Below are 54,702 nucleotides of genomic sequence, written 5' to 3' on the forward strand. Positions count from 1 at the left end.
GAACGACACCGAGCCGGTTTCACCCATCGCCCCGCCGGCCTTGGTGAAGGCGGCGCGCACATTCGAGGCCGAGCGGTTGCGGTTGTCGGTCAACGCTTCGACGATGACGGCGACGCCGCCGGGACCATAGCCCTCATAGCGCACGGCTTCGTAGTTCTCGGCATCGCCCATCGAGGCCTTGTTGACGGCGCGCTGGATGTTGTCCTTCGGCATCGACACCGCCTTGGCGTTCTGGATCGCCAGCCGCAAACGCGGGTTCATCGATGGATCGGGCGTCCCGCTCTTGGCGGCGACGGTGATTTCGCGCGCCAGCTTGGAAAACATTTTCGACCGCACCGCATCCTGGCGGCCCTTGCGGTGCATGATGTTCTTGAACTGTGAATGGCCAGCCATGGCACCCCTGTCGTCTTCTCGGCTAGAGCATCCCGAAGCGAAGTGATCTCACCTCGTCTTCCGCAATGCCCGAATTCAAAATTTCAGAGCGTCCCAGGTGCAACTCGTGGAAGCACGGCGTTCTCTGTCGGAATGGCCGGCTTATAGATAAATCGGCTCAATTCGTCCAGCCGCACCGCACACGGGACGCCCGACATTGGCGGCTGCGAGCGCTCACGCCTCCAGATCGGACTTCAACCGGTCGATGATGCTGAGCGCATGGCCGGCATACTGGCTGATCCAGCGGTCGTGGATCTGCTTGATCGGCAGCGCGTTGAGATGGTTCCAGCGCTCGCGTCCGTCGCGCTGCGCGACAATCAGATCGGCCTCCTCCAGCACCTTCAGATGCAGCATCACGGTGCAGCGATCGATATCGGGAAAGGCCTCACACAGCATGCCGGTCGTCTTCGGCGTATCCTTCAGCTGATCCAGCATTTCGCGCCGGCGTGGATGCGCCAGCGCCTTGAAAACATTGTCGTCTTGCGATTGGCTTGACATGTTATGTTTCTATAACATATCGTTGAGCCAATCAAGGGAAGGAGCTGTGGATATGTCACTTGGATTCAAGGTTTCCGGCCGCATCGGCAAGCCGGTCGCCGACGTCTTCGACGCAGTCGTCAATCCGAGGAAGCTGAGCGGCTATTTCACCACGATCGGCGGCGCCAGCGCGCCGCTGGTGGCGGGTGCCGGCGTCGTCTGGTGGGGCAAGGTGCCGGTCGAGGTCGATGAAGTGGTCAAGGACAGCCGCATCGTGCTGCGCTGGGATGCCACCGACGCCGACGGCAAACCCGCCTACAAGACCCGTATCGAGATGAATTTCGAGCCGCTGGACGATGGCGGCACCTTCGTCACCATCGCCGAGAGCGGTTGGCAGGAAGGCGCGGTCGGCCTGAAGAAGTCCTACCTCAATTGCGAGGGCTGGTCGCAGATGCTGGCCTGCATGAAGGCCTATGTCGAATACGGCATCAATTTGCGCGACGGCTACTACCGCAGCGAGATGAAGGGCGAACCCGCCAACGAGACCAATATCTGAGCGACCCCATATCTGAGCACCCAGGAAGGAAGATGGAGGCCTGCAATGACGAAAGTAACGCCATTCCTGATGTTCGAGGGCAAGGCCGAAGAGGCAATGACCCTCTATTGTGAGACCATTCCCGGCAGCAGCGTCCTTGACGTCACAAATTACGGCCCCGGCGAAGACGGTCCGCAAGGAACGGTCAAGCTGGCGCGGGTGTCGATCGCTGGCCTGGAAGTCATGGTCTTCAACAGCCCCGTCCACCACGCCTTCACGTTCACGCCGTCGGTCTCGCTCTATGTGGACTGTTCCTCCGAAGACGAACTGAACCGCATTGTCGAGACACTGGCAAAGGACGGTGGGTTTCTGATGCCGCCCGACAATTACGGCTTCAGCCGCCGTTTCGCATGGCTCAACGACAGGTTCGGGGTCTCCTGGCAGATCAATCTCGCATAACCAGCCCGGGCAGAGCCGACCAACAGCTGAACACGACAACGGAGCCAGCTATGACCACGAAAATCACCGGCGGCATCAACATCGCCATGAAGGTGCCGCCACACCAGTATGAGGCGACGATCGCCTTCTACCGCGACGTCGTCGGCCTGAAGCCGTTCACAGACAAGGCGCCGGCAATCGGCTTCGAGCTTGGCCCCAACCGCCTGTGGATCGATGAGGCGCCGATGATGAGCCAGGCCGAGGTGTGGCTGGAACTCTTCACCGACGATTTCCCCATGGCCGCGGATCATCTCGCCAAGGCGGGCGTCGTGCGTTGCGACGCTATCGAACCCCTGGGCGAGGGCTTCCGTGGCGGCTGGATCACCAACCCAGCCAACATCGTTCACATGCTGCGCGAACCGGACGCCTGGTGAGCGCCAAGCCCCGAAAGGACAATCCGATGGAGATCCGCGAAACACCAACCGCCGAAGCCGACATGCTGATCCGGCGGCCTGTCGCTGAAGTGTTCGAGGCCATCGTCGATCCGGCCATCACCACGAAATTCTGGTTCACCCACGCCAGCGGGCGCCTGGACAGCGGCAAGGAGGTGCGCTGGGAGTGGCGCATGTACGGGGTCTCGACGACGGTCGATGTCAGCGAGATCGTCGCGAACGAAAAGATCGTCATGCGGTGGAGCGATCCGCCGACCACCGTGGTCTGGACCTTCACCGAAATGCCGGATCAGACGACTTTTCTCGAAGTTCGCAACTTCGACTTCGCAGGCAATGGCGACGAGCAGGTGAAAGAGGCCATCGGCTCAACCGGCGGCTTCACGCTCGTGCTGGCCGGCGCCAAGGCCTGGCTGGAACAGGGCCTGACGCTTGGCCTGATCGGCGACCGTCATCCGAAGGGCGTGCCGGGGCATTAGGCTTCGCCCCGACAGACCAGCCTCAGTGCCCGCCGCCCGATTTCGCCTTCTTGCGCCGCCGCGCCAGCATGTTGAGTCCCTCGACCAGTGCCGAAAAACCCATGGCGGCGTAGATGTAGCCCTTGGGCACATGGTAGCCCATGCCGTCGGCGATCAGCGTCATGCCGATCATCAGCAGGAAGCCCAGCGCCAGCATGACGATGCTCGGGTTCTTGGCGATGAAATTGGCCAGCGGCCCGGCCGCCAGCATCATCACGCTCACCGCGACGATCACGGCGATGTACATGATGGCGATCTCGTCGGTCATGCCGACAGCGGTGATGATCGAATCGATCGAGAAGACCAGGTCGAGCAGCAGGATCTGGAAGATCGCGCCGGCAAGGCTGATCTGCAGCGTCTCACCCAGCATCGAGTCCTTGTGGTCGTCGGGGTCGACCGTGTGATGGATCTCCTTGGTCGCCTTCCAGACCAGGAACAGGCCGCCGGCGATCAGGATCAGGTCGCGCCAGGAAAAGCCATGGCCGAAGGCCGTGAACACCGGCGCCGTCAACTGGACGATGATCGAAATGGTGGCCAGCAGCACCAGCCGCATGATCAGCGCCGCCGAGATGCCGAGGCGGCGGGCGCGGGCCCTTTGCGCTTCCGGCAGCTTGTTGGTCAGGATCGAGATGAAGATAAGGTTGTCGATGCCGAGCACGATCTCCAGCACCACCAGCGTCAGCAACGCGACCCATGCCGTTGGGTCGGACACGAATTGAAAATGCGGCGCCAGAAATTCGATGAGCTGCATGGAGGTCGTCCCCTACGATCTAGAGCAGTGTCGCCGGCAGTTAGGTACTGCGCGCGCCTATATCAATGTCACGACCAGAAGGATGGCGCGGTTTCCTCCAGCCGCGGGCCGCGACGAAACGGCGCGATCCGCTCGGTGAGCCCCGTGCGGTCGGAAATATCGACGCCGACGCCGCACAATGTCGCCGGTCCGGTGGCTGCCTCGAAACGCCCTTTCGGCACTTTCGACAGGAAGCGGTTGAGTGGCTCCTCCTTGTCCATGCCGAGCGAGGAATCGTAGTCGCCGCACATGCCGGCATCGGACAGATAGCCGGTGCCGCCATTGAGGATCTGGTGGTCGGCGGTCGGCTGGTGCGTGTGAGTGCCGACGACGAGGCTGGCGCGGCCATCGACGAAATGCGCGAAGCACATCTTTTCCGAGGTCGCCTCGGCGTGGAAGTCGATGACCACGGCATCCGCCTGCTCGCCAAGCGGACAGGCGGCAAGCTCGCGTTCGCCGGCCTGGAACGGATCGTCGAGCTCGGGATGCATGAACACCCGGCCCATGATGTTGGCGACCAGCACGCGCGCGCCGCTCCTGGCGATGTAGACGCCGGAGCCGCGCCCGGGCGTGCCCTTGGGAAAGTTGGAGGGGCGCAGAAAACGCTCTTCGCGCGGCGCGAAGGCCAACGCATCGCGCTGGTCCCAGACATGGTTGCCGGTGGTAACGACATCCGCACCGGCCGCGATGGTCTCGCGAAAGATATCTTCGGTGATGCCGAAACCGCCGGCGGCGTTCTCGCCATTGACGATGACGAAATCGAGTTTGAAGTCGGAGATCAGGCCGGGCAGCTGTTCCCACACCGCCGTCCGTCCCGTCTTGCCCACCATGTCACCGAGGAAGAGAAGTCTCATATGATCCCGCACCGAAGGTCAGCGAAAGCTGCATGACGCCCGTGAAAGACATGCGTCCCTTGTACTTATCTACAATTTTGGCGCGAAGCGGCGCAACCCGCTCTCGGTCAGTATTTCCGGAATGATGACGTCGTGGTTCTCATCCGGCACCAGCGCCACCTCCTGGCAGTCGAAGGCAATGCCGACCAGCCGCGGCGGCCGTCCCTTGTCGACCAGCCTGGCGATGGCGCGGTCGTAGTAGCCGGCGCCGTAGCCGATGCGATGGCCGCGCGCATCGAAAGCGGCGAGCGGCACCAGCATCACCGAGGGGTCGAGCACCTCGGCTTCTTCGTGCGGACCGACTGTGCCGAAACCCATCTCGACCATCGGAGCGCCGCGCACCAGTTCGCGAAAGACGATGGTGGTCTTGTCGAGAATGGCCGGCAGGCAAAGCCGTGCGCCCTTTTCGCGCAAGGCAAACATCAGCGGCCTAACGTCGACTTCGGAACGCATCGGCCAGAAACCGGAGACGATCTGGCCCGGCTCGATGTGGAGGTGATCGCGTGCGGTCTCGGCCATTTCAAGCGCAACCTCCACCCGCCAGAATTCATCGAGCGCGTCGCGGCGCCCGAGGGCCTCGCGGCGAAGCTGCTTTTTCAGGTCTTTGGGAGAGGTCATGCGGCCAGGGTAGAAAAGGTCAGAGCTGGATGAAGCGTTGGGAGCGACGTTTTCCACCGCATCGTCCACCGAAATGCGTGGACGCGTGGCAATAAGTGACGATCCACACAACCGGTGGAGAGAGCGATCCCGGGAACCTACAAAGTAGGTGGGCGCCGTGTGAGAAAACCCACGGGTCTTCCCAGGGACAGCTCCCTAAGGATCGTTAAGGCCCCGGGGAAAATGTTCTCCTGCCGGGAAGCACAGACCGTCGCAGCCAATATAGGCCGCTGATCGGTCAAGCGCCAGTGAGACGGGCATTCTTTCCGTGTTGGGTTCAAGCCCTCGCCGCCGCCAACACCTCACCCTTGCACAGGCTGAGCCGCGTCCTTACGGTCGCGATGACTAACCGAGGAGCAAGAATGCGTTTTGAAGGCACGGCGGCCTATGTCGCCGATAAGGATCTGATGGTGGCCGTCAACGCCGCGATCGCACTGGAACGGCCCTTGCTGGTCAAGGGCGAGCCCGGCACCGGCAAGACGGAACTCGCCCGCCAGGTGGCGTCAGCACTTGGCCTCGACCTCATCGAATGGCACGTCAAGTCGACCACCAGGGCGCAGCAGGGCCTTTACGAATATGACGCCGTCTCGCGCCTGCGCGACAGCCAGCTTGGTGATATCAGGTTCAACGACATCAGGAACTACATCAAGCGCGGCAAATTGTGGGAGGCGTTCGCGGCCGGTAGGAAGGTCGTGCTTCTGATCGACGAGATCGACAAGGCCGACATCGAATTCCCCAACGATCTCCTGCAGGAACTCGATCGCATGGAGTTCTTCGTCTACGAGACCGGCGAGACGATCCGCGCCGCCGTCAGGCCGATCGTCATCATCACCTCCAACAACGAGAAGGAGCTTCCGGACGCCTTCCTGCGCCGCTGCTTCTTCCACTACATCCGCTTTCCCGACGTCGACACGCTGCACAAGATCGTCGACGTCCACTATCCCGGCATCAAGCAGAACCTGGTTCGGGCAGCGCTCACCCAATTCTACGAGATCCGCGATGTGCCGGGGCTGAAGAAGAAGCCGTCGACCTCCGAGGCGCTCGACTGGATAAGGCTGCTGGTCGCCGACGACATCGCGCCCGAGGATTTGCGCGCCGATCCGAAGAACGCCCTGCCCAAACTGCACGGCGCTCTCCTGAAGAACGAGCAGGACGTGCACCTGTTCGAGCGGCTGGCCTTCATGGCCAGAAGGCAGCAATAGGGCGGCAGCAGTAGCGCTTTCCCTTCTGTGGACCGTTGCTGCCGACCGAACAGGCAGGCAGCTTCGGCCAACACCCTTCGGAGGAAATGAAATGTCTGAGATCGTTGTCCGCCCGCTCGCGCAGTCCGACCACGCCGACTGGCGGCGGCTGTGGACCGATTATCTCACCTTCTACGAGACCAAGCTGCCGGAAGAGGTCTACGCCGTCACCTGGAAGCGGCTGTTCACGGCGGGCGAGTTCGAGCCCAAGGGTTTCATCGCCACGCTCGACGGCAAGGCGGTCGGCCTCACCCACTATCTCTACCATCGCTCCGGCTGGTCGGAGCACAATAACTGCTATCTTCAGGACCTGTTCGCCGACCCGAATGTGCGCGGCAAGGGTATCGGTGCAGCACTGATCAAGGCTGTAAAAGAGGAAGCCGCAAAAATCGGCGTCAAGAACGTCTACTGGATGACGCACGAGACCAACACCACCGCGCGCAAGCTCTACGACCATGTGGCGCGCAGGACCGGCTTCATCGAGTATGATCTGCTGTAACTGGCCATGTTCATTCCCTTCTTCCTCGAACTGAAGGCCGCGCGCGTTCCCGTTTCGCTGCGGGAATATCTGTCGCTGCTGGAGGGGCTGGAAGCCGGGCTGGTCGACTATGATGTCGAAGGTTTTTACTACCTCGCCCGTGCGGCGCTGGTGAAGGACGAGCGCCATATCGACCGCTTCGACCAGGTGTTTGCGCATGTCTTCAAGGGCATTGAAGCGCTGGGCGGGCCGGATGCCGTCGATGTCGCCAACATCCCCGAGGAATGGTTGCGCCGCCTCGCCGAAAAGCACCTGACCGACGAGGAGAAAAAGCTAGTCGAAGCGCTCGGCGGTTTCGAGAAACTGATGGAGACCTTGAAGCAGCGGCTCGAGGAGCAAAAAGGCCGCCACCAGGGCGGCTCGAAATGGATCGGCACCGGCGGCACCTCGCCCTTCGGCGCCTATGGCTACAACCCCGAAGGGGTGCGCATCGGCCAGCATGAAAGCCGCAACCGCCGCGCGGTGAAGGTGTGGGACAAACGCGAATTCAGGAATTTCGATGACGCAGTCGAGCTCGGCACCCGCAACATCAAGATCGCACTCAAGCGCCTGCGCCGCTGGGTGCGTGAGGGCGCCGAGGAGGAGTTCGACTTGCCCGGCACCATCCACGCCACGGCCGAACATGGCTATCTCGACGTGCAGACGCGGCCCGAACGGCGCAATGCGGTGAAGCTTCTGATGTTCTTCGATGTCGGCGGCTCGATGGACGACCATATCAAGAGTGTCGAGGAGCTATTTTCGGCTGCGCGAGCCGAATTCCGCCAGCTTGAATATTTCTATTTCCACAACTGCCTCTATGAGGGCGTGTGGAAGGACAATCGCCGCCGCCATGCCGCGACAATCCCTACCTTCGACCTGCTCCACAAATATGGCCCGGACTACAAGGTGATCGTCGTCGGCGACGCCTCGATGAGCCCTTACGAGATCACGCGCCCCGGCGGCTCGGTCGAACACTGGAATCCGGAGGCAGGCAGCGTCTGGCTCGGCCGCCTGCTGCAGCAATGGCCGAACGCGGTATGGCTCAACCCCGAAAACCCCGGGAATTGGGGCTTTACCCACTCGATCGCGATGATCCGCGACATCTTCGGCGGCCGCATGTTTCCGCTGACTTTGGCCGGGCTGGAAAGCGCGACGAAGCAGCTTTCGAGGAAGCATTGAATGGACCGGCAAGAAACCTGCTTTCTCTGCCTGCAATGCGGCGTCCAGTTCGCGGCAACAGAGACGCCGCCGGAACACTGTCCGATCTGCGAGGACGAGCGCCAATATGTGCGCTGGGAGGGGCAGGCCTGGATCACGCCGCAGGAACTCGCTGGCGAGCACCAGCTTGTGATGAAGGACGACGCCGGCGTACTCGCCTTCGGCATCGAGCCGCGCTTCGCCATCGGCCAGCGGGCGCTGCTGGCGCAGACGCCGCACGGCAATGTGCTGTGGGATTGCATCTCGATGGTCAGCGACGAGGCGGTGACCGAGATCAACCGCCGCGGTGGCCTGGCGGCGATCGCCATCTCACACTGCCACTATTATTCGGTGATGGCCTGTTGGAGCGAGGCGTTTGGCGGCGTGCCGATCTATCTCCACGCCGACGACCGCCAGTGGATCATGCGGCCGCACAAGGCGATCGTTAGTTGGGAGGGCGAGACGCTGGCCATAAACCCTTCGCTTACGCTCATCCGCTGTGGCGGCCACTTTGCCGGTGGCCAGGTGCTGCATTGGAAGCGCGATGGCGGCAACGCCCTCATGTCCGGCGACATCCTGCAAGTAACGCCGACGCGTCGCCATGTCAGCTTCATGTACAGCTACCCGAACCAGATCCCGCTCAACGCAGCCGCGATACGCCGCATCGCAGCCGCGCTGGAGCCATTCGCGTTCGATGACATATATGGCGCATGGTGGAACCAGAACATCATCGGCGGGGCAAAACCGGCCTTGTCTGCCTCAGTCGATCGCTATCTCGCGGCAATCGCATGACAACCCGATCGAAAATGCGGGCAAATGCCGTAACAAATGCCTATCTTGGTGCGAATATGAGGCTGCAATCAACAACGAGCCGGCAAGGCTGAGGAGATCAAATGGACACCCACACCTACCCCGTAACCCGCACCGACGCCGAATGGCGCGCCCGGCTGACGCCGGAGCAATATGCCGTCATGCGTGGCCACGGCACCGAGCGGCCGGGAAGCTGCGCTTTGCTCTACGAGAAGCGCGCCGGCACATTTTCCTGCGTCGGCTGCGACCAGCCCTTGTTTGAATCCAAGCTGAAGTTCGAGAGCGGTACCGGCTGGCCGAGCTTCAACGATCCGGTGCCGGGTTCGGTCGAAAACACCGTCGACCGCAGCTACGGCATGGTCCGCACCGAATGCCATTGCGCCCGCTGCGGCAGCCATCTCGGCCACGTCTTCGAGGACGGCCCGCCGCCGACCGGCCTGCGCTATTGCATCAACGGCGTGGCACTGAAATTCGAGCCGGCGGCTTGAGCCAAAATTCGATTGAATGAATGAAAAGGGCAGCTGCGGCTGCCCTTTTCATTGCCCAGGCGGGAAACCCGGCGAACGCGATGGGCACCCGTGTCCGCGCTGTCAGACCACGACCGTCAGGATTAGCCATAATGTGGCGCCGAGCGTCATCAGCGAAGCCTTGGCGCCACTGACCTTTTCCGTGGTTCGCCATACGGCAAAGGTCAGAAAGATGTTGTAGGGCACCGGCGCGAAATGCACCGCCAGAACCACCGCGAGCGGCAGCTTCAGTCCGAGCAGGATGATCGCGGCCACCAAAGATGCGGCGTTGAACGCCGTGCCGACAAGAACAAGGTCGCGCCAGAACAGCCGGTCGAGCGGCACCAGGCCTTGCCAGCGCGCGCGAAAAAAGCTCCGGCTTGCGGTGTCGCTTTCGTCTTCGGGACGTTTTGAAACACTCATCGACGCGACCTTCTCCTCGGCTGCCGCAGAGATTTCAAACGCAGCAAACTGTCAACGCCAGGCGATGATGGACCTGTATCGCCAGATGATCCGACCCGTTGTCATCAAACGGTCGCGAAACCTTTCTACGCCGCCCTTGTCGATACACTTTGCCAAGCGGCGACGTCCCGATGGAATTTGTCGCCCAATCATCCAGTCGCCTGCCAGGGAGGTCTTGAGATGAGCGACAATTTCTACAATGTGCTGTTTCTGTGCAACGCCAATTCGGCGCGATCCATTATGGGGGAAGCGATCCTCAACCGGATCGGCGCCGGCAAGTTCAAGGCCTTTTCCGCTGGTTCGCAGCCGAAGGGCACTGTCAATCCCCACGCACTTCAACTGCTGGAAACTCTCAACTTCGACACTGGCTTCGCCCGCTCGAAAAGCTGGGACGAATTCGCCGCGGCCGATGCGCCGCAAATGAACTTCGTCTTCACCGTCTGCGACAACACCGCGAACGAGGCCTGTCCCATATGGCCAGGCCATCCGATGACGGCACTGTGGGCGATACCGGACCCGGCCAAGGCCCACGGCACCGACGCCGAAATGCATCTCGCCTTCGCCGATGCCTATCGCATGCTCAACAATCGCATCTCGCTGTTCGTCAATCTGCCGGTGGACACGCTCGACCAACTGACGCTGCAGCACCATCTGGACGAGATCGGCCGGGACACCCAGAAGCCAAATTAGAGCAATTCCAGGAAAAGTGTGAAGCGGTCTTCCCGGGAGAAGCGCATAGCGCTTTCCCTTGGGAATTGTGTCAAAACAAAGAGATAGAGCGGCAGGCCATCGGATTCACGAACCGCCGTCGCCGGCATTGCCAAGAACCTCGGTCACCGCACGTTCGATGCGCGAGCATTCGGTCACCAGCCAGTCGGTCATCGCTGGCCAATTGTCCTCGGCATAACAGTTCACCCGCCACATCGAATTGATGCCGAGGCCCTCGCAACTCTGTTCGGGCCTGAGCTTCAGCCTGGCTTCGATCGCCGGTTGGAACGGTTTCAACCGCGACCAGGCTTGCGTGGCGCCGAACTTCTCGTTGCGGCCAAAGAAGACGCCGACATGGTTCTGCGCCGGCGCGACATACATGGAAAGGACCAATGCGAAGTCGGGCAGCCCGCGCTGCCAGAACCAGGGTCCGCGCCTCGCCATCAGAGCCCTTTCTTCCGAATGCCGCTCAGCGAACAGCGTCCAGAAGCCGCGCTGGCGGAACTCAGAGGCGCGACGGGCACCGAAGTCGAATTCGCTCATGGCTCAAACCGTATCTCCGGCAACCGCGTCGGTGCCGGGGCCGGCTAGTCTTACACCATGCCGAGTGCGGCCTTGTACAGATCGAGGATGGTTTCCTCTTCCTGCCGCTCGGCCTGGTCCTTCTTGCGCAGCCGGATGATCGTGCGCATCGCCTTGGTGTCGAAGCCGGTGCCCTTGGCCTCGGCGAACACTTCCTTGATGTCGTCGGAAATGGTCTTCTTCTCTTCCTCGAGCCGCTCTATGCGCTCGATGAAGGCACGCAGCTGGCCGGCGGCAACAGTCTGGCTGGTCTCGGTGATATCGTCGGCCATGTTTTTCTCCAAAAAAAATCGGTTCTGCGCCGCGACTCGGAATGCATGCAGCGGCGAATTGAGCGGGCTCGATGCCCGACCGGGGGCGGCGGGTCAAGCCGTTATCGAATGGCTAGCCAAGGGCTGCCGACAGAAGCCGACAGCCATCTCGCCGACATGGACCTGGGCATGTCGAGATTCAGGTCAGGCCGAGCCGAGAATGGTGGCTTCCGAGAACCGGAGCGGAGCGTACTTAAAGTACGTGAGCACCGGAAGCGCAGGAAGCCGCTATTCGCGGGCCGGCCTGACCTGAATATCGACATGCCCTAGCTGAAGGCGATCAACAAATCCTTGGCATCGATCTGGTCGCCGGCCTTGACCAGCACCTCGGCGACCGTGCCGTCACGCTCGGCATGCAGCGCCGTCTCCATCTTCATCGCTTCGATGGAAAGCAGCACATCGCCGGCCTTCACAGCCTGGCCGGCGGTCACCGAAAGCGCCGAGACGACCCCCGGCATCGGCGCGCCGACATGCGCCTCGTTGCCGGGCTCGGCCTTGCGGCGGGCCTTGGCGGCGGACGCGCCATGCGCCCTGTCGGGCACTTTCACGCGGCGCGGCTGGCCATTGAGCTCGAAGAACACGGTGACCATGCCCTTCTCATCGACATCGCCGATGGCAAGGCACCGCACCACCAGCGTCTTGCCTTTCTCGATGTCGACGAAGATCTCGTCTTCCGGCTTCATGCCGTAGAAATAGGTCGGCGTCGGCAGGACGCTGACCGGGCCGTAGGTTTCCTGCGCACCGGCGAAATCCGTAAACACCTTCGGATACATCAGCCACGAGGCGAATTCGAACTCCGAAAGCTTGCGCTCGAGCTTCTCCTCGATCTCCTTACGACTTGCCTTGAGGTCGGCTGCCTTGAGCAGCGAGCCGGGCCGCACCGTGATCGGCTTGTCGCCCTTCAGCGCCTTCTTCTGCAGCGCCGCCGGCCAGCCGCCGGGCGATTGGCCAAGATCACCGCGCAGCATCGAGACGACCGAGTCCGGGAAGGCGATATCCCTGTCGGGATTTTCGACATCGGCGACGGTCAGGTCCTGGCTGACCATCATCAACGCCATGTCACCGACGACCTTGGACGACGGCGTCACCTTGACGATGTCGCCGAACATCAGGTTGACGTCGTGATAGGTCTGCGCCACTTCGTGCCAGCGCGTTTCCAGCCCGAGCGAACGCGCCTGCTCCTTGAGGTTGGTGAACTGCCCGCCCGGCATTTCGTGCAGATAGACTTCCGACGCGGGCCCCTTGAGGTCGCTTTCGAAGGCGGCGTACTGGTTGCGCACCGCCTCCCAGTAAAACGAGATGTTGCGGATCCATTGCGGGTCGAGGCCCGGGTCGCGTTCGGTGCCCTTCAGTGCCTCGACGATAGAGCCGAGACATGGCTGCGAGGTGTTGCCCGACAGCGAATCCATCGCCGCGTCGATGGCATCGACGCCACTGTCGACCGCCGCCAGCACCGTCGCCGCCGACAGGCCTGACGTGTCGTGGGTGTGGAAATGGATCGGCAGGTCGGTCGCTTCGCGCAGCGCCTTGAACAGCACGCGTGCCGCCGCTGGCTTCAACAGCCCGGCCATGTCCTTGACGGCGATGATGTGGGCGCCGGCCGCCTGCAATTCCTTGGCTAGGCCGACATAATATTTGAGGTCGTACTTGGCCCGCGCCGGATCGAGGATGTCGCCGGTATAGCAGATCGCTGCCTCGATCAGCTTGCCCTCGGCGCCGACCGCATCCATGGCGACGCGCATGTTCTCGACCCAGTTCAGGCAGTCGAAGACGCGGAACAGGTCGATGCCGCCGGCAGCTGCCTGCTTGACGAAATGCTGCACGACATTGTCGGGATAGTTGGTGTAGCCGACGCCGTTGGCGCCGCGCAGCAGCATCTGCAGCAGCAGGTTGGGCGCCGCCTCGCGCACCAGCGACAGCCGCTCCCACGGATCCTCGGTGAGGAAGCGCATGGCGACGTCGAAGGTGGCGCCGCCCCAGCATTCGAGCGACAGAAGCTGCGGCAGGGCACGCGCATAGGTGCCGGCGATGCCGGCAATGTCGTGCGTGCGCATGCGCGTCGCCAGCAGCGATTGATGGCCGTCGCGCATCGTCGTGTCGGTGACTAGAACCTCTTTCTGGTCGCGCATCCAGGCGGCGAACTTCTCCGGCCCGAGCACGTCGAGCTTCTGCTTGCTACCGCCCGGCACATTGCCGTTGAGATAGGGCACCACGGGTGCGGCCGCATCAGCCTTCGGCTGCGGCCGGCCGCGCGTCTCGGGATGACCGTTGACCGACACGTCGGCCAGATAGTTGATGAGCTTGGTCGCACGGTCCTGGCGCTTGACTTGCTGGAACAGCTCCGGCGTCGTGTCGATGAACTTGGTCGTGTAGGAATTGTCGGCGAAGCTCGGGTGATTGATGATCGCTTCGAGGAAGGTCAAATTGGTGGCGACGCCGCGGATGCGGAATTCGCGCAACGCCCGGTTCATGCGGGCGATGGTCTCGGCCGGCGTCGGCGCCCATGCCGTCACCTTCTCCAGCAGCGGATCGTAGAAGCGGGTGATGACCGCGCCCGAATAGGCGGTGCCGCCGTCGAGGCGGATGCCGAAACCGGTGGCGCCGCGATAGGCGGTGATGCGGCCGTAATCCGGGATGAAATTGTGCTCAGGATCTTCGGTGGTGATGCGGCACTGCAAGGCGTGGCCGTTCAGCCTTATGTCCTTCTGTGCCGGCACGCCCGATTCCGGCGTGCCGATGGCAAAGCCGTCGAGGATATGTATCTGCGCCTTGACGATGTCGATGCCGGTCACCTGCTCGGTGACGGTGTGCTCGACCTGGATGCGCGGGTTGACCTCGATGAAGTAGAATTTGCCGGTGTCTGCGTCCTGCAGGAACTCGACCGTGCCGGCGCCGATATAGCTGGTCTCGCGGGCGATCTTCAGCGCATGGCCGCAGAGCTCCTCGCGCTGCGACATTTCGAGATAGGGCGCCGGCGCCCGCTCGACGACCTTCTGGTTGCGGCGCTGGATCGAGCAGTCGCGCTCGAACAGGTGCACGGCATTGCCATGCGTGTCGCCAAGCACCTGCACCTCGACATGGCGGGCGCGCTCGATCAGCTTTTCGAGATAGACCTCGTCCTTGCCGAAAGCGGCTTTCGCCTCGCGCTTGCCTTCCGTGACTTCACGGGCAAGGTCGGCTTCGGCGCGGATGGCGCGCATGCCGCGGCCGCCGCCGCCCCATGATGCCTTCAACATCACCGGATAGCCGATCTCCTTGGCCAGTTTCTTGACCGCATCCATGTCGTCCGGCAACGGATCGCTGGCGGGGATCACCGGCACGCCGACTTCGATGGCGAGATTGCGCGCGGCGACCTTGTTGCCGAGCCGCCGCATCGTGTCCGGCTTCGGCCCGATGAAGGTGATGCCGGCCTCGGCACAGGCGTCGGCGAATTCGGGGCTTTCCGACAACAGCCCGTAGCCGGGATGAATGGCATCGGCGCCCGAAAGCCTGGCGACTCGGATCACCTCCTCGATCGACAGATAGCTTTCGATCGGTCCCATGTCCCGGGTCAGATGCGGCCCGCGTCCGACCTGGTAGCTCTCGTCGGCCTTGAAGCGGTGCAGGGAGTACTTGTCCTCCTCTGCCCAGATCGCCACGGTTTTGAGGCCGAGTTCGTTGGCCGCGCGAAAGACGCGAATGGCGATTTCGGACCGGTTGGCGACGAGGATCTTCGTGATGGCCAAGGACTGGGCTCCAGCAACGGAAGGAAGAGAAATCGGCGCAATGATTAGCGTGAAAATGCTGCAGTGCAAACAAAATTGACGCGCGTTTAAACCGATTGAAATAGAATCTTTGCGCCAAACCCCTTCGCATTCATCCCGACGCGCAAAGAGAAACGCTGGCATTGCGGTCAACGCACGATCATTCCCCGGCTAAAGGCCTGGCTGTATCGATCGCCCGCTCCTGCGGAAGCAAACGCGGCTCAAAAGAAAAATGCCCGGCGCGAGGCGCCGGGCATCTGTAAAATCTGGAGACTGACGAGCTTACATCTTCTGGATGTAGGTGTACTTGCCGTCGTCGCCCTTCTTCCATTCGTAGATGACGTAGCCGGGCAGCGTCGGGTCGCCCTTGGCGTCATAGGACAGGTCGCCGAGCACGGTCTTGAAGGGGCCGTTTTCATGCAGCGCCTTGGCAACTGCCTGCGGGTCGTTCGACTTGGCAGCGGTCGCTGCTTCCGAGATCGCCTGCACGGCGGCGTAAGCGTAGAGCGTATAGGCTTCCGGCTCGAAGCCCTGCGCGCGGAACTTCTCGACGAGTTCCTTGTTGGCGGGGATCAGGCGCGGATCCGGGCCGAACGTGTTGAGCGTGCCCGCAACCGCGTCGCCCGCGATCGAAGCCAGCTCGTTCGACACGATGCCGTCGCCGGAAACCAGCGTCGCCTTGAGGCCCTGGTCGGCCGCCTGACGAATGATCAGGCCGGCTTCGGTGTGCAGGCCACCCCAATAGATGATGGTAACGCCGGCTTCCTTCATCTTGGCGATCAGTGCCGAGAAGTCCTTGTCGCCGACATTGATGCCTTCATACATGACTTCCGTCAGGCCCTTGGCGTTCATCGCCTTCTTGGTCTCGTCGGCAAGGCCCTGGCCGTAGGTGGTCTTGTCGTGAACGACGGCGATCTTGGCGTCCTTGAAGTTCGCGGCGAGATAAGCGCCGGCGATGCTGCCCTGCTGGTCATCGCGTCCGCAGGTGCGGAACACGTTCCACAGGCCACGTTCGGTGAACTGAGGGTTGGTCGCGGCCGGCGTCACTTCGACGATGCCGTTTTCCGCATAGACTTCCGATGCCGGGATCGAGACGCCCGAGTTGAAGTGGCCGACCACGAACTTGACGCCGTCGCCGACGAACTTGTTGGCGACCGAGATGCCCTGCTTCGGATCGGAGACGTCGTCGCCGACTTCGAGCTTGATCTGCTCGCCGTTGATGCCGCCCTTGGCATTGATGTCGGCGACAGCCGCTTCCGCACCCTTCTGAAGCTGTGCGCCGAAGGCGGCGTTCGGACCGGTGATCGGGCCGGCAACGCCGACCATGACGTCAGCCCACGCGGCGCCACCGAACGCGACAAGCGCGGTCAGGGCGACGGCGGACAAAAGTGACTTTTTCATTTAAACGCTCCCATTTACGGAGTGGGCGTGGATGAAGCTTTCATGCGATGCCCACCCTTATCGCAGAAAGCATAGTTTGCCGATTTTCAGGCACTTGTCACGCCGATTCAATTCCGAGGCGGCGTTAATGATGAACGTCAACCTTTCGGTTTCCAGCTCAAGATTGAAGCTCTTTCGTAGAGCCAATTATACTGTGTCACCATCTGGTTGGTGCGCGTGTATTGATAGCCGATGAAGCCGAGGATCATCAGCACGATGGTGTCGACGATGTAGTAGTGCAGCGAGAACATCGTGCCGCCGAACAGCGCGTGATGGATGAAGCGGATGCCGATGCCGAGACCCAGCATGTAGGCGAACAGGTGGATGAAGCTGCGCCATGTCTGGGCGCTGGCCTTGCCGGTCATCCAGGCCGCCCAGCCGCCGAGCAGACAGGTGACGAAGAAGAACTGCCAGATCGACGGCTCCTCGTAGAGAATGCCCTGCATGGTGAAGTCTCCTTAGCATGATCCCGAAAAGTTGCAGACTTTTCGGACAAAGATCATGCGACAAACAAACAACTTGGAACGGAATACCGCATGCACACATTCCGCTCCAAACTCAGTGATGTCCGCCTTCAAGATAGGCGGCGCGCACTTCCGGATTGGCGAGCAGCTCCTTGCCGGTGCCGCTCATCGTCACATTGCCGTTGACCATGACATAGCCGCGCGTGGCGAGCTTGAGCGCGCCGAAGGCGTTCTGCTCGACCAGGAACACGGTCAGCCCCTGCGTGCGGTTCAGTTCGCGGATGGCGTCGAAGATCTGCTTGACGATCAGCGGCGCCAGACCCAGCGACGGTTCGTCGAGCAAAAGCAGCTTCGGCCGCGCCATCAGCGCACGTCCGATCGACAGCATCTGCTGCTCGCCGCCCGACAGCGTGCCGCCGCGCTGGGCGATACGCTCCTTCAGCCGCGGAAACAGCGTGAACACCTTCTCGACGTCCTCGTCATAGTGCTTGAGGTTGTCGAGGCTGGCGCCCATCTGCAGGTTTTCCATCACCGTCATGCGCGGAAAGATGCGCCGGCCCTCGGGCGACTGGGCAATGCGCATGCGGGCGATCTCGTGCGTCGGCATCTGGGTGATGTCGGTGCCGGCAAAGGTGATGGTGCCGGCTCGAGCGCGCGGCGCGCCGAAAATGGTCATCATCAGCGTCGACTTGCCGGCGCCATTGGCGCCGATCAGCGCCACGATCTCACCCTGCTTGACCGTGACATCGACACCGTTCAACGCCCGGATGTTGCCGTAGTAGGTCTGCACGCCCTTGATATCGAGCAGCGTTGTCGCGGCCATCACTTGCCCCCTCCACGCTTGCCCGCCACAGGCTTGGCGGCAGCAGTCTTTCCCGAAGCCGCATTTGCAGTCTTTCCGGAAGTATGGCTGGTCGCCACTTTGCCCGCATCGACCCGGCGCGAGAATTCCGTGTCCTTGCCCTGACCGAGCAGCTTGGCCTGCTTGACCCATTCCTCGCGCGCGATGCGTCCGTCAAAGGCGAGATAGGCTTCGGCGGCCTCGACGTCGGCCTTTTTCCAGGCGCCAATCTGGTCGAAGTGGAAGATGCCGTGATCGTTAAGCTTCTTCTCGTTGACCGTACCGATACCCTTGATGCGGGTCAGGTTGTCAGCCTTGCCGCCGCGAGGCGCCGCCAGACGGTTGGAGATTCCGCCAGCCGTCGCCGCAGGGGCCTTCGCCACAGGGGCCTTGGCTGCCGGCTTGGCCGGCGCAGTCGACTTCGCCGCCGTCCCGGTGGTGGCCTTTGACGCCGCTTTCGGAGCAGGCTTTGCCTTCGCCGCCGGAGCAGACTTCTCGGCCGCCAGCGAGGTAGCCTTGTTTGCTGCGGCGAGCGATCTCGCGTCGACCTGACCGGCCTTTGACGCACCCCTCGCCACCGTAACCCGCTCGCCTGAACTGTGACCGACCGTGTCGGTCACAGGCCCGGCGAGATACGAAGACGACGTCCCCGGACCATGCGCGGCATCTGGCCCCGTATCGAGCTGTTCGATGACGTCTTCGTCGCCGACTTCGGTAAGGACCGCCTCGACTTCCTCGTCGTCGACGCCAAGATAGGCGGCGATGACGCGCGGGTCGGTGCGTACCGATTGCGGACTGCCGTCGGAGATCTTGCGGCCATATTCCAGCACCACGACATGGTCGGAGATCTGCATGACCACCGACATGTCATGCTCGATCAACAGGATCGAGGTGCCTGATGTCTTCTTGATATCGATCAGCAGTTCGTTGAGCGCCGCCGATTCCTTCGGGTTGAGGCCGGCCGCCGGCTCGTCGAGGCACAGAAGCTCCGGCCCCGTGCACATGGCGCGGGCGATCTCGAGACGCCGCTGCGCGCCATAGGGCAGATCGCCGGCCGGATCGTCGGCTCGATCGACGAGGTCGGCCTTCTCCAGCCAGTGCTTGGCAAGCTCTACCGATTCGGCCGAGGCCTTGCGGTAACCGCTGAAGCCGAACAGGCCTAGGATCGTATAGCCCGATGCCTTCATCAACTTGTTGTGCTGGGCAACCAGCAGGTTCTCCAGCAGCGTCATGCCCGAGAACAGGCGAATGTTCTGGAAGGTGCGCGCCACCTTGGCGCGCGCCGGGATCTCATGGTTGGGCAGACGTTCGAGCAAATAGCTCGTACCGTCGTTCCGGTTGAGCGTGATCATGCCTTCCGACGGCTTGTAGAAGCCGGTGATGCAGTTGAACACGGTGGTCTTGCCGGCACCGTTGGGGCCGATCAGCGCGGTGATCTCGCCGCGCCTGGCGGCGAAGGACAGGTCGCCGATGGCCACCAGGCCGCCGAACTTCATCGACAGATGATCGACCTGCAGGATGGCCTCGTTCATGGGTGTGCTCGCATTCATCAGCCGTGGCCCTCCTTGGTGAAGGAACCGGAGACAGCCCTTCGCTCCTTGAGGAAGGCGGTTGGTTCACGACTGCCGACGAAGCCGCGCGGCTTCCACAGCATGACGATTACCATGGCCATGCCGAACAGAAGCATGCGGTAGAGTTCCGGCGTGAAATCCGGCCCAAAGATCTGCTTGAGGAAGTCGAGTTCGCGCAGCGCCTCGGTGCCGCCGATCATCACCATCGCGGCAACGGCGATACCGACCAGCGAACCCATGCCGCCGAGCACGACGATCGCCAGGATGATGGCCGATTCCAGGAAGACGAAGGATTCCGGGCTGACGAAGCCTTGCCGCGCGGCAAAGAAAGAGCCGGCGAAGCCGCCGAACATGGCGCCTGTGGCAAAAGCCGTGAGCTTGGTCGTCGTCGTATTGATGCCCAGCGACCGGCAGGCGATCTCATCCTCACGCAACGCTTCCCAGGCACGGCCGACCGGCAGACGCCGCAGCCTGATGGTGACGAAGGCGGTGAGCAGGCACAGGCCTAGGATCAGATAATAGAGGAAAATCTTGTAGTAGGCGCCCGACTGGGCGATGTGCAGCACCTTGGCGATGTAGTTCGGGTCTGACACGTTGAACGACATCAGTCCGAAGAAGCTGACCTTGGGAATGCCGGAAATGCCGGCCGATCCGTTGGTGACCTCGCGCCAGTTGATGAGGACCAGGCGGATGATCTCGCCGAAAGCCAGCGTCACGATCGCCAGATAGTCGCCGCGCAGGCGCAGCACCGGGAAGCCAAGCAGCACCCCCCAGAGGGCGGCCATGGCGCCCGCGGTCGGCAACAGGATCCAGAACGACAGACCAAAGTGCGTGGCGAGAAGCGCATAGGCATAGGCGCCAAGTGCATAAAAGGCGACATAGCCGAGGTCGAGCAGGCCGGCGAGGCCGACGACGATGTTCAGGCCCCAGGCCAGCATCACATAGATCAGGATCTGGATGCCGAAATTGTCGACCCATTTCAGCGAACCCTGCAGCCCGCTGGCGATCGACCAGGCGTTCAGCGACAGCACCGCGACCACGAGGATCGGGTATAGCACCAGCGCTGTGACGCCCAATTTGGTGAAATTGGCATGGATGAAGGCGCGGAAGTAGTAGATCACGCAAGCCAGCACATAGATGATCGCCAGGGCGCGCAGGAATTGCAGATAGCCGGCTGGTTCTGCTCCCACCCATCCGGCGAGAGAGTTGTTCAACACGAACAGCAGCACCGCCGCGACAACGGCCGCGATGAACCACGGCAGCTGGAAGAACCGTGACGCCACGCTGGCCGGCAATAGGCCGGTGGCAACGTTGGTTATCTTCTGGCTGGCCATGAAGGGCTGGCCGTAGGCGACATAGAGGAAGCGCCCGACAGCCGTGGCGATCACCACCGCGGCGAGCAGGCCCCAGCGCGTCGTCACGACCAATTCATTGGAGATGTTCTGGCCGGTCTTCAGGCCGATGAACAGCACGAACAGGCCAAGCGAAATGGCGCCGGCATAGAACGCTTCCTTGAGGGCCCGTTGGATAGGGGTGGCGACGACGTCGCTCTCGGGAGATACGGTGACGGCCATGATCTCAGACCTTTTCGACTTCTGGCCGGCCCAGAATGCCGGAAGGCAGGAAGATCAGCACGATCGCCAGGATCGAGAACGCCGCGACATCCTTATAGTCGATCGAGAAATAGGCCGACCACATGCTCTCGATGAAGCCGATCAGAAGCCCGCCGAGCACCGCACCCGGCAGTGAGCCGATGCCGCCAAGCACCGCCGCGGTAAAGGCCTTCACGCCAGGCGTGAAACCGTCCGAGAAGGCAATGACGCCGTAATACATCAGGAACAGCGTACCGGCGACAGCAGCAAGGGCGGCCCCCATGATGAAGGTGATCGAGATGGTGCGGTCGACATCGATGCCGAGCAGAGCCGCCATCTTGCGGTCCTGCTCGCAGGCGCGTTGCGCCCGACCGAGCGAAGTCCTGTTGACCAGATACCAGAACAGCGCCAGCAGCAGCGCGGTGACAACGACGATGATGATCTGCTTCAGCGACACGCTGATGCCGTTGATGTTGTAAACCTGCGAAACCATTGGAGGGATCGGCTTGTTGCGTGGCCCTTGCGTCACTTGGACGAAGTTCGACAGCGCGATCGACATGCCGATGGCGGTGATCAACGGCGCCAGCCGGAACGAACCGCGCAGCGGCCGGTAGGCCACCTTCTCGATCGTCCAGTTGTAGAGGCTGGTGAGCAGCATCGCCACGATCATCATGACCAGCAGCGCGATGACCACGGGCACCGAATAGAACAGCGCGCCGAGGACGAGGAAGACGATCAGCGCCGTGAAGGCGCCCACCATGAAGATGTCGCCATGGGCGAAGTTGATCATGCCGATGATGCCGTAGACCATCGTGTAGCCGATCGCGATCAGCCCATAGATCGATCCCAGCGTCAGCCCGTTGATAAGCTGCTGGACAAAGTACTGCATGTGTACATGGCTCCCCTGGAATGTCGCCCATGCAGACGCATTCCTTTTCGTATTTCCCCTAGTCGTAAAGTTTCGAGCCCGGATTGCAACGTCATTTTTCAATCGTCATGCGTGTTTTCGAGGCACGCCTTTCCGATCGCCCGTTTTTCACACCCGACCCCTGGACTATCGCGGACCCTACCATTGGCATAACGCAATGTCTTTGACGATTCGGCCGCATCATGCGCCCCGTTTCGAAGAAATCGCCGTCAAAATTAGGTGATGAGAAGAATCGTTGCGTTTCTGGCACCGACCGATTTTCGTTCCGTTCCTTTCCGTAGGGTCAGGATTCCCATTACTTGACAATAAATCCATGCGCGAACGGATCGCGGTCATCGATGAAGATGGTGTTCAATCCGGTCATCCGTGCCCAGCCGCCGATCGAGGGGATGATGGCCGGTTTGCCGGCGACGGTGACGTCCTTTTCGACCTTGCCCTTGAACAGCGACCCGATGATCGATTCATGGACGAAGCTGTCGCCGGCCTTGAGTTTGCCCTTGGCGTGAAGCTGCGCCATGCGCGCCGAGGTGCCGGTGCCGCATGGCGAGCGGTCGATCGCCTTGTCGCCGTAGAACACGGCATTGCGGGCATCGGCCCCGGCCACGGTCGGCTTGCCAGTCCACAGCATGTGTGACAGCCGGTTGATGCCCGGGTTCTCGGGATGCACGAAGGAATATTTCTCATTGAGCCGCTGCCGCACCACCGGACTCCAGGCGATGAAGTCGCCCGCCGAATAGTCGGCCATGTCGCGGTAGTTCGCCTGCGGCTCGACGATGGCGTAGAAATTGCCGCCATAGGCGACGTCGACGGTGATTTCGCCGAGCTGCGGGCATTCGACCGTCAGCCCCTCGGCGTAGAGGAAGGACGGCACATTGGTGATGCGCACCTCTTCGACATAGTCGCCGACCTGCTTGTACTCGGCGATGACCAGACCGGCCGGCGTGTCGAGCCTGAGCACGCCCGGCGTCTTCGGTTTGATCAGCCCGTGTTCGATCGCCATCGTCACCGTGCCGATGGTGCCGTGGCCGCACATCGGCAGGCAGCCGGAGGTTTCGATGAACAGGATGGCGATGTCGCAATCCTCGCGCGTCGGCGGATAGAGGATGGAGCCGGACATCACGTCATGGCCGCGCGGCTCAAACATCAGCCCGGTGCGAATCCAGTCATACTCGGCCAGAAAATGCGCCCGCCGCTCCATCATCGTCGAGCCCTCAAGCAGCGGGCCGCCGCCGGCGACCAGCCGCACCGGATTGCCGCAGGTGTGGCCGTCTATGCAGAAGAAGGATTTCTTGGCCATGACGCTCCTCGAAAAACAAAACCCGAAAAATCAGAATCGTTGCGGACTGAAGGGGGCCAGATCGATCGGCCGAGTCTGCCCCAGGACAAGATCGCGGATCAACCGTCCGGTGGCCGCCGCCTGGGTCAGGCCGAGATGGCCGTGGCCGAAGGCATAAACCACCGACCGCTTTCCTGGCGCGCCGCCGATGACGGGCACTGAATCCGGCAGCGAGGGACGGAACCCCATCCATTCGCGCCCGCCCGAGGGATCGAGCCCCGGCAGGAATTTTTGCGCCTTCTGCAGCAGCGCCTTCGACCTGTTATAATTGGGCGGCCGTTCGATGCCGCCGAGTTCGACGGCGCCGCCGACGCGCAGGCCCGTTTCGAGCGGCGTGACGACGAAGCCATGGCCGGAGAAGATCAGCATCCGCTTCACGTCGAAGGCGGTCGTCGGCAACGTGGTGTTGTAGCCGCGCTCGGTCTCCAGCGGAATGCGATCCCCGAGCTGCCTCGCCAGCAGATGCGACCATGCGCCGGCGGCGACGACAAGGTGTCGGGCCTGCCTTGTGGTGCCGTCTGCCAACGTCAGTGTCGCACCATCCTGATCCGCCGCGACTTGGCTGATCCGAGCCAGCTCAAAGCGGGCGCCCTTGGCCTGTGCATAGGCCCACACCGCCTTGCCCAGCAGTTTCGGGTCGGCGACCGTCTTCCATCCCGGCACGAACGTACCTTTGATGAAGCGCGGCGACAGCCCCGGCTGCAAGGCGGCCAGTTCCTCGCCCTCGACATGGCGGAAACCGATGCCGAAACGCTCACGCGCCGCCCAGCCGGGCAGCCCGGCCCGAAATTCGGCCTCGCTTTCGTAGAGCTCCAGTGAGCCATCCTCGCGCAGCATCGACCGCGTACCGGAGCGATCGAGCAGGCCCATCCATTCCGCTTCGGCGAGCTTCATCATGCCGGCTTGAGCGGCAAGGCTCGCCTCGTATTTTCCCGGAGCACCGGCACGCCAGAAGCGGATCAGCCAGGGCAGAAGCTTCGGCAGATAGGCGGGGGGGATGCTGAGCGGGCCGAGCGGATCCGCCAGCCATTTCGGCAGCTGTCGCATCATGCCCTTGTGCGCCATCGGCAGCACATCGGAAAAGGCAAAAGCGGCGGCGTTGCCGGAGCTCGTCTCCTCGCAGATGCCAGAACGATCGAAGATCGTGACCTTGCGTCCCGCCTCGGCGAGAGAGGCGGCGGCACAGATACCGATAATGCCACCACCGACGATGGCGATGTCGATTGCAGCATCGCTATTCATGGCTGCGCGTGTCGTTCTGCATGTGCCAATCTCGCCTCATCCGACCCCTCGGGCCACCTTCTCCCGACGGAGAGAAGAGGCTGACGCCGGCGTTGGCGACCTCTTCTCCCCTCGGGGAGAAGGTTGCCGCGTAGCGGTCGGATGAAGGGGACTGCGGCATTGCGACCCTTAGAACTGCGGCAGCTTCGGCCGAACCGCGAGCGCATCCTTGATGATCTTCTCGACGGCCTTGCGGCGCTCGCCCGACAGCGGCTGGCGCGGCATGCGCACGCGGTCATTTGTGTTGATCGCGAACACTTCGGCAAGCTTGATGTTTTGTACCAGATAGGTCGAGACATCGAGATCGAGCAGCGGCCGGAACCAGCGGTAGATGGCGAGGGCCTCCTCGCGGCGGCCCTGCTTCATCAGCTGGTAGATGGCGACGGTCTCGCGAGGGAACGCGGTGACCAGTCCGGCCACCCAGCCGATGGCGCCAACCGACAGCGCCTCGAAGGCGAGATTGTCGACACCGGTAAACAGGTCGTAGCGGCTGCCCAGGCGATTGATGATCTCGGTCGAGCGACGGATGTCGTCCGAGGATTCCTTGATCGCGACAAAGCGCTTGTCCGACGCCAGCTCCTCCATCTGGTCGACGGTGACGTCGACGCGGTAGGCGAGCCGGTTGGAGTAGATCATGACTGGCAGGTCGCCGGCCTGCGCGACCGCGCGCAGGGCCGCGACCGTCTCTTCCGCATTGGTGTGGTAGATCGGGCTCGGCACTACCATCAGGCCGTTGGCGCCTTCCTTGGCGGCGCGCTTCGCGATGCTGGCGGCCTCGCGAGTGCCGGCCTCGTTGACGGTCAACAGCACCGGCTTCTTGCCGGCAACCTTCTGCGCGGTCTTCAGCACTTCGATCTTCTCGTCGGGCGACAGCATTGGCCCTTCGCCGAGCGATCCGCAGACGATGATGCCGTCGCAGCCGGCCTCCATCTGCAGGTTAAAGCAGCGCTCCATCTCGGCATGATCGAGACGATCATCCGCGGTGAATTTGGTCGTGACGGCGGGGAAAACTCCGGTCCACATGATCATGTCTCCATCTGATATATCAGCCATATATCTGTTAAGAAACCGCCTGTCAATACGGATTCCGTTATGATATATTCAAGATATATCAGGAGAACGCCTTTGATATCCATGGAAGCAAGCACCGCATCCGAACCGGCCGCCACCAAAGCCTATCATGTGCTCGAGCACATGATCGTCACGCTCGAACTGGCCCCGGCGAGCTTCGTAACCGAGGGCGCCCTGATCGAAAGGCTCGGGCTCGGCCGCACGCCGGTGCGCGAGGCGATCCAACGGCTGGCCTGGGAGGGGCTGCTCGACGTCCGGCCCCGCGCCGGCATCGCGATCGCTCCGCTCCATCCCGGCGACTGGCTGCGCGTGCTCGATGCGCGCCGCGGCGTCGAGGTGGTCCTGGCCCGCTCGGCCGCCCGCTTCGTCACCCGCGAGGCCGCCGACCTGTTTCACGAAGCAGCGCTCGCCATGCAGAAGGCGGTCATCTCGGGCAACGTGCTTGCCTTCATCCAGGCCGACAAGGCACTCGACGAAGCGCTGGCGCTGGCCGCCGACAATCCGTTCGCCGCCCGTTTGGCCGCCCCCTTGCAGACCCACAGCCGGCGCTTCTGGTTCCGCTACAAGGCCGACACCGGCCTTGCCGAATCCGCTGAGCACCATGTCGCGCTGATCCGCTCGATCCTCGACGGCGACGAGGAGGCCGCGGCCAAGGATGCCAAGCGCCTGATGGCGCTTTTGCGCGGCCATGCCGAGGTGGCCGCGACGCGCTGATCGAACGGCTCAGATCCCTTGCGCCGTCGCGGTGACGGCGACGGTATTCTCCCATCCGTCACCGGTCGCGAAGATGCAGCTTCGGCCCTGTACGTCGGTTACCAGCATGGTCCATGTCCCGCTTGCCGAAACATAGACCTCGACAATGGCGGCTTGCCCGACCACACCGTAGCCGATCTGCTTTTGTTGAAAGGCCTGCGCCAATCCCGCGACAAGATCACTGTGGCCGCCGCAGATGAGTTGCGCCTGTGCGGGTAGCGTCGACAGCGCCAGCGTGGCGCCGATCGCGGCTATCCTGATCCATCGAAACGAAAACATGTGCGCCATCTGGCACCTCCTTCGCCTTGACGTTCCGGCAAAGGGAGGCACATGGGCAGCCTCAATATGCCGGGACGTTCCAGGCCGGATTCGACGTCTTCATCACGTCACTCCTTCTGGTTTCCGGTCTGTCGTCAGGGAATTCTATCGCATTCCTGGATTCGATATGGTGAGGTCGCGATGTGAAAACAAGCATCCTTGCGGCGCGTTGCGGGGCGCAATCCGCGTCAGGCTTCCGGCTCGCGAAGTGCTGCCCATTTCAGCAAGGCATCGAGAGCCGGACATAGCGCCTGCCCCCAATCGGTCAGGCAATACTCGACCTTCGGCGGCACCTGATGATGAACGATGCGACGGACTATTCCGTCGGCCTCCATCTGCCGCAGCTGCTGGATCAGCATCTTCTGCGAGATCGCCGGGATCGCGCGTTCGAGATCGGAAAAGCGCAGCACCTTGCCGCCGAACAGGTGAAACAGGATCACCAGCTTCCAGCGGCCTTCGAGGATGCGCAGCACATTCTCGACGCCGCTCGCCGCCGACAACGGCGTCAACGCTTCGCCCTTACTTTCGGGTCTAACCTTACTTTCAGGCCCAACCTTACTTTCAAGTAAGTACCTTACCTTTTCGTCGGTTCTTGTCATTTTTTCAGTCTATCTCATTTTAGGAGCCGGACAAGGCCGCGGACCTTCGCGTCAACGGCCAGAACTGGGACCGGAGATGAAATCATGACCGAAGAACTTCCGCAGCCGCTGACCGACTATTTTGTCGCCAAGAACAGGCACGACATCGACGCCATGCTCGCCTCCTTCTCATCGGACGCCACGGTCAGGGACGAAGGCAAAACCCATCATGGTTCGGCTGCCATCCGCAGCTGGATGGAGGAGACGACCAAAAAATACCGGGTGACCGTTGAGGTCGCCGACGCGACGGTCAACGGCGATGCATGGCGGATCGCCGGCATCGTCTCAGGCAATTTTCCCGGCAGCCCGGCGACACTCCACTACGTCTTCACACTGGCCGATGACCAGATCACGCGGCTGGAGATCGACGCGTGACCATCCCTGAGAGACCCACGGTCGACGATCGGCCATCCTACGACGGCACGCACGAAGCGGTGTGACGCCACGCAAAAAGGGCGCGACAAACGTCGCGCCCTTGTCGTCGAAAATTTCTCTCGAGATCAGTTCATCGTCGGGATGACGAATTCCGCACCGTCCTTGATGCCGGACGGCCAGCGCGAGGTCACCGTCTTGGTCTTGGTGTAGAACCGGAACGCGTCCGGGCCGTGCTGGTTGAGATCGCCGAACGAAGACGCCTTCCAGCCGCCGAAGGTGTAATAGGCGATCGGCACCGGGATCGGCACGTTGATGCCGACCATGCCGACCTGGACCCGCGAAGCGAAATCGCGCGCGGCATCGCCATCACGGGTGAAGATGGCGACGCCATTGCCCATCTCGTGGTCGTTGGCGAGCTTGATCGCGCTCTCATAGGTCGGCGCGCGCACCACCGAGAGCACCGGCCCGAAGATCTCTTCCTTGTAGATGCGCATGTCAGCGGTGACGTTGTCGAACAGGCAGCCGCCCATATAGTAGCCGTCTTCATAACCCTGCATGGAGAAGCCGCGGCCGTCGACGACCAGCTTGGCGCCTTCCTTGACGCCGGTATCGACATAACCCTTGACCCGTTCAAGAGCCTGCGCCGTCACCAGCGGGCCGAAATCGGCCGAAGAGTCGGTCGAAGGACCGACCTTCAGGCTCTCGACGCGCGGAATCAACTTTTCCATGAGCCGGTTGGCGGTGTCGTTGCCAACCGGGACGGCGACCGAGATCGCCATGCAGCGCTCGCCGGCCGAGCCGTAGCCGGCGCCGATCAGCGCGTCGACGGTCTGGTCCATGTCGGCATCGGGCATGATGATCATGTGGTTCTTGGCGCCGCCGAAGCACTGCACGCGCTTGCCGGCGGCAGTGCCGCGCGAATAGATGTAGTGGGCGATCGGCGTCGAGCCGACAAAGCCGATGGCCTTGATGTCGGGATCATCGAGGATGGCGTCGACGACGTCCTTGTCGCCGTTGACCACGTTGAGGATGCCTGCCGGCAGGCCGGCCTCGAGGAACAATTCGGCAATGCGCATCGGCACGCCGGGATCGCGCTCCGACGGCTTGAGGATAAAGGCGTTGCCGCAGGCGATGGCCGGCGCAATCTTCCACAGCGGGATCATCGCCGGGAAGTTGAACGGCGTGATGCCGGCGACGACGCCGAGCGGCTGGCGCATCGAATAGACGTCGATGCCGGGACCGGCGCCGTCGGTGAACTCACCCTTCATCATGTGCGGCGCACCGATGCAGACCTCGACCACTTCAAGGCCGCGCTGGATGTCGCCCTTGGCGTCGGCAATCGTCTTGCCGTGCTCGCGCGCCAGGATGTCGGCCAGTTCGTCATAGTCGCGGGCGACCAGTTCGAGGAATTTCATCAGCACGCGCACGCGGCGCTGCGGGTTCGTTGCCGCCCACTTCGGCTGCGCTGCCTTGGCATTTTCGACAGCCGCGCGCAGTTCCACCTGCGAAGCCAGCGCCACCGTGCCGCGCACGGAGCCGTCCATCGGCTGCATGACATCCTGCTTGCGGCCGCTGGTCCCGGCGACATGCTTGCCGCCGATGAAATGACCGTAGTCGATCATGATTTCTCTCCCTTTGTTTGTGATGCCGCATTGTCCGCCTTTGGCCGGCGGATGGCAACGCGATGGAGAACGCAACCGTTGTGCGAAAAGTAGATAACGATTGACGGACGGGCATCAATTCCCGCAAATGACGGGATGCAATTGCTGCTACGGATTGAGAGATTGAGTTCCTTCGCCACAGAACGCAGCATCGGCGATTGTCATCCGGACCATTCCCATGAACTGGGATGACGTCCGCATCTTCCTTGCCGTGGCGCGCGCCGGCCAGATCCTGGGCGCAGCCAAGCGGCTGGAGCTCAACCACGCCACCGTCTCGCGCCGCATCGCCGCGCTTGAGGATGCGCTGCGGACGAAGCTGTTTCGCCGGCTGACCACCGGCAGCGAGCTGACGCCGGCGGGCGAGCGCTTTCTCGATATTGCCGAGCGCATGGAGGGCGACATGATCGCCGCGCGCTCGACCGTTGCCGGCGAAGGTGACGATGTCTCCGGCACGGTGCGCATCGGCGCGCCCGACGGTTTTGGTGTCGCCTTCCTGGCCAAGCGCCTGGGCGCGCTGACCGCGCTGCACCGCGAATTGACGATCCAGCTGGTCCCGGTACCGCGCTCCTTCTCGCTGTCGCGCCGCGAGGCCGACATCGCCATCACCGTCGAACGGCCGACGGAGGGCCGGCTGGTGGCTGGCAAGCTGGTCGACTACTCGCTCGGCCTATTTGCGTCGCGCGACTATGCTGAGGTGCACGGTTTGCCCCAAACCGCCGCCGAGCTTGGCCAGCACACACTCATCGGCTATGTGCCGGACCTCATCGTCAGCCCGTCGCTCGACTATGCGGCGGAATTCAGTGCCGACTGGCGCACCAGCTTCGCCATCTCCTCGGCGCTCGGCCAGGCCGAAGCGGTGCGCTCGGGCGCCGGCATCGGCATCCTGCACACATTCGTCGCCCGCTCGATGCCGGAACTTGTGTCCGTCGACATCGTGGAGCCGATCCGCCGGGCCTACTGGTTGGTCTATCATGAATCGGTCAGGCCGCTGCGCCGCGTCCAGATCGTCGCCAGCTTCATCACCAAGATGGTGGAACGGGAGAGGGGCCTGTTCGTCTGATGCATGTCGCCCAAAAGTGGCCTCGGTTTTGGGAGAACGACATGCATAAAACAAAGACGCTAAAGCGCATCGCATGAATCCGATCAAACGCGATGCGCTTTAGCCGTGCCGCCTTTTCCTTGCCACAAAACCGGCCAGTGTGGCATCAGGCGTGCGGTCGCCGGCCACGGAGCAGGTCGCCGGTTGGGAAATCTTTCAGAAAGCTGGCGCGGATAGATATGCGAGCCGTTCTTGCCATCCTGCCGCTGCTTTTCGTTTCCGCATGCGCCAATCCGTGGATGAAGGTCCCGGAGGCCGAACTGCCCAAACCGATCCGCAACGCCATGGCGCGGCCTTCGCCTTTCGTCTTCGGCAATTATTGCGGCCCCGGCACCCGCACCGGCGATCTGTCGGCCCGGCCGGTCAACCGCCTCGACGCGGCCTGCCAGACGCACGACGCCTGTTACATTGCCCGCCACAACCATTGTGACTGCGACGGCACCCTCGTCGCCTCGGCGAAAGCGATACGCGACGACAAGACAGCGCCGCGCAAGGTGCGCGGCGAGGCCGAACTGCTGATCGCCACCTTCGCCATTCCCGTCTGCAAGGTCTTCCCGCAGGGTTTCATGCCACCGCGCGACCCGGCGCAATTGAGCGTCCTGAAGGCCGGGGCGACCGGGTGAAGGCCCGTGCATCCATCGCCATCGTTCTATTCGGGCTGGCTGTCCTTGCCGGCTGTGCCGACGCTGGCCGCAATGCCTGCGACGTCCTGCAAGGCCAGACGGCCTGCGCGCGACCCTTGCTATCGGCCAGGACGGCCGGGTCGCAAGTCGCCGCCGCGCAGTTCTTCGGCGACGCCGGCACGAGCGACTACGAAAAACGGTTCCTGGCACTGCTCGCCCACCACCAACTCGACGCCATGGACCGCGCGAACGGCACCGGCCCTTTCGGTCACGACCGTTATGAGATCCGTAACAGCGATTTCCAGGCGACCTACCGGACACTGCAACAACTGGCCGGACCGGTTGCCGAAATACATCTGCCGCCGGCCGGCGCCAGCGGCGGCGACGGCCATTTCGACGGACGCTGGCGGATGTCGCGGCAGACGCTCTACATCGATGCGGCAGTGCGGCCTTCGACGCCCAGGATCTTCGATTTCTCCGGCCTGCAGGCGCGCAGCGTCGAGATCATGCTGCGCCAGGCAGGCAAGCAACCGACCGACATCGAGGGCACATGCGACGGCATGCTGGCGATCAGTGCCGGCGGTGGGTCACGCACCATCGCCACGGGAACGGCATTCCATTTTCGCCTGTCCGGCGAGGACGACACGGTCAGCCTGTTCCCGAGTGACGGCCTGAACCGCTGCGTGCTAAGAATCCGCTCCAGCCTTGCCCCTGCCGGCGCACCGCTCACCATCGAGCGCGAAGAGACCGCCGACCCGGCACTTGCCGCTTTCGACAGTCGCTACGAGCGTTGCACGACGCCCGATCCCACAGGCCTCGATCCGCTCAGCCGCGCCTTCTACGCCAGCCGTTGGCTGTCGCAGACCTGCGCCTTGCCGATCGGAAAGCCGCGCCTGCTGCGCAAGTCGCGCGACGGCTTCAACGCCAAGGTCGAGGCGCTGATGGGAGCGCCGCTGTCCGACAGCGCCATCGACAAGGGCGACCCGGAGCTGCCGCTCGACTTTTCCAATGCCCCAAAACTCAAGCTGATCTATTTGTCGTCGCTGGAGTTCAAGGCTGACTTCTCCGGCCGCATCATCGAACGGCTGATCCGTCATCATGCAGCGCTTGGCACCAAGGTGCGCATTCTGGTCACCGACGTGCTGGAGCGCGACAAGGACGACGCCCTGCTGCATCGGCTGGCGGCCGAATTTCCCAATGTCGAATTGCAGGAATATCGCTGGCGGGCGGACCGGGGCGCGCCGATCGACGAGCAGATTTCACAATTGCACAAGGTTCATCATATCAAGATGCTGGCGACGCTTGCCGACGATCCTGGGCGGTCACGCGCCATCATCGGTGGCCGCAACATCCATGACGGCTTCCTGTTCCACCAGCCGATCGATCTGTCGCGTGATCCCGATCTTGAGCAATATGGCAAGACCGACGGGTTCTCGCTGAACTATTATTCGAACTGGAGCGACTTCGACATCGAGTTCGCCGATCCGGCCACGGTCCAGACACTCGCCGCGCATCTTTCGACAGTGTGGCTGCGCGACGCCGACACCAATCTGGCGCGTCCTTTCTCCATTCCAGTCCGGTCCGACGGCGCCCGCCCGTCAGGCACGGCGCGGCACTTCATTTCGGTGCCCTACGAGGATGGCCATGCGCTGGAGGATTATTTCGTCGAACTGGTCGACGCCGCCCAGCACCACATCCAGATCGTCAATCCTTACCTCAACCTGACGCCCAAGCTCGCCCAGGCTGTTGACCGGGCGCTCGCCCGGGGCGTCAGGATCGACATTGTCGGCCGCATTGATCTCAAGGGCGATATCGGCGGCAGGTTCCTCACCGCGCTCAACAAGCTGTTCGTCGAGAAATATGGCGACCGCATCAACATTCGCGAGTTCAAGGCGCCGGATGTCGTGCTGCATTCCAAGATCATGATGATCGACGAAAGGCTGGTGGCCATCTCGTCTGTCAACCTCAACAACCGCAGCTTCTTCCACGACTCGGAGAACGGCATGATGGTGCTCGACCCGGCCTTCTACACCAGCATGAAGCCGATCTATGACGACTATCTCGCCCACTCGAACCCGGTCGCCGGCAATGTGACGATCCCGTGGGCCTATCGGCTGCTGTTCGACGAAGACTGGGTCAGGCAAGCATTCTGACCAACGCCTACCGCAGATAGCGCTCCTGCGCGAGGTCGCGGACATCGATGTCCGGCACCCGGCTGGAGATGATGTCGGCCAGCACCTTGCCCGAGCCGCAAGCCATGGTCCAGCCGAGCGTGCCGTGCCCGGTGTTGAGATAGAGATTGGAAAGCTCGGTGCGGCCGATCAGCGGCGGACCATCCGGCGTCATCGGCCGCAGTCCGCACCAGAACGTCGCGTCCCGCATCGCGCCGACGCCCGGAAAGAGGTCACCCACCGAGTGCTCCAGCGTGCGCCGCCGCGATTCATGCAACCTGAGGTCGAAGCCGGAAATCTCGGCCGTGCCGCCAACCCGGATGCGGTCGCCAAGCCGGGTGATCGCCACCTTGTAGGTCTCGTCCATCACCGTCGACACCGGTGCCGCAGCAGCGTCCTTGATCGGCACGGTGATCGAATAGCCCTTGACCGGATAGACCGGGATCGGCCGCTTCACCCGGCGCATGAACCCTGCCGAATAACTGCCCAGCGCCATCACATAGGCGTCGGCGGCTTTCCAGCCCTTGCTGGTGCTGAGATTGGCGATGCGGTTGCGGCTGCGGATGACACGCCAGATCGTAACGTCGTATTCGAACTTGACACCGCGCGCCACACAGAGCTCGGCCAGCCTGTCGGTGAACATCTTGCAGTCGCCGGTCTCGTCGTGCGGCAGCCTGAGGCCGCCGACGAACTTTTCGCGCACTCCGGCCAGGCCCGGCTCCGCCGCGATGCAGCCGTCCTGATCGAGGATCTCGTAAGGCACGCCATACTTCTTCAGCACCTCGACATCGCCACCGGTGCCGTCGAGCTGCTTTTGCGTGCGAAACAGTTGCAGCGTGCCCTGTGTCCGCTCGTCATAGGCGATGCCGGTCGTTTCACGCAGCGCCTTCAGCGTGTCACGGCTGTATTCGGCGAGCGGCACCATGCGCGCCTTGTTGATCGCATAGCGTTCGGCCGTGCAGTTGCGCAGCATCTTGATCAGCCATGTCCACATATGCGGATCGAAGGCCGGCCGCACCACAAGCGGCCCATGCTTCATCAGCAGCCATTTGATCGCCTTCAGCGGAATGCCGGGGCCGGCCCATGGCGAGGCGTAGCCGGGCGATATCTCGCCGGCATTGGCGAAGCTGGTTTCCAGCGCCGGGCCTTTCTGGCGGTCGAGAACCGTCACCTCGTGGCCGGCCTCGGCAAGAAAGTACGCCGTGGTCACCCCGATAACGCCACCGCCCAGCACCATGATCTTCATCGTTCACTCCTTGCCGCCGCGCGTCCTTCAGGACGCCTTGGCCGCGACCGCATTTCCGATTTGCGCATGATCCCCGGCGAAAATCGATGCCGATTTTCGAGATCATGCACTGTTGCCCGTTCACGCCGCCGTGGGACCGGGGTCGTCATCCCCCTCTGTCTGCCGCATTCCGCATCTCTCGCCAAGAGGCCGCCAATCGGCTGCGGCGCTGTAGACGAGGGTGAGCCGATGCGGTCGTCGCACCTCGGCTTGGGATTTCTCCCTGACGGCCCGTCGCGCGGCCTCCGGCTGGTAGAGCACGGCCGCGATCAGGATCGACTCCCGCCTGCCGTCGGCCTGTTCGATCGATGCCGTCTGGCCCTCGGCCATGCCAAGCATGCAGAGCCCCCGCCTGGTCGTGATCGACAGGCTGGAGCCGACCGGCCCGCGCACCTCGTTTTGCACCAGGGTTCGGGTCTCGGCAGGGCCGGCATCGATACGAAACACCACCCTGCTGTTCAGCGTCACGATATCGGGTCCGACCGAATCGATCGGAACGACATCGGCTTTGGAGAGCTTGTCTGCAAGCATAGGAACGATCGGATCCGCGAAAGCCCGCCGACGCTCCAGCATGATCTCGAGGACGGCGAAGTCCTTCGTCGTCAGCCAGCATTTCGTACCTGTCATCACCGCCTCCATGATCAGGACCGCTGCTGGACGTAGGCCGGCGTCTCGACGGCTTCGACGATCAACGACAGTTCCCGGCCGCCACGACCGCTCCAGCACACTGTCTGCCCGATCGACGCGCCGATGAGCGCCGTCCCCATCGGCGTCAGCACTGAAATCCTGTTTTCTGTGATGTCGGCATCGCCGGGATAGACCAGTGTGATGCGCTCCCCGCCATCGCCGCGGATTGTCACTGTCGAGCCCATCCGCACCACGTTGGCCGGCATGGAAGCCGCCGCCGTGATGACGGCCCGATCCATCTCCGAAAGCAGCTCTTCGGCTGTCTCGGGCACGCGATCGAGCGACGCCCGCGCCAGGCCTGTCAGCCTGTTGTGGTCGGCATCGCTGACCAGAAGCCGGCTCGGTGGACGCAATCCTGCTGCATGTTGCATGGCAAACCTCATGAGTTGGCGCATCGAACAGATGCGCGCCTGCCGCCGTACTGGACGGCGGCTTGATGAAAAGCCGTCAGCCGCGAGGGCTGTCTGGCTTGAGAATGATGATGTCAGTTAGAAATGCCCCGGTTCGGACGGACGCCAAAAGGCGACCGCGCCGGGGCTACGATCCCGCGATCGGGCAGACCCTGAACAAGGTTCTGATATGGGCGAGGTTGCTCATGCCCGGAGCCTTGCTGACAGGCGTCCGCTTGTCAAGCGCGGCCAAACCGCTCAACCGTAGACATAGCGCCGATGAAAGCGCGGGCCGAGGCTGGTCAGGATCTCGTAGCCGATGGTGCCGGCATGGCCGGCAGCGTCATCGACGCTTTGTGAGGGACCGAGCAGTTCGACGAGATCACCCTCGCGGAGCTTGCCGGACGGCAAGGCGGAGATGTCGAGAATGATCGAATCCATCGACACCCGCCCGAGGAAGGGCAGGCGCGCGCCCTCGAACCAGGCCGCGGACGCCGCGCGTCGGTGCCAGCCATCGGCATAGCCCAGCGAGATCGTCGCAGCAGCGAGCGGGGCCACAGTGTGGAATGTGTGGCCATAGCCGACACCAACGCCGGCCTCCAGCATGCGTGTCTGGACGACCTTGGCCTCTAGCCGTACCACCGGCAGCATCGGGTTCGACCTGGCCGGCGTCGGATTGATGCCATAGAGCGCGGCACCGGGGCGTGCGAGATCGTAGTGAAAGCATGCCCCAAGAAAGATGCCGGACGAATTGGCGAGCGAGGCCGGCGCCGCCGGCAACATCTTGCGCAGCCCCTCGAATGCCAGTCGCTGCCGCTCATTGGCCGGATGCTCCGGCTCGTCGGCACAGGCCAGATGGCTCATCACGAAACGGATGTCGATGCCGTCGAAGGCATGCGGATCGGTGGCAACGCGCTCCACATCCCGGGGCGCCATGCCGAGCCGCGACATGCCGCTGTCGACCTGGATCGCAGCCGGCAGTTTTCGGCCGGCGCGGCGGCCCGCCGCGCGCCAGGCCGCCAATTGCCCCACGCTGTTGATGACGGCGCAAAGGTCCGCCGCCACGGCGTCTTGCTCGGCGCCAGGCGGAATGCCGTTCAACACGAAAATGGCGGGGCCCGGCCCGATCGAGCGGCGCAAGGCGACCCCTTCGCCCAGCAGCGCGACGAAGAAGATATCGCAGCCTTCGCCCAGCAGCGCCGCCGCGACCTGGCTGGCGCCAACGCCGTAGCCATCAGCCTTGAGCACACCAGCGCAGCGAACATTGCCCAACCGCGCTTTCAGCCGCCGGTAGTTTTCACGGATCGCACCGAGATCGATGGTGAGGACGGCCCCGGCCGCCACTTCGCTTGTGGCAGTGACCTCCTCGGGCAGCGACCTTGTGGGGACGTCGTTCATGGCGACCCTTCCAATGCATGTCGCCCAAAAGTGACTTCGGTTTTGGGACAACGACATGCATGCAGACAAAGACTAAAAGCGCGTTTCAGCGCGACGCGCTTTTGGTGGCGGATAGACACATCAATAGGACCGCCGGGCCGGCGCGGCAACCGCGGTTGTTGTATCGCGGCTATTGCGCCAGATGCCGGAACGCCGCCACCACGTCCTCATAGACATGGCGCTTGAACGGCACGACCAGGTCGGGCAAATCCTGCATAGGCCGCCATGCCCATTTGTCGAACTCGGCGGTGTGGCCGCCCGGCGGCGGATTGATCTGGATCTCGCCGACATAGCCGTGGAAGCGAAAGGCGAACCATTTCTGCGTCTGGCCGCGATACCGTCCCTTGAAGGCGATGCCGACGAGGTGGTCCGGCAAATCATAGTTGATCCAGTCCGGCGCTTCGGCCAGCAGCGAAACGCCGCGCATGCCGGTCTCTTCATAGAGCTCGCGCTCGGCCGCTTGCAACGGCTCCTCGCCCTTGTCGATACCGCCTTGCGGCATCTGCCAAAGCTGCGTCGTGCCGGCAAATTCGCTGTCCGGTTCGGCAATGCGATGCCCGACCCAGACCAGGCCCTCCGCGTTGAGGATCATCAGCCCGACACAGGGCCGATAAGGCAGCGTTTCGCGATCGACTTTCTTTGTCTTCGCCATCTGTCAATCTTCCAATCTGTTTTCCGATGGCTAGCCTTTTTGCGGGTCAATGGCCACCGCCGAAATGGGCACGATCTCAATGCCGCGCTTCTTGGCCTCGGCCGCCCAGGACGCCACCGTGTCGACGGTCAGGTCGAAAGCAGAGCCGATGCCGACGGCCGTGCCTTTGGCCCGCGCGGTCGCTTCGAGACTGTCGAGTTTCTTCAGGATTTCGCCGCGATCCTGCACCGCATCGATCGCCATGTCGCCGGAGACGAAGGGCACGCCGTCCTTCAGAGCCAGGTCCGGCGCCAGGCTGCGCGCCGACGAGCCGTCATCGATATAGGCGAGGCCGCGTTTGCCGAGCTCGGCCATGAACGGTTCCATCGCCGCCGCGTCGGCGGAAAAGCGAGCGCCCATGTAGTTCATGACGCCGGTATAGTTTGTCGTCCGCGACAGCGCCCAGTGCAGGTTCTTCAAATTCTCGTCCGCGCTCGCCGCCACCGTCAGCGTGTTGCGACCGGGGTTGACGTTCGGATAGTCGAACGGCTCGAGCGGCACCTGCATGACAACCTCATGCCCGCTTTGCCGAGCCGCCTGCATCCAGCGGCCAATGCTGTTGCCTTGCGGCGCGAAGGCCAGCGTCACTTCCGCCGGCAGCTTGGCGATGGCCGCCTGGGTGCCTGTCTGCGAAACCGAAAGCCCGCCGATGACGATCGCTACGCGCGCGCCGCGCCCGCCCGACCAGGGCCGCGCATAGACGTCGAACGGCCGTCGGCCATCGGCGGCGCGGACAGGCAAAGGCCCGGTATCGCTGGCTTCGATCAGCGCCTTGTCTGGAATATGCGCGATCTTCAGGTTCTGGCCGATGGTCGACGGGTCACGAATGACGATCGCTGCCCTGGGCGGGCCATCGCCCTCTTCCGTCTGCACATGGATGATCTGCGGCCCACCCGTCTTAGCCGGCACTTCCGGCTTCGGCGCCGCCACCGGGGCCAACGCGGACGGCGCGGCGGCAGGCGAGGCCGCCGCAGTCACTTTCGGCGTTGAAACGGCAATCTCTTGCGGCTTCCGAAACGGCTTTTCCCTGAGCGCGATCGCACCGGAAACGCCAATCACCGCCAGCACGGCCACGGTCGCGGTGATCGCACCGCCGTTGACCTTGCCGGCGGCGCGCGGCGACCGGACAGCCTGTCCGAGCGGGCGTTCGATGTCCTTGCCGATATCAGCCAAGCCTAATCCCCGGGCGCATGGCTTCGAAGACGAAACCGCTTCGAAAAGACATGCGCGAATTCATCCATCCTGGCGCACCCCTGGCGCCGTGTTTGAGGGCTTCGCCTTGCCCCGAATCAAACTGCCGGAACCTTTCGGTCCCGGCAGCATCGCATTGCTTCCATCAGGCGGCCAGACCTGTTGTTGGCCACGGGCCTACTGGTTGAGAACGGCCTTTTGCGGATTGGGCGGGAAGGACGGATCAGTCTTCTGGCCGCGCAGCAGCTGCTCGGCATAGATGAGCTGCAGGTCGTCCTTCGGATCCGGCGGCACATAGGCCGCCGACCCCGAACCGGTCGTGCTCTCGTCGGCGCCCTTGATATGGCCCTTGAGGTCGGATTCACCGCGCGTCAGGTCCCTGCCCTGCAGTTCCGGCGGCAGCGGCTGGTCGACCTTGATGTCGGGCGTGATGCCCTTGCCCTGGATCGACTTGCCGGACGGCGTGTAATAGAGCGCCGTCGTCAGCCGCAGCGCACCATTCTCGCCGAGCGGAATGATGGTCTGCACCGAACCCTTGCCGAAGGACTGCGTGCCGACCACCGTGACACGGCGCAGATCCTGCAGCGCGCCGGCGACGATTTCGGATGCACTGGCCGAACCGCCATTGACCAGAACGATCATCGGCTTGCCGTTGATGTCGTCAACCTGCTTGGGCTTGGCGTCGAAGCGGGTGACGTCCTTGGGATCACGGCCGCGCGTCGAGACGATCTCGCCGCGGTTGAGGAAGGCATCGGACACGCTCACCGCCTGGTCGAGCAGACCACCCGGATTGAGGCGGAGATCCAGAACGTAGCCCTTGAGCTTGTCGTCCGGCACCTGCTTCTTGATGGTGTCGATGGCGTTCTCGAGGTCGTCATAGGTCTTTTCGGTGAAGGAGGTGATCTTCATGTAGCCGATGTCGTTCTCGACCCGGAACTTGACCGCCTTGACCTTGATGATGTCGCGTACGACCGTCAGTTCGATCGGCTTGTCGGCGCCCTGGCGCAGGATGGTGAGCTTGATCGGTGTGTTGACCAGGCCACGCATCTTGTCGACCGCGTCGTTGAGGGTCAGGCCGCGAACCTCTTCGCCGTCGATCTTAGCGATGTAGTCGCCGGCCAGCACGCCTGCCTTGGCGGCCGGGGTGTCGTCGATCGGCGTGATCACCTTGACCAGGTCGTTCTCCATGGTGACCTCGATGCCGAGGCCGCCGAACTCGCCCTTGGTCTGGACGCGCATATCCTGCGCCTGCTCGGCGTTCATGTAGGAGGAGTGCGGGTCAAGCGAGGCAAGCATGCCGTTGATGGCGTTCTCGACAAGCGACTTGTCGTCGGGCGGTGTCACATACTGTGCCCGTACCCGCTCGAAGATATCGCCGAAGATCGCCAGTTGCTTGTAGGTCTCCGACCCTGCAGCGTTCGCCGCCGAGCCGGGTGTGCCATAGACAAGGCTCATGGCGGACGCGCCCATCAGCGCACCGGCAAACAGAAGCGACAGTTTCCGCATTATTCACGTCCTTCCAGAAAAACGGTCCGCCCACCATGGGGCCGGATCGACGGGTTTTCCATCCTTGCGGAACTCGACATAGAGTTCCGGCGTGGCATTTCCATTCTTCGAAACCGAGGTGCTCGCCACCCGGGCCTCTCCCATCGCGCCGATCGGCTCTCCTGCGAGCACTGACTGACCGGTCGCGACGCTGATTCTGCTCATCCCCGCCAAAACGACATGATAGCCGTCGCCTGCGTTAAGGATCAAGAGTTGACCATAGGAGCGAAACGGCCCCGCATAAAGCACATTCCCATCCGCCGGTGCGGTGACGATGGCTCCCGATTGTGTCGCAACCATGTCGCCAAGCATCACCGCGCCGTTACCGTCATCGGCGCCGAATCGCAGCTTGATACGGCCGGTCACCGGCAGCGCGATCTGTCCCTGCAGCGCCGAAAAGGGTGCCGCAGCGGCAAGTTGGTTGCTTTCCGGAACGGGCAGCGACGCCAGTTCCGCCGGCGCTGATGTCTCGTCGCCATCCGCCGTCTTCTGCTCGGCGGCCTTGGCGGCATCGGCAGCCTTGGCCGCATCGGCAGCCTTGCGGCTCTTGTCGGCTTGCGCTTCGAGCGAGGCGATCAACTCTTTCAGGCTGCCGGCCTTGGCCGCCAGCGCCTCGGATCGCTGCTTTTCAGCGGCCATTTGCGTTTGCGTGTCGGCTTCGAGCTTCTGCTTGGCCTCCAGCAGCATGCCGAGTCGCTTCTTTTCCGCCGCCTGGTCACCGACCGCCGCCGTCAGCCGCGCCCGTTCGGCCTCGATCGAGGCCGTGACCCGCGACTGCTCCTTGAGATCGGCGAGCAGGATATCTGTTTGCTGACGCAGTTCCGGCACCACGGCACCGAGCAGGATGGCACTGCGCACCGACGACAGCGCGTCCTCCGGCTTGACCAGGATCGCCGGCGGCGGGTTCAGCCCCATGCGCTGCAGCGCGCCCAGCACTTCGGCAAGCACATCACGCCGCGCCACCAGCGAGACACGTATCTTCTGCTCCTGGCCCTTCAGCCCTTCCAGCCTGGCGCCGATGTCCTCGATGTCCTGGCCGAGCTTCTGCTCGGTCATCGCCGACTGGATCAGTGCGGCAGTGATCGAGGCGTGATCCTTCTTGATGGTCGCGATGTCGGCGGAGAGCTTGGCCAACCGTTCCGACGACAGCGTGATCTCCTTCGAGACCCGTTCGTATTCAGCCCGGCTCTGGTCCGGATCGGGAGCCATGTCGAGCGTGTTTTCGGCCCGCCCCGCATGCAGCGACAGCACAAGCACCGCCGCCGCGATGCCGCAGCGCGCGCGCCATGAGCCCGTTCTCGATTTCCAGCCTTCAGACATCCGGTGTCGACTCTATCCGCGGCTTCGTTAACGAACCATCAACCATGTTTGAAAAGGCCCGTTCCCGAATGCATGTCGCCCAGAAGTGGTCCCGGTTTTGGGAAAACGACATGCATAAGACCAAAGGTCCAATCTGGCGCGGCATTGGGGCGGAAATCCGGGCAGGTCGCGCCAATTCACCGATTTACGAGCGATGGTAGGGATGTCCCGAAAGAATGGTGGCCACCCGATAAAGCTGCTCACCCAGCATCACGCGCACCAATTGGTGCGGCCAGGTCAGCAATCCGAACGACATCACCAGTTCGGCCTGGTCGCGCAGCGACTGATCGTGGCCGTCGGCGCCGCCGATGGCGATGACCAGCGCCTTGCGGCCACCGTCACGCAACAGGCCAAGGCGCCCGGCGAAGTCCTCCGAGGAAAAGCTTTTGCCGCGTTCGTCGAGAAGGATCAGCGCGGTGCCGGGCTGCAAATGCGTCTGCAGCTTCTGGCCTTCCTCGCGCCGCCGCTCGCTGGCGGTCTGGCCGCGCCCCTCGGCGATCTCGGCAATGCCGGTAAATTCAAGTCCCACCGCCGGGCCGCTCTTGGCGAAGCGCTCGAAATAACGGTCGGCGAGCAGCTTCTCGGGGCCGGCTTTCATCCGGCCCACGGCATGAACTGATATCTTCATCCTCGCCCCTGTAAGCCGCTAATGCATGTCACCAAAGTAGGAATCGGTTTTGGAACAACGACATGCATCAAAACAAAGGCGGCTTAGTGGAGGGTCTCTTCCTCGAGATCCGGCGCCTGCCACATCTTTTCGAGATTGTAGAATTCGCGGACTTCAGGGCGGAAGACGTGGACGATGATGTCGCCCGAATCGATCAGGACCCAGTCGGCGCCTGCCAACCCCTCAACGCGCGCAGTGCCGAGACCGGCATCCTTGATCGCTTTGAGAAGATGATCGGCGACAGCCGCAACATGACGGTGCGATCGGCCCGAAGCGACGACCATATAGTCGCCGAGGCTCGATTTCCCCTGGATGTCGATTGAGACAATATTTTCGGCCTTGGAGTCTTCCAGACTGGCAAGGACTGTCTTGATGGCGCGGGACACGGCGTCGTCTACGCTGATCCTGGCCGGCGAAGGCATGATATCGGCCTTCTTCCGCAGTGCTGTTCTCAGTGTATTTCCTTTCGCAGCAAGAACAACCAAATCACCCCCAAAAGCAGGTGACACCACTTAGATAGGCAGAGTTCCCTGACAGTTTCAAGACGGGACCCCGGCTCGCACCAACGTATTCTCGGTCCTGTGGTTTCGCCGCACGCTGGAAAAGATCGGAACCCTCGCCGCCCGCATGGGTTATCGGCTCACCGACCAACCGGAATCTTGCCATGCCGATCGACCCGCAAAACGCCCTTCTCACCGTCCAGGCTGGCCTCGCGCAGCTGAGTACGCTGATCGTTTCCTACTCCTTCTCGGCCATCGGTGCCGTCATCCTCTTGGTTGTCGGCTACATCATCGCCGGCCTTGCCGAACGTTCGATCTTCGCCGGCCTCGGCCATATCCATGGTTTCGATGCAACGTTGCGGCATTTCTTCTCCAAGATCGTCCGCTACGCCATCCTGATCCTCGTCACCATCATGGTGCTCGGCCAATTCGGCGTGCAGACGGCGTCGATAATTGCCGCGATCGGTGCCATCGGCCTGGCCATCGGCCTGGCGTTGCAAGGCACGCTGCAGAACATTGCCGCCGGCATCATGCTGCTGGCGCTGCGGCCATTTCGCATCGGTGAGTCCGTCGAGGTCGGTTCGATTGCCGGCTCGATCGAGGAGATCGGCCTGTTCGCGACCAAGCTCAGGAGCGCCGACGGCGTCTACATCCTCGCGCCCAATTCGACGCTGTGGAACCAGCCGGTGCGCAACTTCTCGCGCAACGGCGTGCGCCGCAGCGACATCGCGCTCAGCATCGGTTCATGGAACGACATCGACCGCGCTCAGAAGACCTTGCTTGCCATTGCCGCCGCCGAGCGACGGGTGAAGCGTGGGCCGGCACCGATCGCATTCGTCGCGACATTGGGCGAAAGCACCGTTTCGATTGCCTTGCGTTACTGGACATCGTCGGCTGATTTCTTCGCCACCCAGACCGATCTCACCAAGCGCGCCAAGCAGGAATTCGACTCGGAAGGCATATCGATCCCGCAGCCGCCACCGGAAGCGCCGCAACCGGAAGCCCGCCGGCAATAATCAGCTGCCCCTGTGTCGGTCCTGCTCGTCCGGCGCGAACGCAAGCTCCACCGGTAAAGGCGCCTGCGCCGTCATCGGTGCGAAACTGCCGGTTTCACCGGCAGGAACAGCCTGCGTCGTGAACACGCGCAGAAGCACGAACATGCAGAACGCAGCGGCGATGAGGATCGCCACATAGATGAAGGCCTGCGTTCCGAAGACAGCCGACAGCGCCGTCACGATGCCTGGCACGACGAAGCCCGACAGCGACCAGGCAAACAGCAGCGAACTGGACAGCGCCACCATGTCCTCCTTGCCGGCACGGTCGGAGGCATGCGCGCTGGAAAGCGAATAGATCGATTCCGAGGCGCCATCCCAAACGATATAAATCACCACCAGCGCCGCCAGCGCGCCGCCATCGAACCCGAGCGCGAACAGGCCGGCGACCATGGCGAGCGCGGATGCGGCGATCAGCACGTAGCGGCGGTCGGTGCGGTCGGAAATCCAGCCAAGCGGGATTTGCAGGATCAGCGTGCCGACCGGCATCGCCGAAAGCAGCAGCGCCACGTCTGCCTGGCTGTAGCCCTTGGCCGTGGCATGGATCGGAGCGAAGCCCGCGATCGACATCGACAGGCCGCCGACCGCCAGCATGCCGGCGACGCCGACCGGCGAAATCCGCCAGGCCCGGCGCAGCGCCACTGAAGCCGCCTGCGGCGCCGGCGGCTGGGCCAGCCGCGTCATCCCCACGGGAAGGATCGACAGCGCCGTGAAGACGATACCGATCAGCGGCGCATCCGCCGTCCTGATATCGACCAGCGCCAGCGTCGCATAGCCGACGCCGAGCCCGGCGACATAGGCAACGTAGAAAAACGCCATCACCCGGCCGCGAATGGCATTGGCAACGGCATCGTTGAGCCAGCTCTGCGCAACGATGAACAGGCCGCATATGGCAAAGCCGTAGAGTGCGCGGGCGGCGATCCACAGCAGCGGATGGACCCCGGCGCCGACAGCGGCATTGGCCAGCGCGATCAGCGCCGACAGCACCATGAAGGCGCGGGCATGGCCAACCCTTCGCACCAGCGGTCCTGTCAGAATGCAGCCGGCGAGGCCGCCAGCCGAAAGTCCGGTGATGATTAGCCCGGCCCAGGTCGGATCGAAACCCTCGGCGCCGAGCCGGACCGGGATATAAGCAAACATCAGCCCATTGCCGACGGCGATCAGCGCCATCGACACGATGACGCTGGCAATCGCGATCAGCGGCGTGGGCTCGGCGCCCTGCTCGGCTTCGCTACGGTTTTTCCTGGGAATCGACATGCCTGCTCAGGATTGCCCATGAAACGGGCAAGGGGAGCGATAAAAGCGACATGGCCGGGCGAGTGGGCTCACCCCTTCGCCAGCTTGCGGATCGCGCTCGACGACAGCGACGAGCGCGGGCCGTGGATGAAGGTCCAGGCCGGCGCCTTCATGCGGGCAAGCCGCGGCGCATCGCCCTCGTCGACGCGGGCATAGTCGAAGGTCTTGGCGACGACCGAAGACAGGAACGACAGCGTTGCTCCCGGGCGGTCGATGACGGCAATCGGGAAGGTCATGACGATCTCGCGCCAGCGCTGCCAGCGATGGAAATCGCGCAGACTATCCGCACCCATGATCCAGACGAAGTCGACGCCAGGATTGCGCGCCTTGACCAGCGCCAGCGTGTCGGCGGTGTAGCGGACATGATGGGCGGCCTCGAAGGCGGTGACCTTGATCTTCGGGTTCTTGGCGATCTGCTCGGACAGTTGCAGCCGTTCGCTGAGCGGCGCCAATTCCCTGGTGCTCTTCAGCGGATTGCCCGGCGTCACCATCCACCACAGCTGATCAAGCGCCAGGCGTCGCAGCGCAATCTCGGCGACCAGCGCGTGGCCGGCATGCGGCGGATTGAACGAGCCTCCGAACAAGCCAACGGCGAGGCCTTTTTCGGCGTGCGGCATCTTCAGGTAACGGGAGGGTACCGCCGGTTCGGAAGATGCCAGCATTGCCTCAGGCTCTGACGACGAAAAGCTTCAAGGCCTCACCTGTCCCGACCCGCGCACGCGGTATTTGAACGAGGTCAGCTGCTCGACGCCGACCGGTCCGCGCGCATGCATCTTGCCGGTGGCGATGCCGATCTCGGCGCCCATGCCGAATTCGCCGCCATCGGCGAACTGCGTCGAGGCATTGTGCAGCAGGATCGCCGAATCGATCTCGTTGAAGAATTTTTCGACCGCTTGCGCATCTTCGGCGACGATCGCCTCGGTGTGATGCGAGGAAAAGGTTTCGATGTGTTCGATCGCACCGCCGATACCGTCTACCAGCTTCACCGCGATGACAGCATCGAGATATTCGGTCACCCAGTCGGCATCGGTCGCCGGCTTGGCGTCGAAAAACACTTTCAGCACCTCGGCATCGGCATGGATTTCGCAGCCGGCCGCGCGCAAGGCGTCCAGGATCGGCACCAGATGCGTGGAGGCAACCGCCCGGTCGACCAGCAGCGTCTCGGCGGCACCACAGACGCCGGTGCGCCGCATCTTGGCGTTGACCGCAATCCGCACCGCCATGTCGAGATCGGCCGAGCGGTCGATGTAGAGATGGCAAATGCCTTCGAGATGCGCGAAGACCGGCACCCGCGCCTCGTTCTGCACACGTCCGACGAGGCTTTTGCCGCCGCGCGGGATGATGACGTCGAGCGAACCACCCAACCCCTTCAGCATCTCGCCAACGGCGGCGCGGTCGGTGGTCGGCACCAGCTGGATGGCGTCTTCAGGCAGGCCGGCTTCCTTCAACCCCTCGACCAGGCAGGCATGGATGGCGGCCGAAGAATTGAGCGAATCCGAGCCGCCGCGCAGGATCACCGGATTGCCGGCTTTGAGGCACAGCGCGCCGGCATCGGCCGTGACGTTCGGGCGGCTCTCATAGATGACGCCGACGACGCCAAGCGGCGTGCGCACGCGCTCGATATGCAGGCCGTTGGGCCGGTCCCATTGCGCGATCACGTCGCCGACCGGATCGCTGAGTTCCGCGATCTCGCGGATGCCGTCGGCCATGGCGCGGATGCGCGCCGGATCGAGCTTCAGCCGGTCCATGAAGGACACGGAAAGCCCGGATTCCTGACCATTCGAGACGTCGATGGCGTTGGCGTCGAGAATGTCCTGCTCACGAGTGACGATCACCTCGGCCATGGCCAGCAGCGCGGCGTTCTTGGCGGCGGTCGTGGCGATGGCCAGCGGTCGGGCGGCAGCGCGGGCGCGGCGGCCGATATCGGCCATCGTTGCTACGGTGTCATCCCCGGATTTTTCATGCAGCTTCAGCATGGCTCATCCTCCGCTTACGTTGCCACCGGCCAATACTTGGTCGCTGGCCCGTACTTGGTCACCAGAATGGCTCACCACAAGGTCGTCGCGGTGGATCATCGCCGAGCGCGCCTCGTAGCCGAGCACGGTTTCGATCTCGGCCGTCTTCAGACCTGCGATCCTTACGGCATCGGCGGCATCATAGGCAACCAGCCCGCGCGCGATCTCGCGGCCCTCGGGCGACAGGATCGCCACCGTGTCGCCGCGCGAGAAATTGCCGCTGACCAGCTTGACGCCGGCCGGCAGCAGCGACTTGCCCGACAGCAGCGCGCCGATGGCGCCGGCATCGACTGTCAGCCGGCCGGCAGGTTCGAGCTGGCCGGCGATCCAGGTCTTGTAGCCCTTGACCGGGTTGGCGCTCGGCCGGAAGAAGGTGGCACGCTCGCCGCGTTCGATCGCCATCAACGGCGACAGCCGCGTGCCTGACGTGATGATCATCGCGGTGCCGGCGGCGGTGGCGATCTTGCCGGCATCGAGCTTCGTGCGCATGCCGCCGCGCGACAGCTCGGAAGCGGCCGCACCGGCCATCGCTTCGATGTCGGGCGTGATGCGATCGACCACCGGAATGAATTTGGCGTTGGGATCGCGCGCCGGCGGCGCCGTGTAGAGCCCGTCAATGTCGGAGAGCAGCACCAAAAGATCGGCGCCCATCATGGTGGCGACGCGCGCCGCCAGCCGGTCATTGTCGCCATAGCGGATTTCGGAAGTCGCCACCGTGTCGTTCTCGTTGATGACCGGCACCGCCTTCATCTTCAGAAGCGTCGAGATCGTCGCCCGCGCATTGAGATAACGGCGGCGCTCCTCGGTGTCGCCGAGCGTCAGCAGGATCTGGCCCGACTTCAGGCTGCCCTTGCCGAGCGCATCCGACCAGGCGCCGGCCAGGGCGATCTGCCCGACGGCTGCCGCGGCCTGGCTCTCTTCGAGCTTCAAAGCACGCTTGCCGAGACCAAGGATTGTGCGGCCAAGCGCGATGGCTCCGGACGACACGACGAGGATTTCAGCGCCGCCCTGGGCCAGCACGGCAATGTCGTCGGCGAGCGAGGCCAGCCAGTCTCGCTTCAAGCCCGTCGTGCGGTCGACAAGCAGCGCCGAGCCGATCTTGACGGTGATGCGCCGATATTTTTTCAGCGACTGCATCGGTCTATCTGTCCCAGCGCGTCTCGACCGGGGCAGCGATCTGCGCACGCGCCTCGGCCACCACCGACATCAGCGCCCGCAACACTGCCTCGACACCTTCGCCGGTGACGGCGGACAACAGCATCGGCGCACGGCCGGCGGCGCGCTTCAGCGAGGCGACCTTCTTCTTGCGCGCATCGGCGTCGAGCGTGTCGACCTGGGAAAGCGCCACGATCTCGACCTTGTCGGTCAGGCCGTTGCCATAGGCCTCGAGTTCGGCGCGCACGGTCTTGTAGGCCTTGCCCGGATTTTCCTCCTGCGCCGAAACCAGATGCAGCAGCACGCGCGTGCGCTCGACATGGCCAAGGAAGCGGTCGCCGATGCCGACGCCCTCATGCGCGCCTTCGATGAGACCCGGGATGTCGGCGATGACGAATTCGCGCGCGTCGATGCGGGCAACACCAAGGCCGGGATGCAGCGTCGTGAACGGATAGTCAGCGATCTTCGGCTTGGCCGCGGTGACGGCGGCGAGGAATGTCGACTTGCCGGCATTCGGCAGTCCGACCAGCCCGGCATCGGCAATCAGCTTCAGCCGCAGCCAGATGTTGAGTTCTTCGCCCGGCAGGCCGGGGTTGGCGCGGCGCGGCGCCTGGTTGGTCGAGGTCTTGAAATGCTGGTTGCCGAAGCCGCCATTGCCGCCCTTGGCCAGGAGAAACCGCTGGCCGACCACGGTGAGGTCGCAAATCAGCGTCTCGTTGTCTTCTTCGAACACCTGCGTTCCCGCCGGCACCTTCAGCGTAACGTCGGCGCCCTTGGCGCCGGTCATGTTGCGGCCCATGCCATGGACACCGGTCTTGGCTTTGAAATGCTGCTGGTAGCGGTAGTCGATCAGCGTGTTCAGGCCGTTGACCGCTTCCAGCCAGACATCGCCGCCACGGCCGCCGTCGCCGCCGTCCGGCCCGCCGAACTCGATGAATTTTTCGCGCCGGAACGATACCGAACCGGCGCCACCGTCACCGGAGCGGATGTAGACCTTGGCTTGATCGAGAAATTTCATTGGATTGTACAGTTTCTACTAGTGGCCTTGCGGCATTGCTCTAAACCTTGGGCCTTGCTCTAAACCAAGGCGCGGCGAAGGGCGAGGCCGTTTTGTGACAATGGCCATGTGGGGTTGGCCGGAGAGACGTCGGAATGAAGCTTGTAACCTACAACATCCAGTACGGCATCGGCCTCGACGGGCAGTACGATGTCGGGCGCATCACTGATGCCGTGCGCGGCGCCGACGTGATCGCTCTGCAGGAGGTGACCCGCAACAATCCCAGGAATGGCGGCCGCGACATGGTCGCCGAGATCGGCGAGGCACTGCCAGACTATTTCGCGGTCTATGGCAGCAATTTCGAGGCCAACATCGGCTCCCACATCGAGAACGGCCGCGCCTTCACGAAAACCTTCCAGCTCGGCAACATGGTGCTGTCGAAGACGCCCATTCATCTGTCGCGCAATCTGCTTTTGCCGCGCAGCCGCAGCTTCGAGATGATGAATTTCCAGCGTGGCGCGCTGGAAGCGCTGATCGAGACGCCGCTTGGTTTCATCCGCTTCTATTCCATCCATCTCGATCACCGCAGCCCCGTCGAACGCGCCAGCCAGATCCAGTTCCTGCGCCAGCGCATGCTGAACTATGCGCTCGAAGGCGGCGCGCTGTCCGGCGTCGCCGAGATCGGCCTGCCGGAATTGCCGCATCCCGAAGCCTTTGTCGGCATGGGCGATTTCAACATGCTGGCCGGATCACCCGAATATGTCGAACTCGCCGGCCGGCCGGACCACGAATTCGGCATGCCGCTGACCGCCGACTTTGCCGTCGATGCCGCCTTGCGCCTGAACGCCACCGGCGACGATCTCATCAGCTGGGTCGACCCGAAACAACCCACTGACCCCAGCCGCCACAAGCGCATCGACTACATCTTCACCAGCGCTTCGCTTGCCAAATCCCTGCAGCGCCTGTGGGTCGACCGAAAGGCGACCGGTTCGGATCATCTGCCGGTGTGGGCTGAACTGGGCTGATGGCTCTTCATCCGGCTGCGTTTTCGCGTTCGACGATCGCCATCATGATGGTATCGCGGTATTCCCCGTCGATAAGGACGGCGTCGCGCTGCACGCCCTCCCTGACAAACCCGACCTTGTCGTAGAGAGAGATGGCGCGAGCATTGTCGGAATGCACGGAAAGCTCGACGCGGACAAAGCCGGTCTTGCGTGCCTGCGCCAAGGTCGCATTGATGAGCCGTAGCCCGAGGCCACGCCCCCGATAGGAAGGAATGATCCCCATTCCAAGCGTGCCGCGATGCGCATGGATGAGCCGGTCATAGCGTGAGATGTCGCACCAGCCGACGACCTCGCCACGAACAACGGCCACGAACCCCGGGTCGCCTCTGCCGATACGGTCCATTGCGAAGCTTCTGACTTGATCCAGCGATGGCGCCTCGAGGAAGGACAGGTACTTTCGCTCGCGCGCTACGACATCGAGCGCGCGATGAAAGCTTTCGACATCCCCAGGCGTCATCGGCGCGATCGCGGCCGTTTCAATATCGCTGTTGTCGACCATTGGCTTGACCGTCGTCATCCATCAGAAATGCACCCAGTTCCGCAGGCTGGTCCAGGTCTTGCGATCGAGCCGGTAGCGCTCGACCGGCACCTGGCCGGCGACGATCGAATTCAGCATGCCCTGGCCGGCATACTGGAACCCGCACTTGTGGATGACGCGGCGCGAGGCCGGATTGATGACCCGCGTCGAGGCATGCAGCACCTGGATCGACGTCCTCTGGAAGGCGAGATCGACCAGCGCATGCGCTGCTTCGGTCGCATAGCCCTTCTTCCAGTAGGGCTCTCCGATCCAGTAGCCGAGCTCCAGCCCGCGATCGGTGGTGTTGAGACCGGCGCAGCCGACGAAGGTGTCGGTGCCGGCCAGCGTCAAGGCATAGGCGATGCCGGCCCGGCGCGACTTGGTCATGGCCAGGAAAGAGCGCGCCTCGGCCTCGCCATAGGGGTGCGGCATGCGGGCCAGCATTTCGGCGACATGGCGGTTGTCGGCAAGCTCGACCAGTTGCGCGATATCGCCCTCGTGTGGCGCCCGCATCACCAGCCGCTCGGTGACCAGCACCGGGCAGTCTATCGCGTAACTTTCGTCATCTGAGTCTTCCGCTTCGGCAACCATTTGAAAGTCCTCCAGGCACAAGAAAAAGGGGAGATGGAAACCCATCTCCCCTGATCCTTTTCCTGGCTTTGCCAGACACCGGTTCCCGAGATGGGCGCCGGTGTTCTAGTGCGGAACCGGCTACTCCGCGGCTTTGGTAATCGGGTTGACCGATACGTAGGTTCGGCCGTTGGCTTTTTTATTGAAGGTCACGGCGCCAGATTCGAGCGCAAAAAGGGTATGATCCGTGCCGATGCCGACATTGACGCCGGGATGCCACGTGGTGCCGCGTTGACGAATGATGATGTTGCCCGGGATGACGGCTTCGCCGCCGAACTTCTTCACGCCCAGACGCTTGGAATGCGAGTCGCGACCGTTGCGCGACGAGCCGCCAGCTTTCTTGTGTGCCATCTAACTAACTCCGTTGCGCCGCAAGGCGCCTAAAAGGCCTTATGAACGCGTTCGCGTTCCGTTTCAAGTCCGATCCGGCGAGCTAATCGCCAGAAAAATTACTTCGCCGCCAATTCCTTGGCCTGCTCGCGCCAGTCCTTGATCTGGTCGGCGCTGAAGGGCATGTGCTCGTCGATCTTGGCGACATCCTTGTCGGTCAGCTTGGCGAGCTGAGCGAAGGTGATGATGCCCTGCTCGTTGAGATCCTTGGCTGCGACCGGGCCGATGCCCTTGATCACGGTCAAATCGTCCGGCTCACCCTTCGGCGCCTTGAACAGCGGCGCTGCCGCGGTCTCGGCTGCCTTTGCCTCGGCTGCCTTGGCCTTGGGCTCCTTCTTCGGCGCGGCTTCCGCCCTCGCCTCGGTGGCGGCCTCTGCCTTGGCTTCCTTCTTCGGCGCCTTGACCGCTGCCGTCTTCGTCGGCTTGGCACCACCCAGCAGGATCTCGGAGATCCGCACGGTGGTCAAAAGCTGGCGATGGCCGATCTTGCGGCGCGAATTCTGCCGACGGCGCTTCTTGAAGGCGATGACGGTGCGGTTCTTGCCCTGCTCGACGACTTCGGCGGTGACCACCGCGCCGTCGACGAACGGCGCGCCGAACGTGACATTCTCGCCCTCGCCATGCGCGAGAACATGGCCGATCTCGACCATATCGCCGACATTGGCTTCGACTTTTTCGATCTTCAGGAGATCGTTGGCGGCAACGCGATACTGCTTGCCACCCGTTTTAATGACTGCGAACATTTTTTGCCTTTCGCTGTTCGGTCGGCCTTGATGAACCGCCTGAGGCAGTTCAGCCGTCTTTTTGTCAGTCTGCGGGTTCAAAAAACAAGCGGCGCGGAAGAACCCTCCACGCCGATTGCGCGCTGTCCCTAACCGAAGGTTGAGTGCGAGTCAAGGCAAACAGCCACGCCGAGACTGTTATTGGCCGGCAAGCAGCGGCCGTGTCGACAGCACCGCACCGCGCTGTCGTCGTGGAGGCAAGGATGCGTGGCAGGTCGGCAATCCGCCTCGGTCTCCCCGCACCAGACTCGCTATGAATCCGCCGCTTGCCGGGCAAGCCAAATAACTCACGGATTGGCCTTGTAACCTGCCCGTTCAGCCGTTATCTAGTGCGCCGCGCCGGCAACGGCCGACCATGACCGCGGAGAGGTGGCAGAGTGGTCGAATGCACCGCACTCGAAATGCGGCATGGGTGCAAGCCCATCGGGGGTTCGAATCCCTCCCTCTCCGCCATTTAGCTTCCATAAAAATCCTTTCCTTTCAAAAGCTTCCTTGTTGCGCTTGACCAGCACGAAGCGAAACATATCTTAGACTGTGTAACAAACTGTGTAACATTAGAGAAAGATAATGCGACGTTCCGCAGCGCCAAAGCCGCATAAACGTGAAGGCATCTGGTATCTCGTCCGCAGGGTGCCGAAGGAATTCGCGGCGTTTGATCGCCGCTGCCTAGTACGCATTTCCACGGGCGTCGCCGTGGCTGACGATCCCCGCGGTGTACGGGCGCGAGATGCAGTGCAAAGCCTCGGCGCGGGGCTGGAGGCGTATTGGCGTAGACTGCGGGAAGGCCAATCCGCCGAGGCGGGGCTGCGTTTCGAAGCCGCGAGGAAGCGCGCGCGGTCATTTGGATTGGCCTATCGCACTAACGAGGAACTAGCAGCGGGGCCGCTCGACGAACTCATGGCCCGTATCAAGCTGCTCCTCGACAAAAAATCGATCGAGGACGCGCAGGACGTCTCGGCCGTCATGGGTGGGGAGAAGCGGCCAGCGGTCCGCCTGAGCGGTCTTATCAAGGAATTCGAGACGATCGAGCAACAGAACTTGCTGACCATGTCGCCCAACCAAATCAAGAAATGGCGTAACCCCAAAAAGCGCGCAGTTGCCAATCTGGTTGGAGTCATTGGCGACAAGGAGATCGCAAGCCTCACTCGGGACGACGCAATCGCGTTCCGCGAGTGGTGGCAAAAGCGGATCGTTGAGGATGGACTTGATATCGGTACGGCCAACAAGGACATCGGCCATGTTTCGAAAATGCTGCGCGTCGTCGATCTGACTCACCAGCTCAAGCTGGAGCCGGTTTTTCGAAACCTGCGTCTTTCCGGCGCCGTCCCCGGGCAACGCGCTGCGTTCACAGCGGAGTTCATTCAGGAGAAGATACTCGCTGAAGGCGCGCTCGACGGACTCAATGACGAAGCCCGCCATCTAATCTATGTGATTGCCGATACCGGACTCAGGCTTTCTGAAGCGGCAAACCTCACCACCGAAACAATCCACCTCGATCGAGAAATCCCGCATGTGCGGGTGCGCCCCAATGGCCGTCGCTTGAAGACCGGTCATTCAGCCCGTGACATTCCCTTGGTTGGCGGCGCACTTGCAGCCATCAAGCTCCATCCGGACGGCTTTCCTCG

General features: G+C 62.9%; 58 protein-coding genes, 1 tRNA gene and 1 other RNA gene (2 of these 60 cut by a window edge). 19 read left to right on the plus strand and 41 right to left on the minus strand.

Annotated features, from left to right (window positions below):
- Together EJ076_RS00300 and EJ076_RS00305 are read right to left on the minus strand one after the other, a co-directional pair.
- Positions 1 to 393: the 5' portion of a YebC/PmpR family DNA-binding transcriptional regulator gene (locus EJ076_RS00300; protein WP_023758620.1), read on the minus strand. Its footprint begins 357 nt before the window's first position; only the first 393 of its 750 coding nucleotides appear in the window; it begins with the start codon at positions 391 to 393; the stop codon falls past the left edge of the window.
- 213 nt (positions 394 to 606) lie between these two features.
- Positions 607 to 930: a helix-turn-helix domain-containing protein gene (locus tag EJ076_RS00305; RefSeq protein WP_109664679.1), complete on the minus strand. Its 324-nt coding sequence runs from the start codon at positions 928 to 930 to the stop codon at positions 607 to 609.
- Between the two features lie 52 nt (positions 931 to 982).
- Between EJ076_RS00305 and EJ076_RS00310 the strand changes: the two genes are divergently transcribed.
- Genes EJ076_RS00310 through EJ076_RS00325 form a run of 4 tightly spaced genes read left to right on the plus strand, consistent with a single transcriptional unit; the run spans position 983 to position 2,810 of the window.
- A complete protein-coding gene (locus EJ076_RS00310) occupies positions 983 to 1,465 on the plus strand; it encodes an SRPBCC domain-containing protein (protein WP_126066744.1) in 483 nt (160 codons plus the stop codon).
- A gap of 45 nt (positions 1,466 to 1,510) precedes the next feature.
- Positions 1,511 to 1,903 (plus strand): VOC family protein, encoded by a 393-nt coding sequence (locus EJ076_RS00315; RefSeq protein ID WP_126066745.1) that lies wholly within the window; start codon positions 1,511 to 1,513, stop codon positions 1,901 to 1,903.
- A gap of 50 nt (positions 1,904 to 1,953) precedes the next feature.
- Positions 1,954 to 2,316 carry a hypothetical protein gene (locus EJ076_RS00320; RefSeq protein WP_126066746.1) on the plus strand — a complete coding sequence of 121 codons (363 nt, stop codon included), beginning with the start codon at positions 1,954 to 1,956 and terminating at the stop codon, positions 2,314 to 2,316.
- A 26-nt stretch (positions 2,317 to 2,342) separates the two neighbouring features.
- Complete coding sequence (locus EJ076_RS00325; RefSeq protein WP_126070939.1) at positions 2,343 to 2,810, plus strand: SRPBCC family protein; 468 nt, start codon at positions 2,343 to 2,345, stop codon at positions 2,808 to 2,810.
- Positions 2,811 to 2,832: 22 nt separating this feature from the next.
- Here the strand turns inward: EJ076_RS00325 and EJ076_RS00330 are convergent, their stop codons facing one another.
- The 4 genes from EJ076_RS00330 to ssrS all read right to left on the minus strand — a co-directional run bounded on the left by EJ076_RS00330 (position 2,833) and on the right by ssrS (position 5,402).
- Positions 2,833 to 3,600, minus strand: a complete 768-nt coding sequence (locus EJ076_RS00330) for a TerC family protein (protein ID WP_126066747.1) — start codon at positions 3,598 to 3,600, stop codon at positions 2,833 to 2,835.
- Positions 3,601 to 3,668: 68 nt separating this feature from the next.
- Entirely contained in the window at positions 3,669 to 4,493 is an 825-nt protein-coding gene (locus EJ076_RS00335) for a YmdB family metallophosphoesterase (RefSeq protein ID WP_109664654.1), read from the minus strand.
- A gap of 69 nt (positions 4,494 to 4,562) precedes the next feature.
- Positions 4,563 to 5,150 (minus strand): 5-formyltetrahydrofolate cyclo-ligase, encoded by a 588-nt coding sequence (locus EJ076_RS00340; RefSeq protein WP_126066748.1) that lies wholly within the window; start codon positions 5,148 to 5,150, stop codon positions 4,563 to 4,565.
- A 96-nt stretch (positions 5,151 to 5,246) separates the two neighbouring features.
- A non-coding RNA gene (gene ssrS / locus EJ076_RS00345) (6S RNA) lies at positions 5,247 to 5,402 on the minus strand.
- A 149-nt stretch (positions 5,403 to 5,551) separates the two neighbouring features.
- On the opposite strand from ssrS, the gene EJ076_RS00350 reads away from it, so the two are divergent.
- The 5 genes from EJ076_RS00350 (at position 5,552) to msrB (ending at position 9,442) form a co-directional block, all read left to right on the plus strand.
- Complete coding sequence (locus EJ076_RS00350) at positions 5,552 to 6,391, plus strand: MoxR family ATPase (RefSeq protein ID WP_126066749.1); 840 nt, start codon at positions 5,552 to 5,554, stop codon at positions 6,389 to 6,391.
- A 91-nt stretch (positions 6,392 to 6,482) separates the two neighbouring features.
- A complete protein-coding gene (locus EJ076_RS00355) occupies positions 6,483 to 6,929 on the plus strand; it encodes a GNAT family N-acetyltransferase (protein ID WP_126066750.1) in 447 nt (148 codons plus the stop codon).
- 6 nt (positions 6,930 to 6,935) lie between these two features.
- Positions 6,936 to 8,126 (plus strand): VWA domain-containing protein, encoded by a 1,191-nt coding sequence (locus EJ076_RS00360; protein WP_126066751.1) that lies wholly within the window; start codon positions 6,936 to 6,938, stop codon positions 8,124 to 8,126.
- Positions 8,127 to 8,936, plus strand: coding sequence for an MBL fold metallo-hydrolase (locus EJ076_RS00365; protein ID WP_126066752.1), 810 nt, complete (start codon positions 8,127 to 8,129; stop codon positions 8,934 to 8,936).
- 101 nt (positions 8,937 to 9,037) lie between these two features.
- Positions 9,038 to 9,442 carry a peptide-methionine (R)-S-oxide reductase MsrB gene (msrB, locus tag EJ076_RS00370; RefSeq protein WP_013529102.1) on the plus strand — a complete coding sequence of 135 codons (405 nt, stop codon included), beginning with the start codon at positions 9,038 to 9,040 and terminating at the stop codon, positions 9,440 to 9,442.
- A gap of 102 nt (positions 9,443 to 9,544) precedes the next feature.
- Here msrB and EJ076_RS00375 read toward each other — a convergent pair whose 3' ends face one another.
- Entirely contained in the window at positions 9,545 to 9,883 is a 339-nt protein-coding gene (locus tag EJ076_RS00375; RefSeq protein WP_126066753.1) for a hypothetical protein, read from the minus strand.
- A 219-nt stretch (positions 9,884 to 10,102) separates the two neighbouring features.
- Between EJ076_RS00375 and EJ076_RS00380 the strand changes: the two genes are divergently transcribed.
- On the plus strand, positions 10,103 to 10,612 hold the full coding sequence (locus EJ076_RS00380) for an arsenate reductase ArsC (protein WP_109664621.1): 510 nt from the start codon (positions 10,103 to 10,105) through the stop codon (positions 10,610 to 10,612).
- A 105-nt stretch (positions 10,613 to 10,717) separates the two neighbouring features.
- Here EJ076_RS00380 and EJ076_RS00385 read toward each other — a convergent pair whose 3' ends face one another.
- The 12 genes from EJ076_RS00385 to EJ076_RS00445 all read right to left on the minus strand — a co-directional run bounded on the left by EJ076_RS00385 (position 10,718) and on the right by EJ076_RS00445 (position 25,742).
- The gene (locus EJ076_RS00385; protein ID WP_126066754.1) at positions 10,718 to 11,173 is read right to left on the minus strand and encodes a hypothetical protein; all 456 of its coding nucleotides are present in this window, start codon (positions 11,171 to 11,173) and stop codon (positions 10,718 to 10,720) included.
- A gap of 50 nt (positions 11,174 to 11,223) precedes the next feature.
- The gene (locus EJ076_RS00390; RefSeq protein WP_027027312.1) at positions 11,224 to 11,484 is read right to left on the minus strand and encodes a DUF2312 domain-containing protein; all 261 of its coding nucleotides are present in this window, start codon (positions 11,482 to 11,484) and stop codon (positions 11,224 to 11,226) included.
- Between the two features lie 305 nt (positions 11,485 to 11,789).
- Positions 11,790 to 15,248 carry a pyruvate carboxylase gene (gene pyc, locus EJ076_RS00400; protein WP_126066756.1) on the minus strand — a complete coding sequence of 1,153 codons (3,459 nt, stop codon included), beginning with the start codon at positions 15,246 to 15,248 and terminating at the stop codon, positions 11,790 to 11,792.
- Between the two features lie 300 nt (positions 15,249 to 15,548).
- Positions 15,549 to 16,667: a branched-chain amino acid ABC transporter substrate-binding protein gene (locus EJ076_RS00405; RefSeq protein WP_109664608.1), complete on the minus strand. Its 1,119-nt coding sequence runs from the start codon at positions 16,665 to 16,667 to the stop codon at positions 15,549 to 15,551.
- A 137-nt stretch (positions 16,668 to 16,804) separates the two neighbouring features.
- The gene (locus EJ076_RS00410) at positions 16,805 to 17,152 is read right to left on the minus strand and encodes a DUF6867 family protein (protein WP_109664604.1); all 348 of its coding nucleotides are present in this window, start codon (positions 17,150 to 17,152) and stop codon (positions 16,805 to 16,807) included.
- A 112-nt stretch (positions 17,153 to 17,264) separates the two neighbouring features.
- On the minus strand, positions 17,265 to 17,993 hold the full coding sequence (locus tag EJ076_RS00415) for an ABC transporter ATP-binding protein (RefSeq protein ID WP_109664599.1): 729 nt from the start codon (positions 17,991 to 17,993) through the stop codon (positions 17,265 to 17,267).
- Positions 17,993 to 19,561, minus strand: coding sequence for an ATP-binding cassette domain-containing protein (locus EJ076_RS00420; protein WP_126066757.1), 1,569 nt, complete (start codon positions 19,559 to 19,561; stop codon positions 17,993 to 17,995). Before EJ076_RS00420 ends, EJ076_RS00415 begins: the two co-directional genes overlap by 1 nt.
- Positions 19,561 to 21,156 (minus strand): high-affinity branched-chain amino acid ABC transporter permease LivM, encoded by a 1,596-nt coding sequence (gene livM / locus EJ076_RS00425; protein WP_126066758.1) that lies wholly within the window; start codon positions 21,154 to 21,156, stop codon positions 19,561 to 19,563. Before livM ends, EJ076_RS00420 begins: the two co-directional genes overlap by 1 nt.
- Positions 21,157 to 21,160: 4 nt before the next feature.
- Positions 21,161 to 22,063 (minus strand): branched-chain amino acid ABC transporter permease LivH, encoded by a 903-nt coding sequence (locus tag EJ076_RS00430; protein WP_109664588.1) that lies wholly within the window; start codon positions 22,061 to 22,063, stop codon positions 21,161 to 21,163.
- Between the two features lie 334 nt (positions 22,064 to 22,397).
- On the minus strand, positions 22,398 to 23,399 hold the full coding sequence (locus tag EJ076_RS00435; RefSeq protein ID WP_126066759.1) for a 4-hydroxyproline epimerase: 1,002 nt from the start codon (positions 23,397 to 23,399) through the stop codon (positions 22,398 to 22,400).
- Between the two features lie 30 nt (positions 23,400 to 23,429).
- Entirely contained in the window at positions 23,430 to 24,680 is a 1,251-nt protein-coding gene (locus EJ076_RS00440; protein ID WP_164548520.1) for an FAD-binding oxidoreductase, read from the minus strand.
- A 168-nt stretch (positions 24,681 to 24,848) separates the two neighbouring features.
- The gene (locus EJ076_RS00445) at positions 24,849 to 25,742 is read right to left on the minus strand and encodes a dihydrodipicolinate synthase family protein (RefSeq protein WP_109665430.1); all 894 of its coding nucleotides are present in this window, start codon (positions 25,740 to 25,742) and stop codon (positions 24,849 to 24,851) included.
- A gap of 111 nt (positions 25,743 to 25,853) precedes the next feature.
- On the opposite strand from EJ076_RS00445, the gene EJ076_RS00450 reads away from it, so the two are divergent.
- Complete coding sequence (locus EJ076_RS00450; protein WP_245463064.1) at positions 25,854 to 26,504, plus strand: GntR family transcriptional regulator; 651 nt, start codon at positions 25,854 to 25,856, stop codon at positions 26,502 to 26,504.
- Positions 26,505 to 26,513: 9 nt separating this feature from the next.
- Here the strand turns inward: EJ076_RS00450 and EJ076_RS00455 are convergent, their stop codons facing one another.
- Together EJ076_RS00455 and EJ076_RS00460 are read right to left on the minus strand one after the other, a co-directional pair.
- On the minus strand, positions 26,514 to 26,831 hold the full coding sequence (locus EJ076_RS00455) for a hypothetical protein (protein ID WP_245462944.1): 318 nt from the start codon (positions 26,829 to 26,831) through the stop codon (positions 26,514 to 26,516).
- 218 nt (positions 26,832 to 27,049) lie between these two features.
- A complete protein-coding gene (locus EJ076_RS00460; RefSeq protein WP_057145399.1) occupies positions 27,050 to 27,370 on the minus strand; it encodes a winged helix-turn-helix transcriptional regulator in 321 nt (106 codons plus the stop codon).
- Between the two features lie 174 nt (positions 27,371 to 27,544).
- On the opposite strand from EJ076_RS00460, the gene EJ076_RS00465 reads away from it, so the two are divergent.
- Complete coding sequence (locus EJ076_RS00465; protein WP_126066760.1) at positions 27,545 to 27,874, plus strand: nuclear transport factor 2 family protein; 330 nt, start codon at positions 27,545 to 27,547, stop codon at positions 27,872 to 27,874.
- Between the two features lie 125 nt (positions 27,875 to 27,999).
- Here the strand turns inward: EJ076_RS00465 and EJ076_RS00470 are convergent, their stop codons facing one another.
- The gene (locus EJ076_RS00470) at positions 28,000 to 29,496 is read right to left on the minus strand and encodes a CoA-acylating methylmalonate-semialdehyde dehydrogenase (protein WP_126066761.1); all 1,497 of its coding nucleotides are present in this window, start codon (positions 29,494 to 29,496) and stop codon (positions 28,000 to 28,002) included.
- Between the two features lie 217 nt (positions 29,497 to 29,713).
- Here EJ076_RS00470 and EJ076_RS00475 point away from each other — a divergent pair, with 217 nt between their 5' ends.
- From EJ076_RS00475 to EJ076_RS00490, 3 genes are all read left to right on the plus strand, one after another.
- Positions 29,714 to 30,595: a LysR family transcriptional regulator gene (locus EJ076_RS00475; RefSeq protein WP_126066762.1), complete on the plus strand. Its 882-nt coding sequence runs from the start codon at positions 29,714 to 29,716 to the stop codon at positions 30,593 to 30,595.
- A 218-nt stretch (positions 30,596 to 30,813) separates the two neighbouring features.
- Positions 30,814 to 31,257, plus strand: a complete 444-nt coding sequence (locus EJ076_RS00485) for a hypothetical protein (protein ID WP_126066763.1) — start codon at positions 30,814 to 30,816, stop codon at positions 31,255 to 31,257.
- A complete protein-coding gene (locus EJ076_RS00490; protein ID WP_126066764.1) occupies positions 31,254 to 33,410 on the plus strand; it encodes a phosphatidylserine/phosphatidylglycerophosphate/cardiolipin synthase family protein in 2,157 nt (718 codons plus the stop codon). The genes EJ076_RS00485 and EJ076_RS00490 overlap by 4 nt, the downstream gene beginning before the upstream one ends.
- A gap of 7 nt (positions 33,411 to 33,417) precedes the next feature.
- On the opposite strand, the gene EJ076_RS00495 is transcribed toward EJ076_RS00490, so the two are convergent.
- The 10 genes from EJ076_RS00495 to rsfS form a co-directional block, all read right to left on the minus strand.
- Positions 33,418 to 34,674, minus strand: coding sequence for a D-amino acid dehydrogenase (locus tag EJ076_RS00495; RefSeq protein ID WP_126066765.1), 1,257 nt, complete (start codon positions 34,672 to 34,674; stop codon positions 33,418 to 33,420).
- 120 nt (positions 34,675 to 34,794) lie between these two features.
- Entirely contained in the window at positions 34,795 to 35,340 is a 546-nt protein-coding gene (locus EJ076_RS00500) for a nucleoside-diphosphate kinase (RefSeq protein WP_164548522.1), read from the minus strand.
- 14 nt (positions 35,341 to 35,354) lie between these two features.
- Positions 35,355 to 35,771: a nucleoside diphosphate kinase regulator gene (gene rnk / locus EJ076_RS00505; RefSeq protein WP_109665418.1), complete on the minus strand. Its 417-nt coding sequence runs from the start codon at positions 35,769 to 35,771 to the stop codon at positions 35,355 to 35,357.
- A 276-nt stretch (positions 35,772 to 36,047) separates the two neighbouring features.
- Positions 36,048 to 37,187 (minus strand): alanine racemase, encoded by a 1,140-nt coding sequence (alr, locus tag EJ076_RS00510; protein WP_126066767.1) that lies wholly within the window; start codon positions 37,185 to 37,187, stop codon positions 36,048 to 36,050.
- Positions 37,188 to 37,356: 169 nt separating this feature from the next.
- A complete protein-coding gene (locus EJ076_RS00520) occupies positions 37,357 to 37,878 on the minus strand; it encodes an RNA pyrophosphohydrolase (RefSeq protein WP_109664551.1) in 522 nt (173 codons plus the stop codon).
- 30 nt (positions 37,879 to 37,908) lie between these two features.
- Entirely contained in the window at positions 37,909 to 39,090 is a 1,182-nt protein-coding gene (locus EJ076_RS00525) for a divergent polysaccharide deacetylase family protein (protein ID WP_109664548.1), read from the minus strand.
- Between the two features lie 195 nt (positions 39,091 to 39,285).
- On the minus strand, positions 39,286 to 40,617 hold the full coding sequence (locus tag EJ076_RS00530) for a S41 family peptidase (protein WP_056586250.1): 1,332 nt from the start codon (positions 40,615 to 40,617) through the stop codon (positions 39,286 to 39,288).
- On the minus strand, positions 40,618 to 41,973 hold the full coding sequence (locus EJ076_RS00535) for a murein hydrolase activator EnvC (protein WP_109664545.1): 1,356 nt from the start codon (positions 41,971 to 41,973) through the stop codon (positions 40,618 to 40,620).
- A 184-nt stretch (positions 41,974 to 42,157) separates the two neighbouring features.
- Entirely contained in the window at positions 42,158 to 42,640 is a 483-nt protein-coding gene (gene rlmH / locus EJ076_RS00540) for a 23S rRNA (pseudouridine(1915)-N(3))-methyltransferase RlmH (RefSeq protein WP_126066768.1), read from the minus strand.
- 83 nt (positions 42,641 to 42,723) lie between these two features.
- Positions 42,724 to 43,101 carry a ribosome silencing factor gene (rsfS, locus tag EJ076_RS00545; protein WP_109664536.1) on the minus strand — a complete coding sequence of 126 codons (378 nt, stop codon included), beginning with the start codon at positions 43,099 to 43,101 and terminating at the stop codon, positions 42,724 to 42,726.
- A 242-nt stretch (positions 43,102 to 43,343) separates the two neighbouring features.
- Between rsfS and EJ076_RS00550 the strand changes: the two genes are divergently transcribed.
- The gene (locus EJ076_RS00550; protein ID WP_126066769.1) at positions 43,344 to 44,195 is read left to right on the plus strand and encodes a mechanosensitive ion channel domain-containing protein; all 852 of its coding nucleotides are present in this window, start codon (positions 43,344 to 43,346) and stop codon (positions 44,193 to 44,195) included.
- Here the strand turns inward: EJ076_RS00550 and EJ076_RS00555 are convergent, their stop codons facing one another.
- From EJ076_RS00555 to obgE, 5 genes are all read right to left on the minus strand, one after another.
- Positions 44,196 to 45,488: an MFS transporter gene (locus tag EJ076_RS00555; RefSeq protein ID WP_126066770.1), complete on the minus strand. Its 1,293-nt coding sequence runs from the start codon at positions 45,486 to 45,488 to the stop codon at positions 44,196 to 44,198.
- 68 nt (positions 45,489 to 45,556) lie between these two features.
- On the minus strand, positions 45,557 to 46,189 hold the full coding sequence (locus tag EJ076_RS00560; RefSeq protein ID WP_245462945.1) for a nicotinate-nucleotide adenylyltransferase: 633 nt from the start codon (positions 46,187 to 46,189) through the stop codon (positions 45,557 to 45,559).
- Positions 46,190 to 46,216: 27 nt separating this feature from the next.
- A complete protein-coding gene (locus EJ076_RS00565) occupies positions 46,217 to 47,503 on the minus strand; it encodes a glutamate-5-semialdehyde dehydrogenase (RefSeq protein WP_126066771.1) in 1,287 nt (428 codons plus the stop codon).
- Between the two features lie 3 nt (positions 47,504 to 47,506).
- Complete coding sequence (gene proB / locus EJ076_RS00570) at positions 47,507 to 48,679, minus strand: glutamate 5-kinase (protein ID WP_126066772.1); 1,173 nt, start codon at positions 48,677 to 48,679, stop codon at positions 47,507 to 47,509.
- A gap of 4 nt (positions 48,680 to 48,683) precedes the next feature.
- Positions 48,684 to 49,715 (minus strand): GTPase ObgE, encoded by a 1,032-nt coding sequence (obgE, locus tag EJ076_RS00575; RefSeq protein ID WP_109664514.1) that lies wholly within the window; start codon positions 49,713 to 49,715, stop codon positions 48,684 to 48,686.
- Between the two features lie 134 nt (positions 49,716 to 49,849).
- On the opposite strand from obgE, the gene EJ076_RS00580 reads away from it, so the two are divergent.
- Positions 49,850 to 50,719 carry an endonuclease/exonuclease/phosphatase family protein gene (locus EJ076_RS00580; RefSeq protein ID WP_126066773.1) on the plus strand — a complete coding sequence of 290 codons (870 nt, stop codon included), beginning with the start codon at positions 49,850 to 49,852 and terminating at the stop codon, positions 50,717 to 50,719.
- A gap of 7 nt (positions 50,720 to 50,726) precedes the next feature.
- On the opposite strand, the gene EJ076_RS00585 is transcribed toward EJ076_RS00580, so the two are convergent.
- The 4 genes from EJ076_RS00585 to EJ076_RS00600 form a co-directional block, all read right to left on the minus strand.
- Positions 50,727 to 51,257, minus strand: a complete 531-nt coding sequence (locus EJ076_RS00585) for a GNAT family protein (protein WP_126070941.1) — start codon at positions 51,255 to 51,257, stop codon at positions 50,727 to 50,729.
- Positions 51,258 to 51,278: 21 nt separating this feature from the next.
- Entirely contained in the window at positions 51,279 to 51,866 is a 588-nt protein-coding gene (locus EJ076_RS00590) for a GNAT family protein (protein WP_164548523.1), read from the minus strand.
- Between the two features lie 120 nt (positions 51,867 to 51,986).
- A complete protein-coding gene (gene rpmA / locus EJ076_RS00595; protein ID WP_027031700.1) occupies positions 51,987 to 52,256 on the minus strand; it encodes a 50S ribosomal protein L27 in 270 nt (89 codons plus the stop codon).
- 98 nt (positions 52,257 to 52,354) lie between these two features.
- Positions 52,355 to 53,038 carry a 50S ribosomal protein L21 gene (locus EJ076_RS00600; protein ID WP_126066775.1) on the minus strand — a complete coding sequence of 228 codons (684 nt, stop codon included), beginning with the start codon at positions 53,036 to 53,038 and terminating at the stop codon, positions 52,355 to 52,357.
- Between the two features lie 402 nt (positions 53,039 to 53,440).
- Here EJ076_RS00600 and EJ076_RS00605 point away from each other — a divergent pair.
- Together EJ076_RS00605 and EJ076_RS00610 are read left to right on the plus strand one after the other, a co-directional pair.
- Positions 53,441 to 53,530, plus strand: a tRNA-Ser gene (locus EJ076_RS00605).
- A gap of 114 nt (positions 53,531 to 53,644) precedes the next feature.
- Positions 53,645 to 54,702 carry the 5' portion of an integrase gene (locus EJ076_RS00610; RefSeq protein ID WP_063169217.1) on the plus strand. Its footprint extends 265 nt past the window's final position, so only the first 1,058 of its 1,323 coding nucleotides appear in the window; the start codon lies at positions 53,645 to 53,647; its stop codon lies beyond the right edge, outside the window.

It is taken from the genome of Mesorhizobium sp. M7D.F.Ca.US.005.01.1.1 (assembly GCF_003952545.1).
Taxonomy (GTDB): domain Bacteria; phylum Pseudomonadota; class Alphaproteobacteria; order Rhizobiales; family Rhizobiaceae; genus Mesorhizobium; species Mesorhizobium loti.

What these genes read in the sequence shown, in the direction of transcription:
- EJ076_RS00485 (WP_126066763.1), top strand. Translation starts at nt 30,814, where the DNA reads ATGCGAGCCGTTCTTGCCATCCTGCCGCTGCTTTTCGTTTCCGCATGC.
- EJ076_RS00310 (WP_126066744.1), top strand. Translation starts at nt 983, where the DNA reads ATGTCACTTGGATTCAAGGTTTCCGGCCGCATCGGCAAGCCGGTCGCC.
- msrB (WP_013529102.1), top strand. Translation starts at nt 9,038, where the DNA reads ATGGACACCCACACCTACCCCGTAACCCGCACCGACGCCGAATGGCGC.
- EJ076_RS00535 (WP_109664545.1), bottom strand. Translation starts at nt 41,973, where the DNA reads ATGTCTGAAGGCTGGAAATCGAGAACGGGCTCATGGCGCGCGCGCTGC.
- EJ076_RS00355 (WP_126066750.1), top strand. Translation starts at nt 6,483, where the DNA reads ATGTCTGAGATCGTTGTCCGCCCGCTCGCGCAGTCCGACCACGCCGAC.
- EJ076_RS00600 (WP_126066775.1), bottom strand. Translation starts at nt 53,038, where the DNA reads ATGTTCGCAGTCATTAAAACGGGTGGCAAGCAGTATCGCGTTGCCGCC.
- EJ076_RS00500 (WP_164548522.1), bottom strand. Translation starts at nt 35,340, where the DNA reads ATGACAGGTACGAAATGCTGGCTGACGACGAAGGACTTCGCCGTCCTC.
- rsfS (WP_109664536.1), bottom strand. Translation starts at nt 43,101, where the DNA reads ATGCCTTCGCCGGCCAGGATCAGCGTAGACGACGCCGTGTCCCGCGCC.
- EJ076_RS00455 (WP_245462944.1), bottom strand. Translation starts at nt 26,831, where the DNA reads ATGGCGCACATGTTTTCGTTTCGATGGATCAGGATAGCCGCGATCGGC.
- EJ076_RS00360 (WP_126066751.1), top strand. Translation starts at nt 6,936, where the DNA reads ATGTTCATTCCCTTCTTCCTCGAACTGAAGGCCGCGCGCGTTCCCGTT.
- EJ076_RS00335 (WP_109664654.1), bottom strand. Translation starts at nt 4,493, where the DNA reads ATGAGACTTCTCTTCCTCGGTGACATGGTGGGCAAGACGGGACGGACG.
- alr (WP_126066767.1), bottom strand. Translation starts at nt 37,187, where the DNA reads ATGAACGACGTCCCCACAAGGTCGCTGCCCGAGGAGGTCACTGCCACA.
- EJ076_RS00390 (WP_027027312.1), bottom strand. Translation starts at nt 11,484, where the DNA reads ATGGCCGACGATATCACCGAGACCAGCCAGACTGTTGCCGCCGGCCAG.
- proB (WP_126066772.1), bottom strand. Translation starts at nt 48,679, where the DNA reads ATGCAGTCGCTGAAAAAATATCGGCGCATCACCGTCAAGATCGGCTCG.
- EJ076_RS00420 (WP_126066757.1), bottom strand. Translation starts at nt 19,561, where the DNA reads ATGAATGCGAGCACACCCATGAACGAGGCCATCCTGCAGGTCGATCAT.
- EJ076_RS00410 (WP_109664604.1), bottom strand. Translation starts at nt 17,152, where the DNA reads ATGCAGGGCATTCTCTACGAGGAGCCGTCGATCTGGCAGTTCTTCTTC.
- EJ076_RS00385 (WP_126066754.1), bottom strand. Translation starts at nt 11,173, where the DNA reads ATGAGCGAATTCGACTTCGGTGCCCGTCGCGCCTCTGAGTTCCGCCAG.
- rpmA (WP_027031700.1), bottom strand. Translation starts at nt 52,256, where the DNA reads ATGGCACACAAGAAAGCTGGCGGCTCGTCGCGCAACGGTCGCGACTCG.
- EJ076_RS00415 (WP_109664599.1), bottom strand. Translation starts at nt 17,993, where the DNA reads ATGGCCGCGACAACGCTGCTCGATATCAAGGGCGTGCAGACCTACTAC.
- rlmH (WP_126066768.1), bottom strand. Translation starts at nt 42,640, where the DNA reads ATGAAGATATCAGTTCATGCCGTGGGCCGGATGAAAGCCGGCCCCGAG.
- EJ076_RS00440 (WP_164548520.1), bottom strand. Translation starts at nt 24,680, where the DNA reads ATGAATAGCGATGCTGCAATCGACATCGCCATCGTCGGTGGTGGCATT.
- EJ076_RS00405 (WP_109664608.1), bottom strand. Translation starts at nt 16,667, where the DNA reads ATGAAAAAGTCACTTTTGTCCGCCGTCGCCCTGACCGCGCTTGTCGCG.
- EJ076_RS00325 (WP_126070939.1), top strand. Translation starts at nt 2,343, where the DNA reads ATGGAGATCCGCGAAACACCAACCGCCGAAGCCGACATGCTGATCCGG.
- livM (WP_126066758.1), bottom strand. Translation starts at nt 21,156, where the DNA reads ATGGCCGTCACCGTATCTCCCGAGAGCGACGTCGTCGCCACCCCTATC.
- EJ076_RS00555 (WP_126066770.1), bottom strand. Translation starts at nt 45,488, where the DNA reads ATGTCGATTCCCAGGAAAAACCGTAGCGAAGCCGAGCAGGGCGCCGAG.
- EJ076_RS00585 (WP_126070941.1), bottom strand. Translation starts at nt 51,257, where the DNA reads ATGGTCGACAACAGCGATATTGAAACGGCCGCGATCGCGCCGATGACG.
- EJ076_RS00380 (WP_109664621.1), top strand. Translation starts at nt 10,103, where the DNA reads ATGAGCGACAATTTCTACAATGTGCTGTTTCTGTGCAACGCCAATTCG.
- EJ076_RS00520 (WP_109664551.1), bottom strand. Translation starts at nt 37,878, where the DNA reads ATGGCGAAGACAAAGAAAGTCGATCGCGAAACGCTGCCTTATCGGCCC.
- EJ076_RS00550 (WP_126066769.1), top strand. Translation starts at nt 43,344, where the DNA reads ATGCCGATCGACCCGCAAAACGCCCTTCTCACCGTCCAGGCTGGCCTC.
- EJ076_RS00465 (WP_126066760.1), top strand. Translation starts at nt 27,545, where the DNA reads ATGACCGAAGAACTTCCGCAGCCGCTGACCGACTATTTTGTCGCCAAG.
- EJ076_RS00305 (WP_109664679.1), bottom strand. Translation starts at nt 930, where the DNA reads ATGTCAAGCCAATCGCAAGACGACAATGTTTTCAAGGCGCTGGCGCAT.
- EJ076_RS00330 (WP_126066747.1), bottom strand. Translation starts at nt 3,600, where the DNA reads ATGCAGCTCATCGAATTTCTGGCGCCGCATTTTCAATTCGTGTCCGAC.
- EJ076_RS00580 (WP_126066773.1), top strand. Translation starts at nt 49,850, where the DNA reads ATGAAGCTTGTAACCTACAACATCCAGTACGGCATCGGCCTCGACGGG.
- EJ076_RS00365 (WP_126066752.1), top strand. Translation starts at nt 8,127, where the DNA reads ATGGACCGGCAAGAAACCTGCTTTCTCTGCCTGCAATGCGGCGTCCAG.
- EJ076_RS00450 (WP_245463064.1), top strand. Translation starts at nt 25,854, where the DNA reads ATGGAAGCAAGCACCGCATCCGAACCGGCCGCCACCAAAGCCTATCAT.
- EJ076_RS00375 (WP_126066753.1), bottom strand. Translation starts at nt 9,883, where the DNA reads ATGAGTGTTTCAAAACGTCCCGAAGACGAAAGCGACACCGCAAGCCGG.
- EJ076_RS00430 (WP_109664588.1), bottom strand. Translation starts at nt 22,063, where the DNA reads ATGCAGTACTTTGTCCAGCAGCTTATCAACGGGCTGACGCTGGGATCG.
- EJ076_RS00340 (WP_126066748.1), bottom strand. Translation starts at nt 5,150, where the DNA reads ATGACCTCTCCCAAAGACCTGAAAAAGCAGCTTCGCCGCGAGGCCCTC.
- EJ076_RS00350 (WP_126066749.1), top strand. Translation starts at nt 5,552, where the DNA reads ATGCGTTTTGAAGGCACGGCGGCCTATGTCGCCGATAAGGATCTGATG.
- rnk (WP_109665418.1), bottom strand. Translation starts at nt 35,771, where the DNA reads ATGCAACATGCAGCAGGATTGCGTCCACCGAGCCGGCTTCTGGTCAGC.
- EJ076_RS00560 (WP_245462945.1), bottom strand. Translation starts at nt 46,189, where the DNA reads ATGCTGGCATCTTCCGAACCGGCGGTACCCTCCCGTTACCTGAAGATG.
- EJ076_RS00445 (WP_109665430.1), bottom strand. Translation starts at nt 25,742, where the DNA reads ATGTGGACCGGAGTTTTCCCCGCCGTCACGACCAAATTCACCGCGGAT.
- EJ076_RS00475 (WP_126066762.1), top strand. Translation starts at nt 29,714, where the DNA reads ATGAACTGGGATGACGTCCGCATCTTCCTTGCCGTGGCGCGCGCCGGC.
- EJ076_RS00590 (WP_164548523.1), bottom strand. Translation starts at nt 51,866, where the DNA reads ATGGTTGCCGAAGCGGAAGACTCAGATGACGAAAGTTACGCGATAGAC.
- EJ076_RS00435 (WP_126066759.1), bottom strand. Translation starts at nt 23,399, where the DNA reads ATGGCCAAGAAATCCTTCTTCTGCATAGACGGCCACACCTGCGGCAAT.
- EJ076_RS00495 (WP_126066765.1), bottom strand. Translation starts at nt 34,674, where the DNA reads ATGAAGATCATGGTGCTGGGCGGTGGCGTTATCGGGGTGACCACGGCG.
- EJ076_RS00315 (WP_126066745.1), top strand. Translation starts at nt 1,511, where the DNA reads ATGACGAAAGTAACGCCATTCCTGATGTTCGAGGGCAAGGCCGAAGAG.
- EJ076_RS00320 (WP_126066746.1), top strand. Translation starts at nt 1,954, where the DNA reads ATGACCACGAAAATCACCGGCGGCATCAACATCGCCATGAAGGTGCCG.
- EJ076_RS00565 (WP_126066771.1), bottom strand. Translation starts at nt 47,503, where the DNA reads ATGCTGAAGCTGCATGAAAAATCCGGGGATGACACCGTAGCAACGATG.
- EJ076_RS00470 (WP_126066761.1), bottom strand. Translation starts at nt 29,496, where the DNA reads ATGATCGACTACGGTCATTTCATCGGCGGCAAGCATGTCGCCGGGACC.
- obgE (WP_109664514.1), bottom strand. Translation starts at nt 49,715, where the DNA reads ATGAAATTTCTCGATCAAGCCAAGGTCTACATCCGCTCCGGTGACGGT.